Consider the following 55426-nt stretch of genomic DNA (forward strand, 5'->3'; position numbering starts at 1 on the left):
GGTGCCGCGGGTCGCCGCGGGGATCGGATCCCGCGCGTACTTGGCCGACACCTGGGTCCCCGCGGCGTCCCGCGTCCCTCGTGCTGGGTCTTCTTGGGCCATGCCCCCGGCGCCTTGAGGCGGGTGGGGACGATGACGCGTGTCCGGGTGCGGCATCCTGTCCGGCGGATTCAGGCCCCAAAATGCACCGCCCCTGAACCCTTCGCAGGAATCGGCCGTTTAGGTCCCGGTCTGCGCGCCCGCAGGCTTGAGCCGATTGCCGGAGGTGACCAACGCCGGGCATGGAAGAGCAGGTTCGATGGAACAGCCCGACGCCTGGCACCTGACGGACCGGCTCGACACCGAACACGGCAAGGGCGACCCGTTCGCCGCCGCTGTCCGCGCCACGCGGATGGCGATGATCGTCACCAACCCGCGCCTGCCCGACAACCCGATCGTCTTCGCCAACGATTCGTTCCTGCGGATGACCGGCTACGAGCGCGCGGATGTGCTCGGCCACAATTGCCGCTTCCTCCAAGGCGAGCAAACCGATCGCGGCGCCGTGGCGCTGATCCGAGAGGCCGTGGCGGCGCGGCGGGACATCGCCATCGATCTGCTGAACTACCGCAAGGATGGGGTGGCCTTCTGGAATGCGCTCTATCTCAGCCCGGTCGCCAACGAGGCCGGCGAGGTGCTGTTCTTCTTCGCCTCGCAGCTCGACGTCACCGACCGGGTGGACGCGCATCTGCGGGTCCAGCACGAGAAGGACCATTTCGAGGCCGAGGTCGCCCGGCGGACCCGGGACCTGACCGAGGCCCTGGCGACGCAGACCATGCTGGTCCACGAGGTCGATCACCGGGTCAAGAACAACCTCCAGATGATCGCGGCCCTGCTCGCCATGCAGACCAAGGCGATCACCGACCCGGCGGCGCGCAGCGCCATGGAGGCGATGCTGACCCGCGTGGAGGCCCTCGGCACGGTCCACCGCCGGCTCTACCAGTCCAACAACGTCGAGCGCTTCGATGTCGCCGAGTTCGCCCGCGACCTCGCCACCGACTTGGTCCGCGGCTCTGGCCTCGACCGGATCCGCCTGCATCTCGACCTCGAGACCGTGGAGATCCCGGTCGCCAAGGCCCCGCCGGTGGCCCTGATGATGAACGAGCTGATCACCAACGCGCTCAAGCACGCCTTCCCGGACAACCGAGCCGGCCGCCTCTCCGTGACGGTGGCCCCGGACGACCGCTCCTTCACCATTCGCATCGCCGATGACGGCGTCGGCATGCCCGTGCAGGTCATGGAGCAGCGCTCGTTCGGCAAGCGGCTGATCGGCACCCTCTGCCGCCAGCTCAATGCCAGCATCGCCTGGCAGGCGAATGACCCGGGCACGATCGTCAACGTCCGCCTGCCCCGCGAGATGGCTACCGGCCCGGAGGCCTCCTCATGAGCGAGCCGATGCGCATCCTCGTCGTCGAGGACGAGGCCCTGATCCTGATGCAGATCGAAATGATGCTGGAGGAGGCCGGCTATCGTGTCGTGGGCACCGCCATGACGGCGGCCGAGGCGATCGCCCTGGTCCACGAAACCCGGCCGGAGCTGGTGCTGATCGACCTGCGCCTGGGCGACGATTCCTCGGGCGTGGACGTGGCCCATGCGGTGCGCGATATCGGCGGCATCACGGCGGCGTTCATGACCGCCAACGCCCGCGCCCTCTCGGACGACCTGGAGGGCGCTACCGCGGTGATCGCAAAGCCGTTCACCGGGGCGGTGCTGGAGGAATCCCTGGCCTATCTCGAGGATTGCGTCCGCCGGCCGCCCCCGGACGAGCTGGTGCCGCCGGGGATGCGCCTCGCCCCGGCGCTGCTCAAGAGCTTCGCCCAGATGCGGCTCTAGAACAGGCCGGGCGCCATGCGTAGAGTGCCGGCCAGGCCGAGCTTGCCCGTTTCGCGCCCGTTCCTTGCCGCCCTCCTGGGCCTGCTCCTCCTCCCGGCTGCCGTCCGGGCGGAACCCTGCGACGACCTCGCCCGCCAGATCGCCGGGGCGATCGGCGGCAAGGTCGGCAAGCGCGCCGGGCCGAGCATCGACATCCGCCTGGCCGGCCCGATCCGGTTCGACGTGACCTGCCGGGCCGAGCCGATCGTGCAGGCCACCTCCGCGGAGCCCGCCCCCTCGGCGGCGTTCTTCCGCGATCTCGCCGCCGCCTCCGAGCTCTTGCTCGGCGAGCCGGCCGCCCGGGTCGAGCCGATCATCGCCGACGCCTACCGGACCGCCCTCTCGGAGCGCCGCAAGTCGTTCATCCAGCAGAACGGCTGGTCGGCCTCCTGCTACACCGATCCCGGCAGCAGCACGATGCGCACCCTCTGCTCGGTGGGGCGCATCCCGCCGCATTGAGCGTCGCTTGACCGGGGCGGCGGCCGGTCCGATCTTGGTCTCATTACCCGGACGGAGTCCGTCATGACGGCCTCGGCAGCGGAACTCGCCCCGCTCGATCTCCATCAGAGCTTCCAGGATTTCATCGCCGCGCGACCCGACGAGGAGCGGTGGGAACTCGTCGCGGGGCGCTTCCTCATGCAGGCCCAGCCGAACATCGATCACCAGATCATCGCCGGCAACCTGGATCGCCTGCTGACCGACGGGATCGAGCGCTTGCGACTCGGCCGCATCTCCGTGCAGAACCCGGCCATTGATCTGAGGCCGGCGCTCGAAGGACATGTCTACGTCCCAGATGTCGCGATCATCGACGCCGACGAGGTCGAGCCGGGCCGCAACGTGGTGTCGGCCTGCTTTCTCGCGGTCGAGATCCTATCTCCGAGCGACCGACGCCGGCCCGCCGGCATGAAGAGCCAGAAGATCGCGATCAAGCTCGCGGGCTACGAAGCCCTGCCGATGTGCGAAGCCGTGCTGCTCGTCGAGCAGCGGGCCTTCGACATCACCCTGTCGGAACGGACCGGATCCGGCTGGGTCCGCCGCCGGATGACCAATCCTGACGACCGGCTCTTCATCGCCTCGGCCGGACTCGATTGTCCACTGGGCGATGTCTACGCCCGCACCACACTGGCGCGGGCTCGGGGCTGATCAATACTCGATCACGTCCTCGAGCGCGTAGTGCTTCACGGTCTTCCGGTTGGCGATCAGCTCGTCCACGGTCGGCTCGCCCTTGAGGGCGCGGGCGATGGCGAGCTTCGTGGCCTCGTAATTGGTGCGGTACAGGTCCTTGCGATCGAGGTTGTCGTCCTCGGCGCAGCGCGGGTCGAGCCAGATCATGATGATCATGCACAGCTCGTCGAGACCGTCCTTCGGCAGAACGCCCTCGATGATGCAATCCACGATCGCGTCGCCGGTGGCGGCCTGGACGACGCCGCCGAGCAACTCGACATACTCGGCCGTGTGGATCGTCGCCTTGGTGGTCATCATCGTGGCCGGGCGCACCAACTGGTTGAGGTCGCGCACCACGAACATCCGGGTATGGCCCTGGACCTGCCCCATCATCGAGGCGAAGGCCTGACCCACCGGGCCGCGCACCGAGCCGATCAGCACCTCGGGCATCGCATCGGTGTACTGCCCCTCGGCCGCCAGCACGGTGGCCTCGCCCGTGCGGAACCAGATCTCTTGCATGTGTCGCGACTCCCCGTGTCAGATCGCCCGGGGGAGACATCATCGGGGGCCCGGCGTCAATCGCTTCGGGATGGGCCGGCCCCGCCCATCCCGAAGCGATCCGGGCCCGGGTCTTGAGGAATATCTGTCCGCCGGGCAGGGAGGCGGCTTTCGGACCGGCGCGGGAACAGTCGCGGGCGCGGGCCGTTCCGGCGGGAGCCTGCGGCGTTTTCTCAGGTCCGGCACGCGGGAAGGGGTTGTGATGGCCAAGAGCACGGATCGCGGAGGCGGCTGGAGCCTCCAGGCGAGCGCCATCCCGGACGGGGTGCGGCTGGAACTTGCCCTCGCCGACCTCGGCGGCAGCCCGGTCACGGCGGCGATCGTGCTGGACCGCTCGGAGGCGCGCGCCTTCGCCCGCGCCCTGCTGGCGGCGGCCGGGGATGCCGCCGAGCGCACCTTCCCGAAGCCCGGGACCTGACCGGCCCTCGGACCCTGAAAAGGTTACTGCTGGTTCAGGCCCGGTTGGCGGCCGGGCAGGCGCGGCACCACCGTGCCCCGCTTCTCGATCGGCGCGTCGCAGGCATAGGCGAACTCGCTCTTCAGCGGATCGAACACGGTCTCGCCGGTGATCCGGCAATCCTCCCGCACGGTCTCGTCGAGATAGGCCCGGGCGGCGGTACGGAACCGCTTCACCCGGCTCGCCGCCGGATCGGGATCGATCCGCACCTCGCTGAGATTGCAGCCGGCATACTCGCGCAGAGCATCGGAGACGACCAGCATCCGGCGCAGCTGCCGGTTGTCGTAGACCTCGTAGGGCTCCTTGCAGCCGATGGTGACCACCTGCGGGGTGAGCGCGACGTAGTTGCGCGAGATGTACGAGAACCCGGTGGTGCAGCCGGCCAGAGCCAGGCCGACACTCACCAAGCCGATGGGCAGCAGAGCCGCGCGCCGTCGCATCCTCGTCATCCCAAGCCCAGTTCCAGCCCCGTGGCGCATTGAAACGGCCCCGCTTGACCAGTCAATGCGTTTGTCGCCCCGAACGGCGCTCAGCCCCCGAACGCGTCCCCGACGAGCCGGTGCACGTACCGGAACGCCTCCGTCGCCCCGGCGGCGGCGCGCGCCTCCCCGTCGTCCGCGAGCGCGATCCGGTCGAGCGCGGTGGTGAATTGCCGCCAGTGCAGCCCGCGTCCGTCCGGATGCCCGGCGAGGTGGCGGGCGCCGTGGCCTTCCGAGAGGCCGAGCTTCCGGGCCTCCTTGAGCAGGATGGCCGCGCCGAGATTCGAGCCCTCCGCGACGTAGAGCCAGCCGAGCCCGGCCACGGGATCGATCGCTTCCCCACGCTCCGCGGGCGCGTCGGGGATCCGGCCGGTCACGTCGCGCAAATCCTGCGCGATCAGGGCAAGACGGCGCCTCCCGTCGAGATCGGGCAGGACGGGTCCGAGCGCGCCGTCGCGATAGAGCGGATCGACGCGTGTATGGAACCGGTACTGGACCTGGAGGAACAGCGCGTACCGCTCGAGGCTCGCGAAGGGCTCTCCCGCCATGACGCGCCGGTCGAGCTGATCATGGGCCGCCGCGGTCGCCATCCTCAGGCGCTTCACGCGGCTGCCCGGTTCGACCGTATCGGATGTTGAAACGTCCATGTGACCCATGTCTTGATGGGGCCCTCGACCATCCGAGGCGGTCGAGGCCTATTCTGTCCGGGTCGAGGTCGGGACCTCGCCATCCGGCACGAACCGTCATAGCGTCCGGATCATCCGATGCGATTCAGGTCACCGTGAGGCCGACCGGCAGACTGCGCAGGCTTGCGTGATCAGGGCGCTTCGCCCATCAAGCTTGGCCGGATCAGGCTTGCAGAACACTTGCGGAACGTTTAACGTGTTCGTGATTTGTTTCCGAGGCCGCGTCGATGCGGCCCACCAAGCCGCGAGTCCCCGTCGATGCTCACGCGCAAGCAGCTGGATCTCCTGCGTTTCATCCAGAGCCGCATGCAGGAATGCGGTGTCCCTCCCTCGTTCGACGAGATGAAGGACGCCCTCGATCTCAAGTCCAAGTCGGGCATCCACCGGCTGATCACGGCCCTGGAGGAGCGCGGCTTCCTCCGGCGCCTGCCGAACCGGGCGCGGGCCATCGAGGTGATCCGCATCCCCGAGAGCCTGTCTCAGCCGGCTCAGCCGGCTCCGCCGCCCGCCGAGCCCCGTCGCTTCACGCCGAGCGTGGTTGAGGGCGGCAAGTCCAAGCTGCCGCCGGCCCAGCCCGCGACCACCCGGATGATCGACGATGGCGGGCGCGCCATCTCGATCCCCGTGATGGGTCGGATCGCGGCCGGTACGCCGGTTTCGGCGATCCAGAACCAGAGCCACGCCATCACCATGTCGCCGGACTTCCTGGCCGGCGGCGAGCATTACGCCCTCGAAGTGCGTGGCGATTCGATGGTCGATGCCGGCATCCTCGACGGCGACCTCGTGGTGATCCGCAAGCAGGATACGGCCAATACCGGCGACATCATCGTGGCGCTGATCGACGACGAGGAGGCCACGCTGAAGCGCCTGCGCCGTCGCGGCTCCTCGATCGCCCTGGAGGCGGCCAACCCGGCCTACGAGACCCGCGTGCTGGGTCCCGACCGAGTTCAGATCCAGGGCCGCCTCGTCAGCCTCGTCCGCCGCTACTGAAGCGGCGCGGCCGGGGCATCGCCGGGCGCCGCATCGGCGCCAGTCGCGTCGGGCTCAGCAGGGATCGCGTCGCCGGGATCTGCCGGCGCCTCCGGGCGCTGCGCCGTCGATGGCTTGGCCGTGAGTGACGGCCGCCATGGCACCGAGCGTCCGTCGCCGCGGGTGTCGCGTAGCGTGAAGCCGTCGCGCTCGGCCCGGACGGCGACGGCGCCGCGGGCTGCGAGGACGCGCCGGTCGATGACCAGCGGCCCCGTGCAACTTGGCGGCGCGGCGAGCCGCGTGATCAGCAAAGCCGCCCGGGCGCAATCCTCCGCGAAGGCGCGCCGGTCGCGGACCAGAGCGACGGCGCGGCCATCCGGCAGGCGCGCGGTGCAGCCGAGCCTGTCGCAGCGGCCACCCTTCGAGCCGTCGCCGATCACCGCCCTGGCCGATCGCCCGTCGCCATCCGCCTTCAGCCATTGCTCCAGCACGAAGGCCGAGGGGCTGCCCAGCGTCGACAGGAGGCCGTCCGGCCCGCGGATCGCCGCGCCGCCGCCTTGCCGGTCGACGTAGAGATCGAAGCGCTCCGGCATCGCGGCGAGGCCGAGCCCGAGCAGGGCCGGCGATAGGGCGAGCCAGCGCAGCCGCGAGACCGGGAGCGTCGCCAGGAGCAGCCCGGCCGCCAGCAGCCCCAGCGCGCCGGTGCCGAAGGCCGGCAGAACCAGGGTGGCGCGATCGAAGCCGGCGATCCATTCGGAGATCGCCAGCATGCCGCCCACCGCCTGCCCCATCAGCCACCAGACCGGCCGGTCGAGGGCGAAGGGATAGGCCAGGATCCCGATCACCGCCGCGGGCATCACCACCAGCGAGACGAGCGGCAGGGTGAGGGCGTTGCCGATCAGCCCGAACGGCTGGACCGTCTGGAAGTGGTAGGTGGCGAACGGCGCGGTGGCGATCTGCGCCACGAGCGTCGTCGCCAGGGTGCCGATCACGGCCGAGAGCCCGGTGCCGATGAGCCGCTCGATCCGCCCTGCCCCCGGCCGCCGGAACAGGCGCCCGTCGATCAGGCGCGCGCAGGCGATCAGCCCGGCCACCGCCCCGAACGACATCTGGAAGCTCGGCCCGAGCAGCCCCTCCGGCTCCCGGGCCAGGGCGATCAGGGCGGCGAGCGCGAGGTTGCGCATCGACAGGGCCGGCCGGTCGACCAGGATCGCGCCCAGCATGATCAGGGTCATGATCAGCGAGCGCTCGGCGGCGATGTCCCAGCCCGAGAAGGCGCAATAGGCGGTCACGCCCAACATCGCGAACCCGGCCGCGATCTTCTTGATCGGCCACCACAGGGCGCAGAACGGGACCAGGGCGAGCAATGCCCGGACCAGCCAGAACACCACGCCGGCGGCGAGCACCATGTGGAGGCCGGAGATGGACACGACGTGATAGATGCCTGCGGCCCGGAGCGCGTCGTTGGCGGCCGGCCCGATCAGCCCGCGCTTGCCGGTGACCAGGGCCGCCGCCACCGCCCCGGCCTGGCTGCCTTCGGCCTGCGCGATCCGGCGGGTCAGCGCGTTGCGGGCCTCGTCCAGCAAGGCCGCGAGCCGGAGGCGCAGGGGCGGCGGAGTGGGGGGCTCCCGGACCGTGATCGCGCCGAGCAGCGAGCCCACCGCGCCGATGCCCTGGAAGTAGGCGTCCCGGGCGAAGTCGTAGCCGCCCGGCCGCGCCGCCTCGGGGGGCGGAAGCAGTCGCGCCGTGGCGGCGATGAAGTCCCCGGGCCTGAGGGGCGGCGCCTTCCGGAACGAGACCCGCACCCGCAGCGGCCTCACCGTGGGGTCGAGCCCGGCAAAGTTCTCCACCCGGATCACCAGACGTGCGCCGACCTCGCGCTCGTCCAGCGCCTCGATCATCCCGGTGAGCGGCCCGATCGTGGTGCGGGCCAGGATCGGGGCCGCCACCTGCGTGACCCGCCAGGTCGCCGCCGCGAAGCCCAGGAACCCGGCCGCCAGCGCCAGGACGACGGCCAGGGCCGCTGGCCGCGCCCCCAGGAACGGCACCGGCGCGAGCGCTAACGCCGCCCCGGCGAGCGGCGCGGCGAGCCACGGCGTCCCATCGGCGCCCGCGAAGAACACCAAGATCCCAGCGCCGAACGCCACTGCCAGCCAGGGGAACAGGCGGCGCTGCTCCACCTCCCGGGCGAGGCCTTCGGCAAACCAATCGCCCAACACCGGGAGCAAGGCGGCGCGTGGGCCGGCCAGCGCCACCGCGCCGCCCGCCAGCCTCGCGCCGATCCGCCGCATCCGCCCTCGCCCCATACCGGACGACTCAGACCCGGCGCGGGATTCTTAACGCACCCGCCGGCCCGTGCTACAGCGAGCGCTTCGTGCTACGGGCGCCACTCCGTGCGACGGGCGCCGCCCGCATGCCCTGCACCGCGCCCCTTCGCCCTCCGCCCCCGAACATATCGGCCCGATGTCCTCAGCCGTCGTCACGCGCTTCGCCCCCTCGCCCACCGGCTACCTCCATATCGGCGGTGCCCGGACGGCGCTGTTCAATTGGCTCTACGCCCGCCATACCGGCGGCAAGATGCTGCTGCGCATCGAGGATACCGACCGGGAGCGCTCGACCAAGGGCGCGATCGACGCGATCCTCGACGGCTTGTCCTGGCTCGGCCTCGACTGGGACGGCGACGTGGTCTTCCAGTTCGCCCGGGCCGAGCGCCACCGCGCCGTCGCCGAGGAACTGCTGGCCGCCGGCCGCGCCTATTACTGCTACGCCTCCGCGGAGGAGCTCACGCAGATGCGCGAGACCGCCCGGGCCGAGGGCCGCGCCCCGCGCTACGATGGGCGCTGGCGCGACCGCGACCCGTCCGAGGCGCCCGCCGGGGTCAAGCCGGTGATCCGGCTGCGCGCGCCCCTTGAGGGCGAGACCGTGGTCGAGGATGCCGTGCAGGGCCGCGTGACCTGGGCCAACCGCGATCTCGACGACCTCGTGCTGCTGCGCTCGGACGGCACGCCGACCTACATGCTCGCCGTCGTGGTGGACGACCATGACATGGGCGTCACCCAGATCATCCGGGGCGACGACCACCTCACCAACGCCGCCCGCCAGAGCCAGATCTTTTCCGCGCTCGGCTGGGACATCCCCAGGATGGCCCATATCCCGCTGATCCACGGCGCCGATGGGGCGAAGCTCTCGAAGCGCCACGGCGCCCTCGGGGTCGAGGCCTATCGCGATCTCGGCTACCTGCCGGCGGCCCTGCGCAACTACCTGGTGCGACTGGGCTGGAGCCACGGCGACCAGGAGGTGTTCTCCACCGAGGAGATGATCGCGGCCTTCGACCTCGGCTCGGTGGGGCGCTCGGCGGCGCGGTTCGACTTCGCCAAGCTCGCCAACCTCAACGGCCTCTACATCCGCGGCAGCGCCGATGCGGACCTGGTCGCCGCGATCGAGACGATCCTGCCGAGCGTCGGCCCCGAGCGTGGCCTCTCGGCGCCGCTCCAGCCCGAGCTGAAGGACAAGCTGACCCAGGCGATGCCGGGTCTAAAGGAGCGGGCCAAGACGCTGATCGAGCTCCTCGACAGCGCCTATTACCTCACCGCGCAGCGCCCTTTGACGCTCGACGACAAGGCCCGGGCACTCCTGTCCGACGAGGGCCGCGCGCGCCTCGCAGGCGTGCTGCCGGCCCTCGAAGCCCTGCCCGACTGGAGCGCTGCGGCGACCGAGGGTGCGGTGCGTCACTATGCGGAGACCGCGGGCTGCAAGCTCGGGCAGGTGGCCCAGCCGCTGCGGGCCGCGCTCACCGGACGGACCACCTCCCCGCCCCTGTTCGACGTGATGGCGGTGCTCGGCCGGGCCGAAACCCTGGCGCGGCTGGGCGATCAGATCGCCTGAAGCATCGTCCCGAAAGGTGGTTGCCGGCTTTCGGAAGAAGACGATGCGCCATGCGAAAACCGGCAGGATCGTCCTGGATGCGAAATCCAGGACGATCCTGTCGCGCTGACGGTACGGACGGGAACTGCCGGCTCGGCCCGGATTTCGCTTGGCGGGATTTTGCTTGGTGAAGGGGGCGGGATGTCACCGACCCCGTTGCTGCTGCACTGCCGTTTGGGTAACCCATGGCGCGTGAGCACCCGCAACATAACGCGGCGTGCTCCGGCCCCGGGGTCGCCTCGGGCAGCCCGAGGCCGGCATCCGCCACGTCGCCAGAGAAGGGTCCACGTTCCATGAGCGCATCCAGCACCATCACCGTGGACGGCAAGGAGATCGAACTGCCGGTCAAATCCGGCACGATCGGCCCGGACGTCATCGATATCGGCAAGCTCTACGCCAAGACCGGCGCCTTCACCTTCGACCCGGGCTTCACCTCGACGGCCTCCTGCGAATCGAAGATCACCTACATCGACGGCGACGAGGGCGTGCTGCTCTATCGGGGCTACCCGATCGAGCAGCTCGCCGAGAAGGGCGACTTCCTCGAGACCTGTTACCTGATGCTGTTCGGCGCCCTGCCGACCGAGGCCCAGAAGGCTGATTTCGATTACCGGGTCACGCGCCACACCATGGTGCACGACCAGATGAACCGGTTCTTCACCGGCTTCCGCCGCGACGCCCACCCGATGGCCGTGATGGTCGCCTCGGTCGGTGCGCTCTCGGCCTTCTACCACGACTCGACCGACATCACGGACGAGAGCCAGCGGATGATCGCGTCGATCCGCATGATCGCCAAGATGCCGACGCTGGCCGCGATGGCCTACAAGTATTCCATCGGCCAACCGTTCGTGTATCCGAAGAATGACCTCGACTACACCTCGAACTTCCTGCGGATGTGTTACGCGGTGCCGTGCGAGGAGTACGAGGTCAACCCGGTCTTCGCCAAGGCGCTCGACAAGATCTTCATCCTGCACGCCGACCACGAGCAGAACGCCTCGACCTCGACCGTGCGGCTCGCCGGCTCCTCGGGCGCCAACCCGTTCGCCTGCATCGCGGCCGGCATCGCCTGCCTGTGGGGGCCCGCCCATGGCGGCGCCAACGAGGCGGCGCTGAAGATGCTGATGGAGATCGGCACGCCTGAGAACGTCGGCAAGTACGTCGCCAAGGCCAAGGACAAGAACGACCCGTTCCGCCTGATGGGCTTCGGCCACCGGGTCTACAAGAACTACGACCCGCGCGCTCGGATCATGCAGAGCACCACCCACCAGGTGCTCAAGGAGCTCGGCAAGACCGAGGATCCGCTGCTCCACGTCGCCATGGAGCTGGAGCAGATCGCCCTCAAGGACGAGTACTTCATCGAGAAGAAGCTCTACCCGAACATCGATTTCTACTCGGGCATCACCCTGAAGGCGATGGGCTTCCCCACCGACATGTTCACCGTGCTGTTCGCGGTGGCGCGCACGGTCGGCTGGATCGCGCAATGGGCCGAGATGATCGAGGACCCGATGCAGAAGATCGGCCGTCCGCGTCAGCTCTATGTCGGTCCGGCCCAGCGCGACTACGTGCCGGTGGACCAGCGCGGCTGAGCCGGGCCATCGAACCCGACGCGACACCGGGGGCGGCCGCAGGGCCGCCCCTCTTGTTTGCACAGGGGCCGCCCATTGGATCGGTGGTCACGCTCCGCCTCCCCTGCCCGCCGCCCTACGATTGGGTGTCGCTGCGCGCCTTCCTGGCGAAGCGGGCGATTTCCGGGGTCGAATCGGCTGAGGCCGGCGACCGGACTTATGCGCGCACGGTCTGCATCGGCGGCCGGTCCGGCATCGTCGCGGTCGTGTTCGGCGACGACGCGTTGCACGCGACGCTCCACGGCGTCGATTCGAGCGCCGGGCCTGAAATCGCCGCGCGCCTGCACCGCCTGTTCGATTGCGATGCCGATCCGGTGGCGATCGCGGCCTGCCTGTCGCGGGACCCTGCCCTGGCCGGGCTGGTGGCGGCTCGGCCCGGACTGCGCCTGCCGGGCGCCTGGGATCCGTTCGAGACCGGTTGCCGGGCGATTTTGGGCCAGCAGGTCTCGGTCTCGGCGGCGATCCGGCTCGCCGCAAAACTGGTCGCGGCGTTCGGAACAAGGCTGCCGGAGCCGACCGGCACCCTGACCCACGTCTTCCCGACGCCGGCGCAGCTGGTCGAGGCCGACGTGGCGCTCGCGCTGAACATGCCCCGTTCCCGCGGCGCGGCGATCCGGGCGCTGGCCGCGGCGGCGCTGGCCGATCCGGACCTGTTCGCCCCGGCCGAGACCGTGGAGGACGCGGTGCTGCGCTTCACGGCGATCCGCGGGATCGGGCCCTGGACCGCGCAATACATCGCCATGCGGGCGCTCAAGCTGCCGGACGCCCTGCCGGTGGGCGATGTCGGCCTGCTGCGCGCCCTCGAGACCGGCACCGGCCGCCCGAGCCCGGCCGCGCTCCTCGTACGGGCCGAGGCCTGGCGGCCGTTCCGGGCCTACGCGGCCCAGCACCTCTGGGCCGCGGACGAGGTTCTTCCGCGCGAGGGGTGATGCGAGTGATTCTTGCTGATCTCTTGTCTGTTCAAACCGATGATTCATCCGCTTTCGGATTGATCGTCGTTCATACGTAAGAGATCATGGAAGCGTTGGGGATCAAGTCCATTCCCGAGAGCGGCAATGGCGCCGGGTTCCAGGGGCTGAAACCGTGAGCGGCGTAAACGATGACGCTCGACAGCGGCTCGTAGCGAACGAGCGGATCAAGTTTACTGCGACCTATGCGAACGGGATCGGCGTCGCGATCTTTGCGGTGGGCGGCTTCGCGCCGTTGATCTCGACGGTCCTATCAGACCAGCCGCACTTCGCCCCGGTAATCTTCATCATGGCGGTTTGCTGGATCATCAGCGGCGCCATACATTTGACCGTACGAAACGCGCTCAGGGACCTTCGCTCATGACGACAGCCCAGATGCTTCTATTCCTCGCGGTCCCGGCTGGGGGCGCCGTATTGGCCTTTGGCGCACTCTGGCTCAGCCGGCGCGCGCACTGACATTGTGAGCGCCCGGACCAGGACCGCACTCCTGTCCGGCCCGGGCAACACCCCATCAGCGCCCGAACCGCTCGAATTTCGGGAAGCTGCGCGCCATCATCAGGCCGACCTCACCGCGATGGCCGAGCCATTTCTCCAGCACCGACGCGTTGGCGAGCCGCCCCTCGGGTGAGCCGTCCTGCCAGGGCAGGCCGTCGGCCAGGCGGAAGACATGTGCGTCGGTCAGCCCGCCGCTGCGGCAGCGCTGGAGCCGGACGCCCTTGCCGCGGGCGAGCTCAGCCACCTCCGAGATCGGGAAGATCAGCAGCAGCTTCTCGGTGTTCACCACCGCCACGTGATCGCCGTCGGCGGGGACGAGCACCACGGCGGTCGCATCGCCGTCCAGGCCGAGCACGCCCTTGCCCTTGCGGGTGTTGGCCACCAGCGCGTCGGAGGGCGCCACGAAGCCGCGCCCGTCCGAGCCGGCGATCAGCAGCTTGGTCTCGGGCCTGTAGGGCAGCGCCGCCACCACCTCGGTGCCGTCGTCGAGATCGACCATCAGCCGCACCGGATCGCCGAAGCCGCGCCCGCCCGGCAGCTTCGACGCCTCGATGGTGAACACCTTGCCGTTCGAGGCGAGCAGCAGGATCTTTTGGGTGGTCTCGCTCGGGAAGGCGATCTTCAGGCCGTCGTCGCCCTTGAAGGCAACCCCCGACAGGTCGGCGACGTGGCCCTTGAGCGCCCGGATCCAGCCCTTGGTCGAGACGATCACGGTGATCGGCTCGCGCTCGACCAGGGCGGCGGTGAAATCGATGCCGCCGACATCCGGCGGGCTCGCCAGCGTCGTCCGGCGCTTGCCGAGCTTGGTCTCCGGCCCGAAGGTCTTCTTCACGGCGCGGATCTGCGCCTGGATCGCCTTCCACTGCGCCGGCTCGGAGGCGAGCAGGGCGTCGATCTCGGCCTTTTCGGCGGTGAGCGCGTCGAGTTCGCGCTTCAGCTCCATCTCCTCCAGCTTGCGCAGGGAGCGCAGGCGGGTGTCGAGGATCGCGTTGGCCTGGACCTCCGTGAGCTCGAACCGGGCCATCAGGGCCGGCTTCGGCTCGTCCTCCTCGCGGATGATGCGGATCACCTCGTCGAGGTCCAGATAGACGATCAGCAGGCCGCCCAGGATTTCCAGGCGCCGGTCGATCTGCCCGAGGCGGTAGCGCGAGCGGCGCTGCAGCACCACCCGGCGGTGGTCGACCCATTCCCGCAGGCATTCGGTGAGACCGATCACTTTCGGCACGAGGCCGCCGACCAGGACGTTGAGGTTGAGCGGGATGCGGGCTTCGAGTTCCGTGAGCCGGAACAGCGATTCCATCAGGATCACCGGATCGACCGTGCGCGCGCGCGGCTCCAGCACCACGCGCACGTCCTCGGCCGACTCGTCGCGCACGTCGGCGAGCAGCGGCAGCTTCTTCTCCTGGAGAAGCTCGGCCATCTTCTCGATCAGCCGGCCCTTCGGGATGCCGTAGGGGATCTCGGTGACGATGATGTTCCAGGTGCCGCGGCCGAGATCCTCCTTGTGCCAGCGGGCACGGACCCGGAAGGCGCCGCGGCCGGTCCGGTAGGCTTCCGTGATGGACTCGGCCGAATCGACCAGGATGCCGCCGGTCGGGAAATCCGGCCCCTGCACGAAGCTGTTGAGCTGGGCCGAGGTCGCCCCCGGATGGTTGATCAGGTAGAGCGCCGCGTCGCAGAGCTCGGCCGCGTTGTGCGGCGGGATTGAGGTCGCCATGCCGACCGCGATGCCCTGGCTGCCGTTGGCGAGCAGGTTCGGGAAGGCGGCCGGCAACACCACCGGCTCGTCCTTCTCGCCGTTGTAGGACGGGCGGAAATCGACCGTGTCCTCGTCGATCCCGTCGAGCAGCAGTCGGGCGACCTCGGTGAGGCGGGCCTCGGTGTAGCGGTAGGCGGCCGGGCCATCGCCGTCGATGTTGCCGAAATTGCCCTGCCCGTCGACCAGCGGATAGCGCTGCGCGAAATCCTGGGAGAGCCGCACCAGCGCGTCGTAGATCGCCTGGTCGCCGTGCGGGTGGAAATCGCCCATCACGTCGCCGACGATCTTGGCGCATTTCTTATGCGCGGTGTTCGGGTCGAGGCGCAGCAGTCGCATCCCGTACAGGATGCGCCGGTGCACCGGCTTCAGCCCGTCGCGGGCATCCGGCAGCGCCCGGTGCATGATCGTGGAGAGCGCATAGGCGAGGTAGCGCTCCTCCAGCGCGGATTTCAGCTCGACGCTCTCGATCCCGTCGCCGGACGGCGGCTCGAAGGGCTGGCCCATGACGGCTCCTTAACGTTTCGACTTCGGTGCCGAATCACGATCCGTCATTCCGGGGCCGCGAAGCGGAGCCCGGAATCCAGACGCGCCGCCGGAGCCGGATCTGACGGACAGCGCCGCGTTCCTCCGGTTTGGCATGGCGGCTCTGGATTCCGGGCTCGCCTGCGGCGCCCCGGAATGACAGTCCATGTGGCAAGAACAGAACGCGAACATTACTCGGCCTCGCGACCGAGCGCAACGAATCGCGCGCGCTCCTCCGGCGCGGCGAGGCCGCGCGGACCCCAGACGTGCCGGTCGAGGAAGTACCCCGTCAAGGTAAACCCTTGCGCAACGCCGTCCGGCCCGGGCGATCCGCCCGCGTGCAGGAAGGTGGGCAGGGCGAGCAGCCGATCGCGAAAAGGCTCTCCGGCGGAGGCGCTGACCGCCCGGCCGCTCTTGGGCGACACGTAGGCGAGCGCGTCGTTGCCCCCGGTGGCCGCGCAGGCGGTGAGATCGAGGCCGAAGCCGAGTTCCGACAGGATCTCCAGCTCGAACCGCACCATCAGCGGCGGCGCCACGGCCGAGTCGTCGAGATGCGCGACCAGGATGCCCGCCGCCTCGTAGAGGGCCGGATGCGGATCCCGCTCGGGCAGCAGCCGCAGCAAAGCCGCCATGTGGCCGAGCCCGTAGAGGGCGATGCCCGAGCCGATCATCCGCGACAGCTGCGATTCGAGCGGCTCCACCGTGTAGGCGCCGAGCCCCTCGTCGAGCCGCGCCCGCCAGGTCAGCCGGACCCGGTTGCCCGGCTGGAGCACCGGCTGCATCCGGCGCGAGCGCCCGCCATGCACGAGGCCGAGATGGCGCCCGTGGGCCTCGGTCATTGCCTCCAGGATGACGCCGCTCTCCCCGTGCCGGCGCAGGCCCAGCACCAGCGCGTCGTCGGTCCATTGCATCAAGGTTCATCACCGGCGGAAGGGCGCGGATCGCGGAACCGGCGATCCAGCTCGAATCCCCCATATAAGGGCTCCGGGGCCGCGGTGCCGCCTTTGCGCGCCCGGTGGGTGGCGGTAGCTTGGCCGGGAAGGAATCACCCGCATGCGCCGCGTTGCTCCGGTCCTCGTTCTGGCCCTGACGATCACCGGCGCGCCGGCCGCTCCCAAAAAGACGAAGCCCGCCGCCGAGGACGCGCCCTCCCCGGCCCTCAAGCAGCGGATCGCGGCGCTGGCCCTGAAGCAGGTCGATTTCGGCTCGGTCTCGCTGCTGCCGGTGCGGTTCGCGGGCAGCCGGCTCGCCGGGCCGATCGAGGATGGCGGCCGGACACTCTACTGCGTGTCGAGCCGGATGAGCGGCCGGACCTTCGGCAAGCCCGAGCGACCCAAGGCGGTGATGCGCTACGCGGCCGATAGGCTGGAGGTGATCGACGACGACGAGGTCTGCACCGGCCATCGCAGCCAGCCGTTCCCGGAACTGGACGCCCTGGGCAACGCCCGCTGAGGCTGCCGCGTTGAGCATCGTGCCCTTGCTGCAAGCGCGCCGTCTCGACCTCAGCCTCGACCTGATCGCCCGCGCCCATGCCACCCCCGTCCCGGACGACCCGGGCGCCCTCGACCTGCTGAGCGACGCGGAGCTGAGCCCCGGCCTCGAGGCGATCACCGCGGGCCGAGACGGGCACGACATCTGGGTCTTCGCCTACGGCTCGCTGATGTGGCGGCCGGAATTCCCGGTGGCGGAGAGCCGGATCGGGACCGTGCGCGGCTTCCACCGCCGGTTCTGCCTGCTCCAGCGCCGGTTCCGCGGCACGCCGGAGCGGCCGGGCTTCGTCCTGGCTCTGGACCGCGGCGGGCTGTGCAAGGGCGTCGCGTTCCGGCTGCCCGGGACGGAGATCCGCGAGGCGCTGATGCCGGTCTGGCGACGCGAGATGCGCGGCCGGGGCTATGTCGCCCGCTGGCTGCCGGTGGCGACCGAAGCCGGGACCGTCTCGGCGCTGACCTTCCTGGCCAACCGCGCCAACGAGCGCTACGCCGGCCGCCTCTCGGATGCCGAGATCGCGGAAAAAATCGCCGCCGCCTGCGGGCATGCCGGCCCGAGCGCCGAGTACCTGTTCCGGACCGTCGAGGCTTGCGAGCGGCTCGGCATCCGCGACCGGCACCTCTGGAGCCTCCAGGCGCTGGTGGCCGCCCGGCTCAGGGCCTGCGCACCGGACGCGTGAGGCTCACGCCCAGGCGCGCTTCATGGCGATCACCACGCGGCCGCCCGCCTGCTCCGTATCCGGGTTGCGCGGCTCGCGGATACCGGGCGCACGCCCGGTGGTGACGTAGACCACGAGGGTGAGGGCGAGGAGAATCTTGATGCGCATCGCAACGCTCAGGGTTGAGCGAGCGTGCATAGGATCGATCGGTTTTTACGGAGTTTCCGCCGGGCTCACAGGTTGTGGTTGTGGGCACTTCCGTCGAGCGTGGTGAACGAAAGGTTGCGGCCACGCCGGGATCGCCAGGAGCATCAACCCAACAGGTGGTTTCCGGCTTTCGGAAAAAGATGATGCAAAACCAAAGATCTAGCGCGTCGCGCCGGTTCCGGGATCCGGTACGATGCGCTATGCCGCCGGCCCGGGTTTCCCACAGGCGGAGGACAGGATGCGGCAGCGGATCGGCGTGGCCCTGGCGATTCTGGTGGTCGCGGTGGCCGTGCTCGTCGCCGGGCCGTGGCCCCACGGTTTCCGGCTGTCGGATGTCCTGACCGGGGGCACGCCGGTCCTGCCGGACGGATCGCGACCGGTGGCCGGATCCGCGGACCTCGCCGGCAACGCCACACTCGGCGCCGGCCAGCACCCGGCGACCCTGCGGCTCGCCTGCGATCCGGCCGGATCCGGCCTGTCGGCGGTGCTGACGGTGCCGCGCTTCGCGGACTTCGCAGAGGGTTTCGATGTCGCCGGCCTGCAGGGCGGCGGAAACACAGCGCCGCTCACCGGCATCCTGGTCTCGAACGCCGCCGGCGTCCGATCCGTGCGGATGGCGGCGCAGGGCGCGGAAACCCGCGATCCCGAAAAAACCTTCAGCCTGACAGTGGCCGGTGCGCGGCGAGGCGAGGATCCGTTGCGCGGTGTCGTCCTCGCACTCGCCCAGGCCGGCACGCGGCTGACCTGGACACAGGCGAGCCCGCGCGCCGGGGATCAGACCCTGACGGCGAGCTTTTCGGTCTCGGACAGTGATGCGGCAGCGTTGAAGACGGCCCTTGGAAGCTGCCTCGTCGCGCCACCGCTGTAGAGTCGTATCGCGGTTCGGCGCCGCCCGAGGCGACGCCGGATCCGATGGGCTCAGCGCCCCTTCTTGTAGAGCTTGCTGGCGATCTCGAAAATCTCTTCCGGCGCGTAATCCGGCGCGAAGGCGCCGTAATTGCCGTCGAGTTCTGGGATCTTGCCGCCCTCGGGCGCGCCGTCGATCACCTCAAGGTTGCCCGGCGGATCGCCCGGCAGCGCCACTTCGTCGTTCGACCAGACGCCGGCCGCTTCCTTATAGTCGACCTCGCTGAAGGTGTAGAGGCGGCGATGCTTGCCCTCGTCGAGGTACTTCTGACACTCGGGCACCCGCGACAGGTCGATATTCGGGGTCGGCAGCATCTTCTCGATCTCGACGCCGGTCAGCTTCTTCAGGGCCAGCGCGTAGGCGTGGGCGTGCAGCGAGCCGCGCACCAGCAGGTAGGCGCAGACCTCGCGGCCGGTCGGCTCGATCATGGTCTCGTAGACCCGCAGCTTGTGAATGCGCGCACCGCACTCCAAGTGGAAGTTGTGCAGCAGGTCGATGATCAGATTGCCGGTCGTCGTGACCATGTCCATGTTCCAGGACGCGGCGTTGGAGTTCATCGGCATCGCGCCGCCGCCATTCGCCAGGAAGCTGCCGGCGAGACGCACGTCCTGCATCTCGGCGAAGGGCGCCTTGGAGATGTCGACATCCTTGGCCGGGTTGCCCGGGCCGTTGTTCAGCATGGCGATGCCGGTCGAGACCAGCTCGACGTGGCCGATCTCTTCTGCGAAGATGCTCGATACGAGGCTGTAGAACGGCCGAAGCTTGGTCTTGTTACGAAAATTGAAGCTCTGGAACATGTAGTTCCCGAGGGTCGACATCTCGCCGTACTTGCCACCGAGCAGTTCCTGCAGGGCGGCGGCTGCGTTGGGCTCGGGCTTCTTCGGCTCCGGCAGCTCCGCGAGCAGGCGGTCGATCTTCATGAACATGCGGGTAGCTCCGTTTTGCGCGAGGTGCGCATGGGTCCTACGGGTGAGGCGCACACATGTTCCTGCCTGCGACCGTGCTTCTTCCGAGGCTTGGCGGGGAATCTTTTGGTTCCGAAACGGCTTAGAACGGAAAAAAATCTCGCGGGCGCCCAGGTATCGGGAGGCGAAGATCTCTGCCTTGGTCGGCCCGACAGGCGCTCGCGTCACACGTTCGCCTGCATCCCCTCCACGGTGCGGATCCGCGGCACGGCGAAATCGGTGAAGGCGCGGACCGCCGGGCGCATGTGGCGCACCGACGGGTAGACCAGATAGGCCTCCGTCGAGCGCACCTCGTAATCCGGCAGGACGCGCACGAGCCGGCCTGCTGCCAGATCGTCGGCGACCAGCAGGTGCTGCACCGGACCCATCACGCGGCCCGCCAGCAGGGTCGCGACCAGAACCTCGGCGCTGTTGGTCCGGAGCACCGGCTGGACCGGGACGGTCACGGTCTCGCGACCCCGATGCAAAATCAGGGCGCTGCGGGCATCGACCGCCGCCCGGGTCGCCACGAGATCGCAGGCGGCGAGCTGCTCGGGGGTCTCGATCCCGCCGGCCCGCGCCAGGTAGGCGGGGGCGGCGACCAGGATGCGCCGCACCCATCCGAGCCGGCGGACCACGAGGTCCTGGCCCTCCGGCCGGCCGTAGCGGAGCGCGAGGTCGTAATCCTCGTGCACGAGGTCGATCACCCGGTCCTCCAGCACCAGATCGACCGTCACCCGCGGGTGCTCGGCCTGGAACGCCGTCACGATCGGGTGCAGGTGCTTCACGCCGATGCAGGAGGGCGCGTGCAGGCGCAGGCGGCCCTCCACCGAGCCGGCCTCGGTCCGGGCATCTTCGAGCGCCGCGTCGATCGCGGCCAGCGCCGGCTGGCTCGCTTCATAGAGCCGCTGGCCCTGCGGCGTCGGCCGCACCAGTCGGGCGGAGCGCTCCAGCAGGCGGGCGCCGACATGGGCCTCCAGGTTGCGCAGGTGCTTGCTCACCGCCGGCTGCGAGACGCCGAGATCCCGCGCCGCCGCGCTCAACGAGCTGCGCTCGACGGTGCGGAGGAAGGCGCGCAGGGCGAGGGCGAGGTCCATGGATGCCATCCGGTTATGGGCGCGATCACCCCATAGCCGCTGGACGGGGCGACAGCGTGGCGGTCTTCTCGATCCGCACCCTTTCGCGAGATCGCCGACCCATGACCCTCACCCGCCGGACCCTGCTCGCAGGTACGCCCCTTCTGCTCGCCGGTTGCGTCACCCGCGCGACGGCGCCGGTGGCGGATCTGCGCCCGCCCATCGATCCCGCCTTTGTCGCGATGTACGCCGCCCTCCCCGGCGAGCCGTTCCCGGTGCCGGCGGTGGACCTGACGGGGATCGACCCGCGCTTCCTGCGCCAGGAGGTCGATTACGCCACGGCCGAACCGCCCGGCACGATCGTGGTCGATCCGGGCGCGCGGTTCGCCTACCTCGTGCGCGAGAACGGGCGGGCGATCCGCTACGGCGTGGGCGTCGGCCGGGAGGAGGCGTTCAACTTCCAGGGCGCGGCCAGCATCGCCCGCAAGGCCGAATGGCCGCGCTGGACGCCGACGCCCGCGATGATCAAGCGCGAGCCCGCGCGCTATGGGCTCGTCGCCGGCGGCCTGCCGGGGGGCGCCGGCAACCCCCTCGGGCCGCGGGCGCTCTACCTCTATCGGGACGGCCGGGACACGCTCTACCGGCTGCACGGCACCACGGAACCGCAGACCATCGGCACGATGGTGTCCTCGGGCTGCGTGCGCTTCCTGAACCAGGACATTATCGACCTGTTCGGCCGCGTGCCGGTGGGGACTCGGGCCGTGGTGCTGGCGGCAACTGGTTCGGCAGCGAGTTAGATGTTTGATCCCGGGTTTTCGCGGACGCTCCAGCCTTCACCCTGTCATCCCGGGGCGCCGCAGGCGAGCCCGGGATCCAGAGCCGCCGCCGGTGCAGGTCCTTGACCCGACAATGATTCTGGATCCCGGGCTCCGCTTCGCGGCCCCGGGATGACGCGGTTGTTTTCAGACCGGCCTCTGCAAAGACCACGGGTGCCGGCTAAGCGGAACGGTCCGATGCCGACCGCTGCTGTAAACATCGTGAAACGGCCGGATCAGGAGGCCGAACAGGCTCCTGGCCCGCCCTCAGCTCACCTCCACCTGCACCACCCCCGGCACGGTCCTGAGCTGGCCGGCGAGCTGGGGTGAGGCCTGGAATTTGCCCGGCAGCCGGATCTCGACCTCGCGGCCGCCGCCGTCGAGCTTGAGGATCAGCGAGACCTCGCTCTCCCCCCGCATCGACAGCCGCTGCTGCACCGGCGCGACCCCGCGCGGGTCGCTCAGATGGATGCGGATGCCCTTCTGGTGGCGGGCGACCGCGTGGTCGAGGGGTTCCGCGGTCAGGATCCGGGCGCGCACGTCCTCGCCCTCCAGGTTCGCCTGGAGCTGGAGCACCAGGGGCCGGCCCGGTTCGAGGATGTCGCGGTACTGGCCGAGCCCTTCGGAGAAGATGATCGCCTCGAAATGGGCGGTCCGGTCCGAGAGGGTGACGATGCCCATCTTGTTGCCGGTCTTGGTGCGCCGCTCCGCCCGGTCGAGCACCGAGGCGGCGACCCGGCCGACGCTGCTGGTCCCGGCCCGGACCGAGCGGCAGAAATCGGTCCAGCTCTGCACCCGCAGCTTGTCCAGGAGGTCGCCGTACTCGTCGAGCGGGTGCCCCGAGACGAAGAAGCCGATCGCCGTGTATTCGCGCTTGAGGGTGTCGGCCATCGGCCAGACCTCGTGCGGCGGGATCCGCAGGGACACGTCATCCGCGACCACGCCGCCGAACATGTCGGTGACGCCCGTGGAGGCGGCCTCGGCGGCGCTGGCGGCGAGCTTCATCATCGGCTCGACCGCCGCGAAGGCCCGGGCCCGGTCGGGCTCGATGCAGTCCAGGGCGCCGGCCTGGACCAGGCTCTCTAGGGTCCGCTTGTTGATCATCCGCGGGTTGAGCCGGCGGGCGAGGCAATCGAGGTCCTTGAACGGGCGGTCGCCCCGGGCCTCGACCAGCGCGCGCACCGCCTCCCGGCCGACGCCCTTGATGGCGGCGAGCGCGTAGAAGATCTTGCCGTCGCGGACCTCGAACACCTCGCCGGAGGTGTTGATCGAGGGCGGCTCGACCGTGATCTTGAGGCGCTGCGCGTCCTGGCGGAATTCGGCGAGCTTGTCGGTGTTGTCGATGTCGAGCGTCATGGCGGCGGCCAGGAACTCGACCGGGTGGTTCGCCTTCAGATAGCCGGTTTGGTAGGTCAGCAGGGCGTAGGCCGCCGCGTGGCTCTTGTTGAAGCCGTAATCGGCGAACTTGGCCAGCAGGTCGAAGATCTCGTTGGCCTTGGCCTTGGCCAGCCCGCGCTCGACGCAGCCCTTGAGGAACCGGTCGCGCTGCGCGTCCATCTCGGCGCGGATCTTCTTGCCCATGGCGCGCCGGAGCATGTCGGCCTCGCCGAGCGAGTAGCCGGCCAGGACCTTGGCGATCTCCATCACCTGTTCCTGGTAGACGATGATGCCGAAGGTCTCCTTCAGCATCGGCTCCAGCTTCGGATCCGGGTACCAGGACGCCTCGTTGCCGGCGTCGCGGCCGAGCTTGCGCTCGCAATAGACCGGGATGTTGGCCATCGGGCCCGGCCGGTAGAGGGCCACCAGCGCGATGATGTCCTCGAACCGGTCGGCCTGCATCTCGCAGAGCGCCTTGCGCATGCCGGCGGATTCGACCTGGAACACTCCGACCGTCTCGCCCCGGCCCATCGGCTTGTAAGTATCTTCGTTATCGAGCGGCAGGCTCGCCAGGTCGATCGTGATGCCGCGCTGCTTCAGCAGGTCGGTGCAGCACCGCAGCATCGTCAGGGTTTTCAGTCCCAAGAAGTCGAACTTCACGAGACCGGCCTGCTCGACCCACTTCATGTTGAACTGGGTCACCCGCATCCCGGTCTTCGGGTCTCGGTAGAGCGGGACCAGCTCCTCGAGGGGCCGGTCGCCGATCACCACGCCGGCGGCGTGGGTCGAGGCGTGGCGGTGCAGGCCTTCGAGCTTCTTGGCGATGTCGATGAGCCGGGCGACGATCGGCTCCTCTTCCATGGCCTGCTGGAGCTTGGGCTCGCCCTCGATCGCCTGGGCCAGCGTCACCGGGTTGGCCGGGTTCTGCGGCACGAGCTTGGTCAGCTTGTCGACCTGCCCGTAGGGCATCTCCAGCACGCGGCCGACATCGCGCAGCACGCCGCGGGCGAGCAGCGTACCGAAGGTGATGATCTGCCCGACCTGCCGCTCGCCGTAGCGCTGCTGCACGTAGCGGATCACGCGCTCGCGGCCCTCGACGCAGAAATCGATGTCGAAATCCGGCATCGAGACGCGCTCGGGGTTGAGGAAGCGCTCGAACAGCAAGCCGAAGCGCAGCGGGTCGAGATCGGTGATCAGCAGCGACCACGCCACCAGCGATCCGGCACCGGAGCCGCGGCCCGGGCCCACCGGGATGTCGTGGTCCTTGGCCCACTTGATGAAGTCCGAGACGATCAGGAAGTAGCCCGGGAACTTCATCGTGACGATGACGTCGAGCTCGAAGGCGAGGCGCTTGCGGTAATCGTCCTCGGAGAAGCCCGGCGCGGTGCCGTGCTGCTTCAGCCGCAGCTCCAGCCCGGCCTCGGCCTGCCGGCGCAGCTCGGTCGGCTCGTCGGCCGCCACCGCCTGCACGGGTGCGTCGGCCGCCTCCGCCAGCGCCTCGGCCATGGGCGGGGTCTCGCCCGCCGCCACCGATCCGAAATTCGGCAGGATCGGCTTGCGGGTCCGCGCCCGGACGGCGCAGCGCATGGCGATCTCGACCGTGGCCTGGAGCGCGTCCGGCAGGTCGTGGAACAACTCGGCCATCTCGGCCCGGGTCTTGAAGGCGTGGCGCGGGGTGACCCGGCGGCGGCGCTCGTCCGAGACCAGGCGCCCGTCCGCGATGGCGAGCAGCGCGTCGTGCGCGTCGTAATCGTCGGGCTTGGCGAAGAACGGCTCGTTGGTCGCCGCGATGCCGAGCCCATGCCGGCCGGCGAGGTCGAGGAGCGCCGTCTCGATCCGCCCCTCCTCGGCCGAGCCGTGGCGCTGGATCTCGACATAGAGCCTGTCCTCGCCGAAGGCCGACTTGAGCTGCTTCAGGCGGCTCAGCGCCAGCTCGGGACGCCCGGCCCGGAACGCGGAGTCGAGGGGGCCGGACAGGCCGCCGGTGAGCGCGATCAGCCCGGCCCCGGCCTCCGCCAGGGCGGCGGCCTCGACCCGGGGGGCCTCGCCGAGCGCGGTGTCGAAATAGGCGCGGCTCGCCAGCCGCAGCAGGTTGGCGTAGCCGGTCTCGTCCTGGGCGAGCAGCACGATGCCGTGGCTCGTCGGCGCATTGCGCTGGTGCGGGTCGGCGGCCTCGAACGCCACCGAGAGCTGCACGCCGGCGATCGGCTGGACGCCCTCCCCGGCCGCCTTCTCGGAAAACTCCAGCGCGCCGAACAGGTTGTTGGTGTCGGTGAGCGCCAGCGCCGGCTGCCGGTCCGCGACCGCGGCCTTGACCAGGGAGCCGACCTTCAACGCGCCTTCCAGGAGGGAATAGGACGAATGAACGTGGAGGTGGACGAAGCCGACCTCCTTGAGCTGGCGTGGCATGGCCGACCTTGATCCGGGGTCGCCCAACATCCCTGCTCGGCCTTGCCAAGTCGACGTATGGCGGCACCGAACCTGACGATATCCACCGATCGTGCTCCGGGCGCACCAGTTCGGCCGCCCTCTGTGGACAATCGGCGCCGCGGGTCCGATCGCCTGTGCATAAGCCGTTTCGGGCGGGAACCCGGGGCCGAAACGCAAAGCCCGGCTAACGGACCGGTGCCAACGCTATCGCCCAGGCGCCGACCGCCGCGAACAGCATCCCGAACGCCATGAACTCGACCATCCCGGTCAGGACCAACCGCTTCAGCATCACCGTGCCTCCCGTGTTCGTCCGCCATTATGTTCATGTTTTGTTCTGATGGAAGAGGCCCGGGGCGGATAAGGCCTGCGGCTTCAAATGATGGTAAACAAATAGTGGCTTGATACAGATCAGGGGGGCTGGCATGTCCCGCGCGTTAAGGGGGACGTTCATTATTTGACCGCTGGGGTCAAAGGAGCAGGCTATTCCCGCGCAGGACATTGGTGGGCGGATCGAGGTGGCCCTCGTGGCCATTGGGACACACGGCGACGTGCTGCCGTTCATCGCGCTGGGCCACGCACTTCTGGCCCGCGGTCACGGTGTTACGCTGGCTGCTCCGGCTCCGTTCGAGCCGATGGCACGCCGTGCCGGCCTCGCCTTCCAGCCCCTCGGCACGGCCGCCGATTACGAGGCCGTGATCGGCCAGCCCGAACTCTGGCATCCGCGCTGGGGCTTCCGCCCGATGTTCGACTTCGCCCTGCGGGTGGCGGAGACGACCTGCCTGTGGCTCGGGGCGACCCGGGCGCGCGGTGTCGCGCAGATCGTGGTCGCCTCGCCGCTCGCCTGGGGCGCGCGGCTCGCGCAGGAACTCTACGACATCCCGGCCGCCACGCTGCACGTGATGCCGTTGCTGATCGAGAGCCGGTCCGATCCGCCCCGCCTGCCGGGGCTGCCGCTGCCGCGGATCCTGCCGGCTGCGCTACGGGCCTACGTCAACCGCGGGGCCGACAAGCTGGCGGTCGGCCCGTTCACCCTGCCGCCCCTGAACGCGCTACGGGCACGCCTGGGCCTCGATCCGATCACCCGGCTGCGGCACTGGTGGAACAGCCCGACCCGCATGCTGCTGATGTTCCCGGACTGGTACGCCGCGCCCCAGGCGGACTGGCCGGCCCAGGCGGTGCAGCTCGGTTTCCCGCTGGTCGACCGGTTCGGCGACGTACCGGTGATGCCGCCGGAGCTGGAGACTTTTCTGGCCGCCGGCGAGGCGCCACTGGTGTTCACCTACGGCTCGGCGATGCGCCAGGGCGCGCCCTTCTTCGAGACCGCCTTGGCGGTCTGCCGCCGCATGGGCCGGCGCGGCGTGCTGCTCGCCCCTCAGGACGGCCAGATCCCGAAGCCGCTGCCGCCGGGGATCATCCATCTGCCCTACGCGCCCTTGAGCGCGTTGCTGCCGCGCAGCGCCGCGTTGATCCATCATGGCGGCGTCGGCACGGTGGCGCAGGCCCTGGCGGCGGGCATCCCGCAGCTCGTCGTTCCGGTGGCGTTCGACCATTTCGACGAGGGGCGGCGCCTCAAGGACCGGACGCTCGGCGCCACCTTGAGCCGCCGCGCCTTCCGCCCGGCCCGGGCCGCCCGGGTCCTGGGCCGGCTGCTCACCGATCCGGCGGTGGGGCGCGCCTGCGCCCTGGCCAAGGCGCGCATGGCCGAACGTGGCGACGCGCTCCTGGAGGCGTGTGACTGGATCGAGGCGCTGGGTCTTCCGGAAGCTGCGAGCGGATCCGGACCGGGGGCCGCGGAAGCCGGCCGCCGTTGAGGGGCCGGGTATCGCTCGGGAGACGGCGCCCTGGCGCGTCCCCTTGGACGATGGATTGAGGCCCGCGGCTATCCCCCTCAGTGGACTTGCCCCCGGCCCCATGCTCCGGTCCGACACGCTTGCCGCGACTTCGTGTGCCATCTGCGATCCGACGGGCGAGCGTCGGGAGACTGTCATGCACGGCTCTCCAGAGTCCGGCGTCGAAATCGGCACGGCCCCCGACATTAACGCGGCCTTCCTGAGGGCGGCGGTCGAGGCCACCGGCGAAGCCATCCTCGTCACCTCGGCCAACCTCTCCGAACCCGGACCGATCATCGAGTACGCCAACCCAGCCTTCGCGCGCATGACCGGGTATTCGCAGGCCGAAGTGATCGGGCGCTCGCCGCGCTTCCTGCAGGGGCCGCTGACCGATCCGGTCAGCCTCGCCGCCATGAAACGGGCGCTCATGGCGGGGGAACCGTTCCAGGGCGAGGCCGTGAACTACCGCAAGGACGGGACGACCTACGCGGTCGAATGGCTGATCACACCCGTTCTCGATGGCAACGGGGCGATCGCACATTGGGTCTCGGCCCAGCGCGAGGTGACCGAGCGCAGGGAGGCGCTCGAACACCAGAAGCTCCTCGTGCGCGAGCTGCATCACCGCGTGAAGAATACCCTCGCCACGGTCCAGGCCATCATGAGCTCGACCGCGCGGGGGAGCCTGACCATGCAGGAATTTCAGCGCGCGTTCGGCGGACGGATCGCATCCCTGGCCAAGACGCACACGCTGCTGACCGAAGACCGGTTCCAGTCGGTGCCGTTTCGGGACCTGCTCTGGGCCGAACTCGAACCCTACGACGACGGCAGCCAGATCCGCATTCGCCTGGCGGGACCGGACGTGGTCCTGGCTTCGGAATTCGCCGTCCCGGTCGGCATGGCGGTCCATGAACTCACCACCAATGCGGCCAAGCACGGCGCGCTGGCGGAGTTCGGCGGTCGCGTCGAGGTCACGTGGTCCTTGGACGAGACCGAGGCAGGTCCGCGGCTGATCTGGATCTGGAACGAGCACGACGGGCCGCCGGTCGCGCTTCCGACCCGCGAGGGGTTCGGATCCCGGCTGCTGAAGCGGGTCCTGTCCACCCAGGTCCATGCGGAGGTTCACATCGACTATGATCCCGATGGCCTGCGCGTCACCGTGAACCTGCCGCTCTTCTCGCCCTATTGAGCGCGACCTGAGGCCGTTCCGCTCAATCGAGCGGCGTGATCAGCCCGTCGCGGATCGTCACCCGGCGGTCCATGCGGGCGGCGAGATCCAGGTTGTGGGTGGCGACCAGGGCCGCGAGACCCGAGGCCCGCACCAGCGACATCAGCACCGAGAAGACGTGGCCGGCGGTGCCGGGGTCGAGATTGCCGGTGGGCTCGTCGGCCAGCAGCAGTCGCGGGCCGTTGGCCACGGCCCGGGCGATGGCGACGCGCTGCTGCTCGCCGCCCGACAGCTCGGCCGGGCGATGCGGCAGGCGCTCCTTGAGGCCGAGGAAGCTCAGCAGCTCGGTGGCGCGGGCCTTCGCCTCGGCGCTGCCGAGGCCGCGGATCAGCTGCGGCATCACCACGTTCTCGAGCGCCGAGAACTCAGGCAGCAGATGGTGGAACTGGTAGACGAAGCCCATCTCCTCGCGGCGCAGGCGGGTGCGCTCGACATCCGGCATCGCGGCGGTCGGCCGTCCGCCGATATAGACCTCGCCGCCATCGGGCCGCTCCAGCAGGCCGGCGAGGTGCAGGAGCGTCGACTTGCCGGCGCCGGACGGCGCGACCAAAGCTACCAGTTCCCCGGGCCAGATCGCGAGGTCGGCCCCACGCAAGATATCGAGGGCCCCTTCGGCCTGGGGATAGCGCCGCTCGACGCGGGCGAAGAACAGGGCCGGCACCGGCGGGGTGCCGGCGGGCTGGCTTGCATCGCTCATGGGGTGCGGACCGTCAGCCGTAGCGCAGGGCCTGCACCGGATCGAGCCGGGCGGCACGCCAGGAGGGATAAAGCGTCGCCGCAAGCGACAGCAACAGCGACGTGATCACCACGGCGGTGATCTCCTTCGGGTTCATCTGGGCCGGGATCTCGGCCAGGAACCGCACGGTCGGATCCCACGCGCCGGGAAACAGCACGTGCTGGATCGGCTTGATGTTCAGGGTGATCAGCACGCCGAGCCCGAGACCGCTCAGGGTCCCGACCAGGCCGATCAGCGCGCCGTTGATCAGGAACACGCGCATGATCGTGCCGGGGGTCGCCCCCATGGTGCGCAGGATCGCGATGTCGCTCGACTTGTCGCGCACCAGCAGGATCAGGCCCGAGACGATGTTGAGCGTCGCCACCACGACGATCAGGCTGAGGATCAGGAACATCACGTTGCGCTCGACTTCGAGCGCCCCGAAAAAGGTGCGGTTGCGCTGGCGCCAGTCGGTGAGCAGCACCGGACGCTCGGCCGCCATCTCCAGGGGCTCACGCATGTCGCCGACTTGATCGGGCTTGTCGACGTAGATCTCGATCATGCTGACGTCGCTCTCCCGGTTGAAGAACGCCTGCGCCTCGGTGAGCGGCATGAACACGAAGGTCTGGTCGAACTCGGTCATGCCGACCTCGAACACCGCCTTGACCGCGTAGCTCTTGGTCCGGGGCGCCGTGCCGAACGGCGTGGACGCGCCCTTGGGCGTCACCAGGGTGATGTTGTCCCCGGCCTGAAGCCCCAAGGAATCCGCGAGCCGCCGGCCGATCAGGACGCCGGTACCGTCATCGAACCCTTCCAGGGTGCCGCCGCGGATCGCGCTGGAGACGGCGGCGAGCGCGTCGAGATCGGCGGCGCGCACGCCGCGCACGATCACGCCCGAGCCGCCGAACTGCGACGAGGCGAAGGCCTGGCCTTCCACGAGCGGCACCGCGGCGCGCACGCCCGCCACCTTCGACAGGCGTTCCGACAGGTCGACCCAATCGTTGAACGGCCGGTCGATCGGCGTTGCGAAGAGATGCCCGTTGATGCCGACGATCTTGGAGAGCAGCTCCGCGCGAAACCCGTTCATCACCGAGAGCACGATGATCAAGGTGGCTACACCCAGCGCGATGCCGAGCACGGAGAAGAACGCGACCACCGACACGCCGCCGCCCCGGCGGCGCGCCCGCAAGTAGCGGCCGGCGATGATCCACTCGAACGGCGCGAACGGGGCCGTTCCCTCGCGGAAGGAGGCCGCGAAGCCCCTCACCCGATCGATCGCCGCTGCGCCCGCCATGGGGAAAGTCCTACGCATCCTGTGCCGAATGGCCGCCGTGCCGATGCATGAACACAAATCCTGGCAGAATTGCCTCCCGCAAATCCACTATCCGGCCGACAGGGACGTCATGGGATCCCAAAGGGCAAGCCCTTTGGCGGGGTATCGGGGCGTAGCCCCGATGTCGCGGACTTTGCCCTGCATTCCCACAAGGCCTTGGACCCTTTGAATCCGGGACCTTTTGCGTACGCCGTCCGCCCCCGCGGTCGAGAACGGGTTCTACACCCGGCGGATGCGGGCCAGCAGGTCGATTGTGGCGAGGCTCTCGCGCTCGCCCCCGGCGCGGCGCTTCAGCTCGACCTTGCCCTCGGCCAGGCCCTTCGGCCCGACGATCACCTGCCAGGGCAGGCCGATCAGGTCGGCGGTGGCGAATTTCGCGCCCGGGCGCTCGTCGCGGTCGTCGTAGAGCACGGACAGGCCGGCGGCCTCGAACTCCGACTGGATCTGCGCGCAGGCGGCGTCGGTGCCGGCGTCACCGACCTTGAGGTTGATCAGCGCCACGTCGAAGGGCGCGACTGAATCCGGCCAGATGATCCCAGCCTCGTCGTGGCTGGCCTCGACGATCGCGGCCACCAGCCGGCTCGGGCCGATGCCGTAGGAGCCCATATGGACCGGCTGCTCGATCCCGTCCGGCCCGGTGACCTTGGCGCCCATCGGCTCGGAATACTTGGTGCCGAAATAGAAGATGTGCCCGACCTCGATGCCGCGCGCACTCAGGCGGCTCTCCTCCGGCACCTCCGCGAAGGCCTCCGGCTCGTGGATCTCGTCGGTGGCGGCGTAGTGCGAAGTCCAGGCGTCGACGATGCCCTGGAGCGCGGCCACGTCGTCGAAATCCACGGTCTCGGGCGGCGTCTCGAAATCGAGATAGGCGCGGTCGCAGAACACCTCGCTCTCGCCGGTCTTGGCCAGGATGATGAACTCGTGGGACAGGTCGCCGCCGATCGGGCCGGTATCGGCGCGCATCGGGATCGCCCGCAGGCCGAGCCCCGCGAAGGTGCGCAGGTAGGCCACGAACATGCGGTTATAGGCGTGGCGCGCCCCGGCCTGGTCGAAGTCGAACGAATAGGCGTCCTTCATCAGGAACTCGCGCGAGCGCATCGTGCCGAAGCGCGGCCGCACCTCGTCCCGGAACTTCCACGAGATCTGGTAGAGATTCTTGGGCAGGTCCTTGTAGGAGCGCACGCTCGCGCGGAAAATCTCCGTGACCATCTCCTCGGCGGTGGGACCGTAGAGCATCTCGCGGTCGTGCCGGTCCTTCAGACGCAGCATCTCCTTGCCGTAGGCGTCGTAGCGCCCGGATTCCCGCCAGAGTTCGGCCGATTGCACGGTCGGCATCAGGATCTCGATGGCGCCGGAGCGATCCTGCTCCCGGCGGATCACCGCGCAGACCCGCTCCAGCACCCGCAGGCCCAGCGGCAGCCAGGCGTAGATGCCCGCCGCCTCCTGGCGCACCAAGCCGGCGCGCAGCATCAGGCGGTGGGAGACGATCTCGGCTTCCTTGGGCGTCTCGCGCAAGGTCGGCATGAAGTAGCGGGACAGACGCATGTTTTGGGAGGCTTGTCTTCGGGGGTTTCGGCCTGGATCCGGCCGGGAGGAACCGAGGCGCGCGGGCACACAACACGCCGGGGAAGCAAATTACAAGCACTGTCGGATCACGGCGGGGCGTAATCGGGCCGCGCCGCCCGGACCGCCTCACCGAGGGCTGCGCGGACCGGTCTTGCTGCCTCAATCGGAATCGATCTGCCCATTTGCCGGCAAGAAAGCGCAGATTTTTCTCGCAGACCCGGTGACAACACGAATTGTTGTTCCTATAAGCGGCTCGTGATGTTTGCGACGCCCGCAAGAGGTGGCGCAGGGTCCGAGTCTCGGGAGGAAAACCGACCGCCACGCAGGCAATGCGTAGGATAATCAAAGGTCGAGCCACTGCAGCTTGAAAAGCAAGGCCTCAGGCCTTGCTTTTTTTGTTGTTGGACATCCTCCGCGACGGCGTTCCCGATCCTGTCCTGTGCTGTCCGGCGCCGACGGCCGGTCGTCGGTCCGCGGCAATCGGCATGCTGTGAACAGCGGTGAAAGCGCGGACAAGTCGATGGTTTGTCGACTACTGGACTTTGCCGGCGCAAGTCATTAACCCGCAACATCTTTTCGCGGCACATGGTGGGGCATGGACCTTACCGGGTGAGCCCGCCATGCACTTCCAGATCCGCCAGGCCGAGCATCTCTGGTCCTGGGTCCTGCTCAACGAGGCTGACGAGACGGTCGCCGAGTCGCACCGGACGTTTCCATCGGCCGCGCAGGCTTCAGCGGCCGCCCTCGCCTTCGCCCATCTGGTATCCCGGGCGGGTAAATCGCTGACGGTGCGCTCGTCCTCTTCCGGGACGCTGCTGTAGGGCCCAGTCGTTTGCCTTTACAGCCCGGTCAGAGGGAACACCGCCAGCGCGACCAAGAAGGCGGCGCCGGCGACCAGCGTCGTCCAGATCGCCTTCTCGCGCAGCCGCGGAGACGCCGGGGCGCCCGGATCCTGCCCGGGCACGACGTGGCTCGGCCGGGTCTCGGGCTGGTTGCGCAGGGGCAGGACGGCGAAGAGCAGCGTCCACCACACCACGAAGTAGAGCGCGATCGCCCCGCCGATCGTCAGCTTGAACTGGCTGACGCCGACGGTCACGAAGGCGGCCACCAGCACGGCCACGACCAGCAGGGTCGCCGGGGTCGAGCGGGCCAGCGCGGTCATGATCCGGCTCACACCTGCTCCAGCTCGACCAGGGTGCCGAGAAAGTCCTTGGGGTGCAGGAACAGCACCGGCTTGCCGTGGGCGCCGATGCGCGGCTCGCCGGTGCCGATCACCCGGGCGCCCTGCGCCTTGAGCCGGTCGCGGGCGGCCAGGATGTCGTCGACCTCGTAGCAGACGTGGTGGACGCCCCCGCCCGGGTTGCGGGCTACGAACGCCTCGATCGGCGAGCCCTCGCCCAGCGGCGCCATCAGCTCGATCTTGCTGTTGGGCAATTCGACGAACACCACCGTGACGCCATGCTCCGGCTGCGGCAGCGGTGGGGTGATCGTGGCGCCCAGCGTGTCGCGATACACCGCGCAGGCGGCGTCGAGATCCTGCACGGCGATGGCCACGTGATTGAGCCGCCCGATCATTGTTTGGTTCCTCCCGTTGACGCTCCGATCGGCAGGCTCCGCGTCCCCCTCATGCCGACCTCATCCCGAGGTGCTGCGCAGCAGCCTCGAAGGAGCCCTCCAGGGATCGCGCGGCCGGCTGGAGGGCTCCTTCGAGGCCCAGCGATCTTCGATCGCCAGGCACCTCAGGATGAGGGGATCGGGTGGGACCTGCCGTGGTCCGTCGTCTCGTCTGTCTATCCTAGCGCGTCGTCCTGGATATCAGAACCCGGACGATGCGCTCGGTCTTTGGTTGCGCGTCATCGTTTTCCGAAAGCCGGAAACGGCCTTTCGGGATGACCGCTCAGACTTCCACCACCTGCACGTGGCAGGCGGGCTTCTTGCCCCAGACCTCGTTCACGGCGGTGCGTACGGCCCGGTCGACCGTCTTCTCGACGCCCTCCGAATCCTTGAGCTTGCCCCGCGACATCCCCGACAGGGTGCGCGAGACGGCATCGACCACCGTCTCGATCAGCGGCTCGCCGGAGCGGCCGCGATTGGGCAGGCCGATGATGTCGACGGCCGGATCACCCAGCACGACGCCGTCCTCATCGATGGCGATTGCCACCGAGACGAGACCGGCCTGCATGAGCTTGCGCCGCTCCGGGATCGCCCGGTCCTTCTCGTCGATCAGGACGTTGCCGTCCTTGAACAGGCGGCCGGCCTTCACGTGGTCGATCACCTCGGGCTTGCCGGGGCTGAGGCGGACGAGGCTGCCGTTGCGGGCCTTGACCACGTTCTGGACGCCCTGGGCCCGGGCGAAGCGGGCGTGCTCGTCGAGGTGCAGCGCCTCGCCGTGGACCGGGATCGCGGTGCCTGGCCGGGTCCACTTGTACATCTCGACCATCTCGTCCCGCCTCGGGTGGCCGGAGACGTGGACCAGCTCGGTCCGGTCGGTGATCACCTCGACGCCCTGCTCGACCAGATCGTTGATGATCGACCCGACATCGCGCTCGTTACCGGGGATTGCCCGCGAGGAAAAAATCACACGGTCGCCAGCGGCCAGGCTGATATCCGGATGGTCCTTGCGCGAGACCCGGGCGAGCGCCGCCCGCGGCTCGCCCTGCGAACCGGTGAGCAGGGCCACGACCCGCTCGCGGGGCAGGTTCTTCCAGGAATCCGAGCGGCGGAACTCGGGCAGGCCGTCGAGGTAGCCGCACTCGCGGGCGACATCGATCACCCGGTCCATGGCCCGGCCGACCGCAACGACCTCACGCCCGCAGGCCACGGCCGCCTCGGCCACCGCGCGGATGCGGGCGACGTTCGACGCGAAGGTGGTGACCGCGACCCGGTGGGGCGAATCCGCGATCAGCGTCTTGAGGGTGGCGGCGACTTCTTTCTCGCTCGGCGAGAAGCCCTCGCGCACCACGTTGGTCGAGTCGCAGACCAGCGCCAGGATGCCCTCGTCGCCGAGCGCCGTGAACGCCTCGGGCGAGGTGACCTCGCCAGCCACCGGGGTCGGGTCGATCTTCCAGTCGCCGGTATGGACCACGAGGCCCGCGGCGGTGCGGATCGCGATGGCGTTCGACTCAGGGATCGAGTGCGAGACCGGCACGTATTCGAGCTCGAACGGGCCGACGGTCACGCGCCGGCCGGGTTTGACCTCGCGCAGGTCGACCTTCGGGGCGCCGGGCTCGGACAACCGCCGGGTCTCCAGCAGGTTCTTGGCGAAGCGGGTCGCGTAGACCGGCACCTTGAGGCGCGGCCACAGCTCCGAGATCGCCCCGATATGGTCCTCGTGCGCGTGGGTGATGAAGATCCCGAGCAGGTCCTTCCGCCGCTCCTCGATGAAGGAGAGGTCGGGGAACATCAGGTCGATCCCCGGCATCTGCTCCTCACCGGCGAAGCCCATGCCGCAATCGACCATGATCCACTTGCGGCCCTTCTCCGGACCGAACCCGTAGAGGGCCGCATTCATCCCGATCTCGCCCACGCCGCCGAGCGGCAGGAAGACCAGCTCCTCCTGTCCCATCACCATCTGTCGTCGTCCAACATCATGCCGCCGTCGCGGCCGTTCCGAAATGCACCTCGCCCGCCGTCACGGTATGCCGTTTTCCGTCGGGGGCGAGGATCACGAGCCGCCCCCCCTCGTCGATGGTCTCGAACACGCCCCGCAGGATGTGTTCGCCGCTGCGCACCGCGATCTCCGACCCAAGACCCGCGGCCCGCGCGAGCCAATCCTCGCGCAGGTCAGCGAAATTCCGTCCCCGGTCCCAGGCGCGTGCCCGCACGGCCATCCGGTCCGAGAGATGTTCCAGTAGCGCTTCGGCGCCGCCGGCGTAACCCGTCGCGGCCAAGCTCGTCGCGCCGAGGTCGTCCGGGGCCGCCGCGACGTTGACGCCGAAGCCGATCACCGCGGCCCTGCGGCCGCCCGGCAGGGTCTCCGCCTCCAGCAGAAGTCCGGCTAGCTTGCCGTCGCCCAGCAGCACGTCGTTCGGCCATTTCAGCTTTAGAGATCGTGCGCAACCCCCGGTTCGGGTATCCGGCAGGGTGCCGCAGGCCGCCTCCAGCGCCTCGATCAGGGCGAGCCCGGCGACGAAGCCGAGCTCGGCGAGGTGGTCCGGCGCCACGCCGGCCGCCGGCCAGAGGACGCTGGCGGCCAGATTGCCCGGCAGCGACGCCCAGGTGTTCCCCCGGCGACCGCGACCCGCCTCCTGCCGGTGCGTGACCACCCAGAGCGGGCCGGTCTCGCCCGCCCGCGCCTGAGCCATGGCCTCGGTGTTGGTCGAGCCCAATGTGTCGTGAACGTGCAGGCGATGGCCCTGGGCGCGCGCCTCAGACCCGAGACGGTAGCTCAAGGCGTTCTTTTCTGATCGGGCCGCATTCTCATCGGGAGCGCCGGAAGGCCGCCGGATCTAGAACAGCGACCGGGCCGCCCGGCCGGCGACGCCGACCAGCGGACCGGGGAGCAGGAAGAACAGCACCACGACGACGCTCGACAGGGCGAGCACCACCCGCAGGCCCGGGGCCATCGCCTCGTAGGGCTCCTTCGGCTCGTCGAAATACATGATCTTGACCAAGCGCAGGTAGTAGTAGGCGCCGACCACGCTGGTCACCACGCCGATCACCGCCAGGGTCACGAGGCCCGCTTTGATGGCGGCGGCGAAGACGTAGAACTTGGCGAAGAACCCGGCGAGCGGCGGGATGCCGGCTAGCGAGAACATCATCGCGGCGAGGCAGAAGGCCACCCAGGGATGGGTGCGGGACAGGCCCGACAGGTCCTCGATCGACTCGAACATCACGTCCCGGCGCCGGAGCGACAGGATGATCGCGAAGGTGCCGAGCGTCATCGCCAAGTAGATGATCATGTAGGTGACCAGCCCGCTGATCCCCTCCTCGGAGCCGCAGGCGAGGCCGATCAGCGCGTAGCCGATATTGGCGATCGACGAGTAGGCCATCAGGCGCTTGATCGAGCGCTGGCCGATGGCCGCGAACGAGCCCAGTGCCATCGAGACCACGGCGACGAAGATGAAGATCTGCTGCCAGATCGCGGTCACGTCCGGCATGGCGCCGATGAACACCCGCACGGTCATGGCGACGGCAGCCATCTTGGGCGCGGTGGCGAAGAAGGCCGTCACCGGGGTCGGCGAGCCCTCGTAGACGTCGGGCGTCCACATGTGGAACGGCACCGCCGCCATCTTGAAGCAGACGCCCGCGGCCAGGAACACGATGCCCAGCACGATGCCCAGCCCGGCATTCTCGTTGAGCGCCGAGACGATGCCGGGGAACGAGACCGTGCCGGTGAAGCCGTAGACCAGGGAGGCGCCGTAGAGCAGCATCCCGGAGGAAAGCGCGCCGAGCACGAAGTACTTGAGGCCGGCCTCGGTCGACTTGGCATTGTCCCGGTGGAAGGCCGCGATCACGTAGGCTGCGAGCGATTGCAGCTCCAGGCCGAGATAGAGGGCGATCAGGTCATTGGCCGAGACCATCACCATCATGCCAATGGTGCAGAGGACGATCAGCACCGGGAACTCGAACCGGTCGATCTGCTCGCGCTTGAAGAAGTCGTGCGCCAGCAGGATCGTCGCCGCCGAGCCGAGCAGCACCAGCGACTTCATCACCTTGGCGAAGGCGTCCGAGACGAAGGCGCCCGACAGGGTGGTCACCCGGCCGGCGGTCGGCTGTGACAGGACCACGAACAGCGCGAACAGGAGCAGGACCAGGGCGCCGATGCTGACGCTCTCGGCGGAGCGGTCGCCGCGCCAGGCGCCGTAGAGGATCATCAGCAGCACGCCGACGCCGAGGATCAGCTCGGGCAGGAGCGGCGCCAGCGAGGGCAGGACGGAATGGACGGTGGGCATCTGTTCCGTCTCAGCGTGGGAGCGGCAGCGCGGCGGCTGCGGTCTGGGTGTTGGCCAGCGCGGCCTTCATGCCGGTCATCAGCGCCTCGGTGGAGGGCGCGAAGACGTCCAGCACCGGGGCCGGATGCACGCCGTAATAGATCGTCAGCACGACCAGCGGCCCCAGGATCAGCTTCTCCCGGATGTCGAGGTCCAGGATGCCCTGGAGGTTGGGCTTCTCGAGCTTCCCGTAGATTACCCGTGCGTAGAGCCACAGGGCATAGCCGGCCGACAGGATGATGCCGAAGGTCGAGAAGAACGCGACGTTCGGGTTCGCCTTGAAGGCGCCGAGCATCGACAGGAACTCGCCGACGAAGCCGGAGGTGCCGGGCAGGCCGACATTGGCCATGGTGAACACCATCATGGCCACCGCGTAGAGCGGCATCCGCTTCACGAGGCCGCCATAGGCGGCGATCTCGCGGGTGTGCATCCGATCGTAGACCACGCCGACGCACAGGAAGAGCGCCGACGCCACGATGCCGTGCGAGATCATCAGGAACAGGGCGCCCTGGATGCCCTGCTCGTTCAGGGTGAACAGGCCGAGCGTCACGAAGCCCATATGAGCGACCGACGAGTAGGCGATCAGCTTCTTGATGTCGGTCTGCATCAGCGCGGTGAGCGAGGTGAAGATGATCGCGATCACCGAGAGGGCGAAGACCAGGGGGGCGAAATCCTGGCTCGCCACCGGCAGCATCGGCAGGGAGATCCGGATGAAGCCGTAGCCGCCCATCTTCAGCAGGATGCCCGCCAGGATCACCGAGCCGGCAGTGGGCGCCTCGACGTGGGCGTCGGGCAGCCAGGTATGGACCGGCCACATCGGCATCTTCACCGCGAAGGAGGCGAAGAAGGCCAGCCACAGCCAGGTCTGCATCTGCACCGGGAAGCGGTATTGCAGGAGGGTCGGGATGTCGGTGGTGCCGGCCTGCCAGTACATCGCCATCACGGCGAGCAGCATCAGCACCGAGCCGAGCAGGGTGTAGAGGAAGAACTTGAAGCTCGCATAGACCCGGCGCGCTCCGCCCCAGATGCCGATGATCAGGAACATCGGGATCAGGCCGGCCTCGAAGAACAGGTAGAACAGCAGCAGGTCGAGGGAGGCGAACACGCCGATCATCGTCGTCTCAAGGACGAGGAAGGCGACGAAATACTCCTTCACCCGGACGTGGATCGAGGTCCACGACGCGCCGATGCAGAACGGCATCAGGAAGGTCGTGAGCAGGATCAGCGGCATCGAGAAGCCGTCGACGCCGAGCTTGAACCGGATCGTCTCGGCCAGCCACGGATGGCTCTCGACCAGCTGGAAGCTCGACGACGCGGGGTCGTAGCGGCCCCAGGCCACCAGGGACAGGACGAAGGTGACGATGGTGGTGGCGAGCGCGGCCCAGCGGCTGTTGCGCGCCACCGACTCGTCGTCGCCCTTCAGGGTGAGGATGAAGGCCGCGCCGCAGAGCGGGACGATCAGCAGGCCGGAGAGGATGCCGAGGCCGAGCATGTCAGTGAACACCCTTGGGCAGGCCGGCCATCAGGTACCAGCTGATCAGGCCAGCGACGCCGATGAGCATGACGAAGGCGTAGTGGTAGACGTAGCCCGTCTGCAGGCGGACTACCCCGCGGGTCACGTCGACGACGCGCGCCGCGATGCCGTTGGGGCCGAGCCCGTCGATGATCTTGCCGTCGCCCTGCTTCCAGAGGAACAGGCCGAAATCCTTGGCCGGACGCACGAAGATCCTGTCGTAGAGCTCGTCGAAGTACCACTTGTTGAGCAGGAACCGGTACAGCGACGGCTGCTGCGCGGCGAGCGCACCGGGCAGTTCCGGGCGGCGGATATACATCCAGAACGCCAGGACGAAGCCGAGGATCAGCATGATCAGCGGCGCATAGGACACCAGGGCCGGGACCTCGTGGATCTCGTGCATGATGTGATTCTCGGGGCCGTGCGCCAGGGCATGGCCCCAGAACGCGTCCATGCCGGACCCGATGAAGCGGTCGTGGAAGATGATCCCGGCAAACAGCGCGCCGAAGGCCAGCACCGCCAGCGGGATGGTCATGACCAGCGGGCTCTCGTGAGGCGTGTGGTCGCCGTGATGGCCGTGCCCGTGATGGTCGTCCGCGACGAGGTCGCTCTTGTGGGCCGGCTCGACGTCGTGGCCGCGATCGTCGTGGGCCACGCCCTCGGTGTGGCCCGGGGCGCCGTCGGCCTCGTGGGCCAGGGCGGCATGGGCGGTGCCCGCATGGGCGACTGCCGGAGCGGCGTGGTCATCATGCGCCGCATGGACGCCCCAGCGGGCCGGACCCTCGAAGGTCATGAAGAACAGGCGCCAGGAGTAGAACGAGGTGAAGAACGCCGCCACCACGGTGCACAGGAAGGCCAGCGTGTGCCCGGGCCGGGTCGAGGCGTAGGCGGCCTCGATGATCGCGTCCTTCGAGTAGTAGCCGGCCGTGTACGGGAAGCCGATCAGCGCGAGGGAGCCGATCGCCATCATGGCGCAGGTGAACGGGATGTGGGAGCGCAGGCCGCCCATGTTCCGCATGTCCTGCTCGTGGTGCATCGCGTGGATGACCGAGCCGGCGCCGAGGAACAGCAGCGCCTTGAAGAAGGCGTGGGTGAACAGGTGGAACACGCCGGCCGAGTAGGCGCCGACGCCGAGCGCTACGAACATGTAGCCGAGCTGCGAGCAGGTCGAGTAGGCGATCACCCGCTTGATGTCGTTCTGCACCAGCCCGATCGTGGCCGCGAAGAAGGCCGTGATGCCCCCGATCACCGTGACGACGATCAGCGCGTTCGGCGCCTCCTCGAACAGCGGCGACAGCCGGGCGACCATGAACACGCCGGCGGTCACCATGGTGGCGGCGTGGATCAGCGCCGAGACCGGGGTCGGTCCCTCCATGGCGTCCGGCAGCCAGGTGTGCAGCAGGAACTGCGCCGACTTGCCCATGGCGCCCATGAACAGCAGCAGGCAGGCCAGCGTCAGGGCGTTCCAATCGTAGCCGAGGAAGTGGAAGCTCAGGGTCTTGAGCGTGTCGACCTTGGAGAAGATCGCGTCGAACGCCACCGAGCCGGTCAGCACGAAGACCAGGAAGATGCCGAGCGAGAAGCCGAAATCGCCGACTCGATTGACGATGAACGCCTTCATGGCGGCGGCGTTGGCCGAGGGCTTCTCGTACCAGAAGCCGATCAGCAGGTAGGAGGCGAGGCCGACGCCCTCCCAGCCGAAGAACATCTGCACGAGGTTGTCGGCGGTCACCAGCATCAGCATGGCGAAGGTGAACAGCGACAGGTAGGCGAAGAACCGCGGCCGGTGCGGATCCTCGTGCATGTAGCCGACGGAGTAGAGGTGGACGAGGGTCGAGACCGTGGTGACGACCACGAGCATCACCCGGGTCAGCGCGTCGACCTTGAAGGCCCAGTCGACCTGGAGGTCACCGGCCGAGAACCAGGATGCGACCTGCACCCGTTCGGCGTGGCCGCCCTCGAGGAACACGCCCCAGGCGATCAGGGCCGTGAAGGCCAGGAACGCGGTGGTGATGTACTCGCAGGCCCGGGCCCCGATGTACCGGCCGAACAGGCCGGCGATCAGGAAGCCGATCAGCGGGAAGAAGACGATCGCGTGATACATCGCTCTCTTGCAGTCCGTCCTCCGGGCCGACCGCTAGGCGGCGTCCGGATTGTCACTCGGGGCCCATGAACGCGGGGCCGCGAACTCGGGTCGCGTGAAGAAGGGCGCCTTAGCCCTTCATCATGCTCACGTCCTCGACCGCGATGGTGCCGCGGTTGCGGAAGAAGACCACGAGGATGGCGAGGCCGATCGCCGATTCGGCGGCCGCGACGGTCAGCACGAACAGGGCGAAAACCTGTCCGGTGATGTCGTTCAGCTGCGTCGAGAAGGCGACCAGATTGATGTTGACCGCGAGCAGGATCAGCTCGATCGACATCAGGATGACGATGACGTTCTTGCGGTTGATGAAGATCCCGAGCACGCCGAGCGTGAACAGGATCGCCGCGACGGTGAGGTAGTGGCTCAGGCCGATCATCGTTCGAGTCCTTCGGCGGGCATCAGACCTCGACGCCCTGGCGGGAGGGCACCTTGCGGGTCTCCACCGCCATGCTCTGGGTGCGGGCGTTCTGGACCGAGATGTTCTGGCGCTTGACGCCCGGGCGGTCGCGCAGGGTCAGCACGATGGCGCCGATCATCGCGACCAGCAGGATCAGGCCGGCAAGCTGGAAGAAGTAGACGTAATCCGTGTAGAGCACCCGGCCGAGCGCCTGGGCGTTGGTGAGGTTCTCCGCCGCCGCGACGTTGCTGAGCGGCGCCTGAACAAGGTTCGGATCGATGGTCCAGGAGCCGACCACGAGCAGCAGCTCCACCAGGAAGATCGCCCCGATCAACCCGCCAACCGGCAGGTATTGCTGGAAGCCCTGGCGCAACTCGGCGAAGTCCACGTCGAGCATCATCACGACGAACAGGAACAACACCGCGACCGCGCCGACATAGACGACGACCAGGATCATCGCCAGGAACTCGGCGCCCATCAGGACGAACAGCCCGGCGGCGTTCACGAAGGCGAGAATCAGGAACAGCACTGAGGCGACGGGATTGCGCGAGGCGATCACCATGAAGCCCGACGCGACCGTGACGCTCGCGAACAGGTAGAAGAAGGCGGCTGCTGCGGTCATGCGCTCGTCGGGATCGGCCGCCGAAGCGGCCCCTTCTGCCTTGCGTGGAAACGGGCCGCAGCGGGCGGCCCGTCTATAGAACCCGGTCGGCGGGGGCACAACAGCGCCCCCGTCATCCCTCTAGCGCATCACCCCGGGCAACGGAACCGGGATGATGCGCTATCCCTTTGCTTTGCATCGTCTTTTCCGAAAGCCGGCAACCACCTCTCGGAACGATGCCCTAGCGATACGGCGCATCCATCGCGATGTTGCGCGCGATCTCGCGCTCCCAGCGGTCGCCGTTCAAGAGAAGCTTCTGCTTGTCGTAGAGCAGCTCCTCGCGGGTCTCGACCGAGAATTCGAAGTTCGGCCCCTCGACGATGGCGTCCACCGGGCAGGCCTCCTGGCACATGCCGCAATAGATGCACTTCACCATGTCGATGTCGTAACGGGTGGTGCGGCGCGTGCCGTCGTTGCGGCGCGGGCCCGCCTCGATGGTGATCGCCTGGGCCGGGCAGATCGCCTCGCAGAGCTTGCAGGCGATGCACCGCTCCTCGCCGTTGGGATAGCGGCGCAGGGCATGCTCTCCCCGGAAGCGCGGGCCGCGATGGCCCATCTCGAAGGGATAGTTGATCGTTGCCTTCGGCTTGAAGAAGTAGCGCATGCCGAGGATCATCCCCGATACGAACTCCTTCAAGAGAAGACTCTTGGCAACCTGATCCAGCTTCATGCCGTGATCTCCGGATTTCGTTGGATCACGCGCCCGGGGCCAGGCCGGTGAGCTTCAACACGAAGGCCACGACCACCACCGAGACGAGCGAAATGGGCAAAAACACTTTCCAGCCGAGGCGCATGAGCTGATCGTAGCGGTAGCGCGGCACGATGGATTTCACCATCGCGAACAGGAAGAACAGGAAGCTGGCCTTCAGGATGAACCAGATCACGCCCGGCACCCAGGTGAACGGCGCGAACGGGATCGGCGACAGCCAGCCGCCCAGGAACAGCACGGTGCCGAGCGCGCACATGCTCATGATGGCGACGTACTCGCCGAGCATGAACAGCAGATAGGGTGTCGAGGAGTATTCCACCATGTAGCCGGCCACCAGCTCCGACTCGGCCTCCGGCAGGTCGAAGGGCGGGCGGTTGGTCTCGGCCAGCGCCGAGATGAAGAACACCACGAACATCGGGAACAGCCACAGCCAGTACCAGCCGAACAAGCCGAGGCTGGTGTCCTGCGCCATCACGATGCGCGAGAGGTTCAGCGAGCCGGCGCAGAGCAGCACGCAGATGATCACGAAGCCGAGCGAAACCTCGTAGGAGATCATCTGCGCCGCCGAGCGGAGCGCGCCCAGGAAGGCGTATTTCGAGTTCGACGCCCAGCCGCCCATGATGACGCCGTAGACGCCGAGCGACGAGATCGCGAAGATGTAGGTGATGCCGACATTGATGTCGGCGATCGCCCAGCCATCGGCCAGCGGGATCACCGCCCAGCTCGACAGGGCCAGCATCGCGAAGACCAGCGGCGCCAGCAGGTAGATCGCCTTGTTGGCGCCCGCCGGGATCACCGGCTCCTTCAGGACGAACTTGAGCAGGTCGGCGAAGGATTGCAGCAGCCCGAACGGCCCGACCACGTTGGGCCCGCGCCGGAGCTGCACCGCCGCCCAGATCTTCCGGTCGGCGAGCAGCGCGTAGGCGATGAAGACGAGCAGCGCCGAGAGCAGCACGAAGCTCTTCAGCACGATCAGGAGAACGGTCCCGAGGATTTCGAGCGAGGTCATCGTGAGATCCCTACTCTGCCGCCGCGAGCGGCCGCGACTCGGCGGCGCGCTCGCGGGCGAGGCGCGAGCACTCGGCCAGCACCCGCGAGGCGCGGGCGATGGGGTTGGTGAGGTAGAAGTCGGTCACCGGGGAGGCGAAGGCGGGGCCATTGGTAGCGCCGCCGAGGCCCGCCAGCCGATCCACGGCCGCCGCGACATCGCCGGTCTCCACGGTGCCGACCGCCGCGAAATGCGGGTGGGCGGCGTAGAGGGCCCGGCGCAGCGCAGTGAGCGAATCGAACGGCAGGCGTTGGCCCAGAACGTCCGACAGGGCGCGCAGGATCGCCCAATCCTCACGGGCATCCCCCGGCGGGAAGCCGGCGCGGTTGCCCATCTGCACCCGGCCTTCCGTGTTCACCCAGGTCGCGGACTTCTCGGTATAGGCCGCGCCCGGCAGGATCACGTCCGCCCGGGAGGCGCCGCGGTCGCCATGGGTGCCCTGGTAGATCACGAAGGCGCCCGGCGCCACGTCGTGCTCGTCGGCGCCGAGATTGAACAGCACGTCGACGCCGCCGGCCGCCAGCATGGCCGGGAAGCCGAGGCCGCCCTCCCCCGGCACGAAGCCGAGATCGAGGGCGCCGACCCGGGCCGCGGCCGTGTGCAGAACGCCGAAGCCGTTCCACTCGGGGCCGATCGCACCGATCTCCTTGGCGAGCGCTGCCGCCGCCGCCAGGATGCCGGGCTCGACGTTGGCGCCGACGATGACCAGCGGCGCCTTCGCGGCCTTGAGGGTCTCGAGGAAGCTGTGCTCGCCGCGGGCGAGGCCCGCCAGTGATTCGGGGCCGGCGCCGATGTAGTGGCTCGGATAGGTCAGGTCGACCGGCTCGCCGATCACCCCGACCGCGAGCGGGCCCATGCGCCAGCGCTTGCGGATCCGGACGTTGAGGAGCGAGGCCTCGGTGCGCGGGTTGGCGCCGACGATCAGGATCGCGTCCGCGGCCTCGATGCCCGGGATGGTCGGGTTGAACAGGTAGGAGGCGCGGCCGAGCGTCGGATCGAGCCCGGTCTCGGTCTGCCGGCAATCGAGGTTGGGCGTGCCCAGCGCGCGCATCAGCTCGCGCAGGGCAAAGATCTCCTCGACGCCCGCGAGGTCGCCGACCACGGCGCCGATGCGCTTGGGATCGGTCGCCTTCACCTTGGCGGCGATGGCCTGGAACGCCTCGCCCCAGGAGGCGGGCCGCAGCCGGCCGTTCTCGCGCAGGTACGGGCGGTCGAGGCGCTGCATCCGCAAGCCATCGACATGGTAGCGGGTCTTGTCGGAGATCCACTCCTCGTTGATCTCTTCGCTGACCCGCGGCTCGATCTGCATCACCTCGCGGCCGCGGGTGTCGATGCGGATCGACGAGCCGACCGCGTCCATCACGTCGACCGATTCGGTCTTGTTCAGCTCCCAGGGCCGGACGTTGTAGCTCTGCGGCCTGTGCACCAGGGCGCCCACCGGGCAGAGGTCGGCGACGTTGCCCTGGAGCTCCGAGGCCATGGACTGCTCGAGGTAGCTGGTGATTTCCATGTCCTCGCCGCGGCCGATGGCGCCGAGGTCGGGCACGCCCGCCACCTCCGCCAGGAAGCGCACGCAGCGAGTGCAGTGGATGCAGCGGTTCATCGCGGTCCGCACCAGCGGGCCGATATGCTTCTCCTCGACTGCGCGCTTGTTCTCCTGGTAGCGGGTCGAATCGACCCCGTAGGCCATCGCCTGGTCCTGTAGGTCGCAATGGCCGCCCTGGTCGCAGATCGGGCAATCGAGCGGGTGGTTGATGAGGAGGAACTCCATCACCCCTTCCCGGGCCTTCTTGGTCAGGCCGGAGCGGGTCAGCACCTCCGGCGGCTCGCCGTTCGGGCCGGGGCGGCAATCCTTCACCGCGTAAGCGCAGCTCGCCACCGGCTTGGGCGCACCCTTCAGCTCCACCAGGCACATCCGGCAATTGCCGGCGATCGACAGGCGCTCGTGGAAGCAGAAGCGCGGGATCTCGGCCCCCGCGGCCTCGCAGGCCTGGAGCAGCGTGTATTCGGCCGGAACCTCGACCTCGGTGCCGTCGACGAGGATTTTTGTCATCGGTGCAATCTCAGTGCGGGGCGTCGGCCAGATCGAGGCGCCGCTCGATGCGCTCGATGCGAAGCTCGACCCTGTCGATCCGCCGGTGAACGCCGGCCAGGTTTTCCTCGACCGCGGCCATGCGGCCCTTCAATTCGCGGACATCGTCGCTCAGGCGATCGACCTTCTCGTCGATGCGCCGCAGATAGACGAGCATCAGGTTGTCCGGCTGGCTCGTCATCGGCCTACTCTGCGGCCATCGGGATCGGGTCGGGATGCGGGTTGGCCGTGTAGCGGTCGATCCGCTTCTCGATCTCGGGGCGGAAGTGCTTGATCAGGCCCTGGATCGGCCACGCCGCCGCGTCGCCGAGCGCGCAGATCGTATGACCCTCAATCTGCTTGGTGACCTCGAACAGCATATCGATCTCGCGCTTCTGCGCCCGGCCCTCGGCCATGCGCAGCATCACGCGCCACATCCAGCCGGTGCCCTCCCGGCAGGGCGTGCACTGGCCGCACGACTCGTGCTTGTAGAAGTATGAGATGCGGGCGATCGCCGCGACGATGTCGGTGGACTTGTCCAGCACGATCACCGCCGCCGTGCCGAGGCCGGAGCCGAGGCCGCGCAGGGTGTCGAAATCCATCTTGGCGTCGATGATCTGGTCGGCCGGCACCAGCGGCACCGAGGAGCCGCCCGGGATCGAGCAGAGCAGGTTGTCCCAGCCGCCGCGCATGCCGCCGCAATGTCGGTCGACCAGCTCGCGGAAGGTGATGCCCAGCTCCGCCTCGACGTTGCACGGCTTGTTGACGTGCCCCGAGACGCAGAACAGCTTGGTGCCGGTGTTGTTCTTGCCGCCGAGCCCGGCGAACCAAGCGCCGCCCCGGCGCAGGATCGTGCCGGCCACCGCGATCGACTCGACGTTGTTGACCGTCGTGGGGCAGCCGTAGAGGCCCATATTGGCCGGGAAGGGCGGCTTGAGCCGCGGCATGCCCTTCTTGCCTTCGAGGCTCTCGATCAGCGCCGTCTCTTCGCCGCAGATATAGGCGCCGGCGCCGTGGTGGACGTAGATGTCGAAGGGAAAGTCGTGCACGTTCGACTGGCCGACGAGACGGGCCTCGTAGGCCTCGTCCACCGCCCGCTGCAGGGCGTGCTTCTCGGCCACGTACTCGCCGCGGATGTAAATGTAGCAGGCATGCGCGCCCATGGCGAAGCAGGCCAGCATGCAGCCCTCGATCAGGAGATGCGGGTCGTGCCGCATGATCTCCCGATCCTTGCAGGTGCCCGGCTCCGATTCGTCGGCGTTGACGACGAGGTAGTGCGGGCGCCCGTCGGACTTCTTGGGCATGAACGACCACTTGAGGCCGGTGGGGAAGCCCGCGCCGCCGCGGCCGCGCAGGCCCGACGCCTTCATCTCCTCGATGATCCAGTCGCGGCCCTGCTCCAGGAGGAACTTGGTCCCGTCCCACGCGCCGCGCTGCTTGGCAGCCTCCAGGCCCGGCGAATGCAGGCCGTAGAGGTTGGTGAAGATGCGATCCTGATCTGCGAGCATGAGCTGTCTCTTAGCGGACCGGAGTGTCGATGATGTCGAGGCGGCGCTCGATCCGGGCGAGTCGCGAGTCGAGGGCACCGAACGCTTCGTAGAGGTTGCCGATATCGGTCTGCACGGCGTTCATCTGCACCTGCTGGGCCTGCTGGTTACCGCGCACGCCCTTCAGCTCGCCACGCACCTCGCGCAGACCGTCGTCCAGAGTCCCGAGGCGCGTCTGCACTGCTTTCAGTACCTCGTAGATCAGTTCGTTCGTCACCTCGGCCATCGCGGTCAGGTCCCGGTGGCCGACAGCGTCTGAGCCTGCCCGACCCAGTTCTCCCGGTCGATGCGACCCGGGAACGCGAGGTACGTCCCGACCCAGGTGATCTCGTCGCGGGTCCAGGCGGCGATCTGGTCGAAATGGTAGATGCCAAGCCCGTTCAGGCGCTGGCTGTTGCCTGGGCCGATGCCCTTGATCCGGGTGAGATCGTCCGGCTTGCCGGCGCGGGCAGCGTCGAGGCCGGCCGGCCGGGTGCCGACCGCGTTCGCCTTCTGCTCCGGGGTCGCGTCCTTCGGCAGGGCGGCGAGCGCTCCGGCGACGCGGGCCTCCTCGGCTTCCGCCGCGACCTCGCCCTCGCTGGCGCCGGAGGCCTCCGGCTGCGGCGGCGGCGTATCCCGAGTCAGGCTCGATTGCGTTCCGGCCTCGGCCCCCGCCGCCTCGCCGGCGGCTGCGGCAGGGCTCGTGCCGGGCACATTCGCAGCGGTCCGATCCTCCGGCTTGACCGGCTCCTCACCCCGCGCGGCGCGCTGGGCGGGGGCGTCGGACGACGGCCGTTCCGTCTGCCGGCCGGCATCGGGCCTGGCGGGCTTCGGGTCGGCGGCGGCGCGCTGCTCGCTCGACCGAGCCTCGTCCGTCTTCGCATCCTGATCCTCAGGCTTTGCGGTGTCCTCGAAGCGCTTGCGCCAAGCCCCGACCCGGGACCCGTCGAACAGGGTCGGATCGGTGAGCGTGTCCGGGCCGCCCTGCGGCTCGGAGGCCTGGCGCCCGGTCTGCGAGCCGACCTTGACCGGCCGGCCGGCCGCGAGGTCGTCCATCAGCGTGCCGAGCGATTCGGGCGTCAGATCCTCGTAGTAATCCTGGTTGATCTGCACCATCGGGGCGTTGCAGCAGGCGCCCAGGCACTCGACTTCGAGCCAGGAGAAATTGCCGTCGGCCGAGACGTGGCCGGAGGGGCCGAGGCGCGCCTCGAGCATCTCCTTCAGGCCCCGAGCGCCGCAGGAATCGCACGGCACCGTGCCGCAGACCTGGATCCAGAAGCGGCCCACCGGCTCCAGGGCGAACATCGTGTAGAAGGTCGCCACCTCCAGCACGCGAATGTTGGGCATGCCGAGCTCGGCCGCCACAGCCTCGATGGCTGCCCGCGGCAGCCAGCCGCCGTTCTGCTCCTGCGCCTTCCAGAGCAGCGAGATCACCGCGGAGGCCTGGCGGCCCTCCGGGTACTTGGCGATCTGGGTCTTGGCCCAGGCGGCGTTCTCGGGGGAGAACGCGAAGCTCTCGGGCTGCTCAGAGGCCGGCGCGAGTCTGCGGTTTGCCATCCTGCTAACGCCTTACCGATCCACTTCGCCGAACACGATGTCGAGGGTGCCCAGCACGCACGACACGTCGGCCAGAAGGTGCCCCCGGCACATCCAATCCATCGCCTGAAGATGCGCGAAGCCTGGCGCGCGGATCTTGCAGCGGTACGGCTTGTTGGTGCCGTCGGACACGAGATAGACGCCGAACTCGCCCTTGGGCGCTTCCACGGAGGCGTAGACTTCGCCCTCCGGTACGTGGAAGCCCTCGGTGTAGAGCTTGAAGTGGTGGATGAGCGCTTCCATAGAGCGCTTCATCTCGCGGCGCGGCGGCGGCGCGAACTTGCCGTCGATGGCGGCGATCGGGCCCTGCCCGGCCGGCTCGCGCAGCTTGGCGCAGCACTGCTTCATGATCTTGGCCGATTCCCGCATCTCCTCCATGCGGATCACCTGCCGATCATAGGTGTCGCCGTTCCGGCCCACCGGCACGTCGAACTCCATCTCCTCGTAGCACTCGTAGGGCTGCGCCTTGCGCAGGTCCCACGGGATGCCCGAGCCGCGCAGCATGACGCCGGAAAAACCCCACTCCATGCACTCGTCCACCGACACGATGCCGATATCGACGTTGCGTTGCTTGAAGATGCGGTTGGCCATGACGAGGTCGTCGAGATCCTGGACGACCTGCAGGAACGGGTCGCAGAACGCCTCGATATCGTCGATCAGCTTGGGCGGCAGGTCCTGGTGGACGCCGCCCGGCCGGAAGTAGTTGGCGTGAAGCCGAGCGCCCGAAGCGCGCTCGTAGAAGATCATCAGCTTCTCGCGCTCCTCGAAGCCCCAGAGCGGGGGCGTAAGGGCGCCGACATCCATCGCCTGCGTGGTGACGTTGAGCAGGTGCGACAGCAGCCGGCCGATCTCGCAGAACAGCACGCGGATCAGCTGCGCGCGCCGGGGCACCTCGATCCCCGCGAGCTTCTCGATCGCCAGGCAGAAGGCGTGCTCCTGGTTCATCGGCGACACGTAGTCGAGCCGGTCGAAATAGGGCGTCGCCTGCAGATAGGTCTTGTGCTCGATCAGCTTCTCGGTGCCGCGGTGCAGCAGCCCGATATGCGGATCGACCCGCTCGACCACCTCGCCGTCCAGCTCCAGCACAAGGCGCAGCACGCCGTGCGCTGCCGGGTGCTGCGGGCCGAAATTGATCGCGAAGTTGCGGATGTTGTGTTCTGTCACTGACAGTCTCCGCGGTTCAGGCCGACGTCTTCTTCTCGTCTCCGGGCAGCACGTAGTCGGTGCCTTCCCACGGAGACAGGAAGTCGAAGTTGCGGAACTCTTGGGTGAGCTGGACGGGCTCGTAGACGACCCGCGCCTCGTCCTGGTCGTACCGGACCTCAACGAAGCCGGTCAGCGGAAAATCCTTGCGCAGGGGGTGCCCCTCGAACCCGTAATCGGTGAGCAGGCGGCGCAGGTCCGGATGCCCCGAGAACAGGATGCCGTAGAGGTCGTAGGTCTCGCGCTCGTACCAGTTGGCGGCCGGAAAAACCTCGATCGCCGAGGGGACCGGGGTCACCTCGTCGGTCTGCACCTTCACCCGGATGCGCGCGTTGTGGCGCAGCGAGAGCAGGTGGTAGACCACGTCGAAGCGCTTCTCGCGCTGCGGATAATCCGCGCCGCAGATGTCGATGAAGCTGCGGAACGCGCAGGCCGGGTCGTCGCGCAGGTAGGTCAGCGCGTAGACGATGTCGGAGGCCTGGACCACCAGGGTCAGCTCGCCGAATGCGATAGCGTGCGACACCACCGCCGGGCCGAGCGCGCCGGTAACCCGCTCGGCCAGCGCCGTCAGGGCAGCCGCGCCGCTCTCCGGCTGCGTATGCGACAGGATCGAGATGCCGTTGGTCATGGCCGCTCCTCAGCGCTCGATCGTGCCGGTGCGGCGGATCTTCTTCTGGAGAAGCAGCACGCCGTAGAGCAGCGCCTCGGCGGTGGGCGGGCAGCCGGGCACATAGATGTCCACCGGTACCACCCGGTCGCAGCCGCGCACCACCGAGTAGGAATAGTGATAGTAGCCGCCGCCGTTGGCGCAGGAGCCCATCGAGATCACGTAGCGCGGCTCCGGCATCTGGTCGTAGACCTTGCGCAGGGCCGGAGCCATCTTGTTGGTCAGGGTGCCGGCGACGATCATCACGTCGGACTGGCGCGGCGAGCCGCGGGGCGCGAAGCCGAAGCGCTCGCAATCGTAGCGCGGCATCGACATCTGCATCATCTCGACGGCGCAGCAGGCGAGCCCGAAGGTCATCCACATCAGCGAGCCGGTGCGGGCCCAGTTGATCAGCTCGTCCGTGGTGGTGAGCAGGAAGCCACGGTCGGCCAGCTCGTCGCTGATCGACAGGAAGGTCGGATCGTCGGCGCCGATCGGCCGGCCGGTGTTGGGATCGATGATCCCCTTGGGCTGGGGCGCGACCGCGGGGGCGCGGGACAGGCTGTGGGTCGTGTCGGTGATCAGGGCCATCGGCGACTCGGAATGCGGTGCGGGCAGGCTGCTGTTGCGAATCAATCCCACTCGAGGGCGCCCTTGCGCCACTCGTAGACGAAACCGACCGTCAGCACGCCCAGGAAGACGATCATCGACCAGAAGCCGAACCAGCCAAGGTCTCCGAAGGTGATCGCCCACGGGAACAGGAACGCGACCTCGAGATCGAAGATGATGAACAGGATCGCCACGAGGTAGAACCGCACGTCGAACTTCATGCGGGCATCGTCGAAAGCATTGAAGCCGCACTCGTAGGCCGAGAGCTTCTCCGGATCCGGGCTCTTGAAGGCGACCAGGAAGGGCACGACCAGCAGCGCGGTGGCGATGAACAGAGCAACGCCGATGAACACGATGAGCGGAAGATAGTCCGCCAACAATCCGGTCATGCCAGGGCCTCGCGAGAGCGTCTCGTATCGACGTGGGAAACCGCGGTGCGCCGCCGAACCGGATTCGCCCGTGGAATTGTTCTTATGCCAGGATGCGCGCGGCCGGAGGCTTAGTCGAGCCGCCGATCCGTGACAATGGCTTGCCGCGTCGCACAACGTGCACGCCCTGTCTTGTGTAGGGATGTGGGAGCACGCGGCAGCCCTGCAACACGACGCAAGCGCGCAGCCCCTCCAGCGGGCCTTGGCGCAAAACCGTCACGGACACGCTTGACAGCTCCGGGCCTGGCCCATACACCCCGCCCCGTCGCCGGGCGAAACGCCCCTTCGAGGCGACCACGCCGTGCGGGCGTAGCTCAGTTGGTTAGAGTGCCGGCCTGTCACGCCGGAGGTCGCGGGTTCGAGTCCCGTCGCCCGCGCCACTTCCATAAGTCTCTTAAAATCAGAATTTCGGTTTGCCCTTCGCTCGCGTCGGAGGCGTCCTATCGAGTTCGCGTTGTTAGGGCGTTTTGGGGCCTGACACGGAGAACTTCGATGATGCGTTGCGCCGTGCGGGCAGCGGGATGACGGTAAGGAGGCGACCGTAAAGGTCCTCTTCGATGAGCCAGACGGAGCGAATCCATAGTTCCCGGCCATCGACACCCTTAATTGGGCCTTCGCAGACGATGCGCCTGGACCCAACCGCGTCGAAAATCATTTGCGCGTCCGGCGCGGACACGTAATGGCTCACCAAGGCATCTGCCAGAATGTTCGGCTGATCCGCTGAAAATCCGAAGCGAAGCAAAAACTTTGCCTTCGAGCCCCCCTTCGGGTGCGTAGGATTCAGCAAGTAACCGACGATCTTCTCGCCCTGGATGCGCAACCCCAGGAGTGCCGGCAGGCCCGCGCGACTCACGGCGTGTGGCGACCAGTGCGTCTCAGATTGACTGGTAGCACTGTCGCGAGGGCACCCGCCGGCTCCGGAAATTCGACGAAAAAGGCTTCGCCGCCCTTCCAGACGCCGACGATGGTCCCTTCGGTGCCGGCCGGGATCGTATCGCCGTCATCGGTCACGACTGGTGCCAGCGCGACCACGTCATCGAGATCCCGAAGCGTGGCCCCGGGATCCTCCTTCCGCAGCAGGTATGAGAAGTCGACCGACATGTCTTGAGATTGGCGCCTGCGATGAGCGTGCGCAAGTCGATGACCCCCGCACAGCGGACCGAAGCCTCAGGCCGAGGGCCAGCCGCCCACGCACCGCCCCCGGCGGCGCGCGTCCCGCCGCCCCACCAGCAACGCGATGGCATCGTGCCGTCCCGGTACGCCCGCGTCGGCGACGTCCTGCGGAGTCAGCCCGATATCCTTCAGCTCCCGCGCCGACAGGGTCGAGAGCCGGTGCAGGACGCGCCGGTTCATCGCCGCGCGCGACAGTCCCGTCCGCACCTCCACGGCGGCCTCGGCGATCGCCTGGATGGACCGGGCGAGCCAGGACGGCCGGCCTGCGGCATGGGCGGTCTCAGTGAGGCACTGGTCCATGATTCGATCCTCCGTCTGTCCGGAACCCGGCGATCTTGACCACACGGGACTGGCGGCGACAGGAACAGTTCGGTACGATTTGGAAGAATTGTCCGGTCGGAAAGGCAGTACGGATGCAGGTCGCCATTAAGGCCGCCGGGACGCGCGTCGAGACCGTGGCCGGCGAGATCCGCGAGCGGATCGCGGCGCGCCATCTCGTGCCTGGGGTCCGGATCCCGTCGGTGCGGGCGTTCGCGGAATCCATGGGCGTGTCGAAATCGACCGTGGTGGAGGCCTATGACCGGCTGGCCGCCGAGGGCACCCTGGTGGCGCGGCCGGGCTCGGGCTTCTACGTCGCCGGCAAGACCCGGCCGCTCTCACTCCAGGCGATGGGCCCCCGGCTCGACCGGATCGTCGATCCCCTGTGGATCACCCGCCAGGCCCAGCAGGCCGGTGCGGACCAGCTCAAGCCCGGGGCCGGCTGGCTGCCGGATTCCTGGATGCCGCACGAGGCGCTCCGGCGGGGCCTGCGCCGGGTGGCGCGGGCGGACCTCGCCGAGATGACCAATTACGACCGGCCGCTCGGCTACGAGCCCCTGCGGATCCAGATCGCCCGCAAGATCGCCGAGAAGGGCGTCGGCGCCGAGCCGGGCCAGATCGTGCTGGTCGAATCGGCCACCCAGGCTCTCGACCTGGTCTGCCGGTTCCTGCTCCAGCCGGGCGACACCGTGCTGGTGGACGATCCCTGCTACTTCAACTTCCTGGCGCTGCTGCGGGCGCACCGGGTCTCGGTGGTCGGCGTGCCGCTGACCCCGGAGGGGCCGGACCTGCGGGCCCTCGGGAGCCTGCTCGAACGGCACCGACCGCGCTTCTACCTGACCAACGCGGCGCTCCAGAACCCCACCGGCGCGAGCCTCGCCCCGGCCATCGCCCACCGGCTGCTGAAGCTGTGCGAGGCGCACGACACCCTGATCGTCGAGGACGAGATCTTTGGCGATCTCGAACCGGAGCCCGCCCCGCGCCTCGCCGGGTTCGACGGGCTGGAGCGGGTGATCCAGATCGGCAGCTTTTCGAAGACCCTGTCGGCGGCGGCGCGCTGCGGCTGGATCGCGCTCCGGGCCGACTGGGTCGAGCCCCTGGTCGACCTGAAGCTCGCGCTCAGCCTCGGCAACGGCCACGTCACAGCGGCACTGGTGCACAGCCTGATCACCGAGGGCTGCTATCGCCGGCACCTCGCCGAGACCAAGCGGCGGCTCGCCGGCGCCATGGTCCAGGCCTCGGCCGAGCTCGGCGCCTGCGGCCTGGAGCCGTGGGCCCAGCCCCGGGGCGGCTTCTTCCTGTGGATGCGGCTGCCGGACGGGCGCGACGGCGCCGAGGTGGCGCGCCGGGCGCTGGCGCAGGGCATGGTCC

General features: G+C 68.7%; 54 protein-coding genes and 1 tRNA gene (1 of these 55 cut by a window edge). 18 read left to right on the forward strand and 37 right to left on the reverse strand.

Features of this window, described 5'->3' with window-relative positions; all coding sequences use genetic code 11:
* Positions 1-298 precede the first annotated feature (298 nt).
* The 4 genes from MKL20_RS12260 (at position 299) to MKL20_RS12275 (ending at position 3051) form a co-directional block, all read left to right on the forward strand.
* Entirely contained in the window at positions 299-1423 is a 1125-nt protein-coding gene (locus MKL20_RS12260) for a histidine kinase dimerization/phosphoacceptor domain -containing protein (protein WP_244036891.1), read from the forward strand.
* On the forward strand, positions 1420-1869 hold the full coding sequence (locus MKL20_RS12265; RefSeq protein ID WP_244036892.1) for a response regulator: 450 nt from the start codon (positions 1420-1422) through the stop codon (positions 1867-1869). Before MKL20_RS12260 ends, MKL20_RS12265 begins: the two co-directional genes overlap by 4 nt.
* Before the next feature lie 15 nt (positions 1870-1884).
* Positions 1885-2367 (forward strand): hypothetical protein, encoded by a 483-nt coding sequence (locus MKL20_RS12270; protein ID WP_244036893.1) that lies wholly within the window; start codon positions 1885-1887, stop codon positions 2365-2367.
* A gap of 63 nt (positions 2368-2430) precedes the next feature.
* Positions 2431-3051: a Uma2 family endonuclease gene (locus tag MKL20_RS12275; RefSeq protein ID WP_244036894.1), complete on the forward strand. Its 621-nt coding sequence runs from the start codon at positions 2431-2433 to the stop codon at positions 3049-3051.
* On the opposite strand, the gene fae is transcribed toward MKL20_RS12275, so the two are convergent.
* The gene (fae, locus tag MKL20_RS12280; protein ID WP_007560667.1) at positions 3052-3591 is read right to left on the reverse strand and encodes a formaldehyde-activating enzyme; all 540 of its coding nucleotides are present in this window, start codon (positions 3589-3591) and stop codon (positions 3052-3054) included. It lies immediately after the preceding gene.
* A 241-nt stretch (positions 3592-3832) separates the two neighbouring features.
* Here fae and MKL20_RS12285 point away from each other — a divergent pair, with 241 nt between their 5' ends.
* The gene (locus MKL20_RS12285; protein WP_243960689.1) at positions 3833-4048 is read left to right on the forward strand and encodes a hypothetical protein; all 216 of its coding nucleotides are present in this window, start codon (positions 3833-3835) and stop codon (positions 4046-4048) included.
* Between the two features lie 23 nt (positions 4049-4071).
* Here the strand turns inward: MKL20_RS12285 and MKL20_RS12290 are convergent, their stop codons facing one another.
* A complete protein-coding gene (locus tag MKL20_RS12290) occupies positions 4072-4527 on the reverse strand; it encodes a hypothetical protein (protein WP_244036895.1) in 456 nt (151 codons plus the stop codon).
* Between the two features lie 89 nt (positions 4528-4616).
* Complete coding sequence (locus MKL20_RS12295; protein WP_244036896.1) at positions 4617-5213, reverse strand: biliverdin-producing heme oxygenase; 597 nt, start codon at positions 5211-5213, stop codon at positions 4617-4619.
* 297 nt (positions 5214-5510) lie between these two features.
* Here MKL20_RS12295 and lexA point away from each other — a divergent pair, with 297 nt between their 5' ends.
* Positions 5511-6242: a transcriptional repressor LexA gene (gene lexA / locus MKL20_RS12300; RefSeq protein WP_244036897.1), complete on the forward strand. Its 732-nt coding sequence runs from the start codon at positions 5511-5513 to the stop codon at positions 6240-6242.
* Here lexA and MKL20_RS12305 read toward each other — a convergent pair.
* Positions 6236-8512, reverse strand: coding sequence for a ComEC/Rec2 family competence protein (locus tag MKL20_RS12305; protein ID WP_244036898.1), 2277 nt, complete (start codon positions 8510-8512; stop codon positions 6236-6238). The two genes, lexA and MKL20_RS12305, sit on opposite strands and share 7 nt — an antisense overlap.
* Before the next feature lie 172 nt (positions 8513-8684).
* Here MKL20_RS12305 and gltX point away from each other — a divergent pair, with 172 nt between their 5' ends.
* The 3 genes from gltX to MKL20_RS12320 all read left to right on the forward strand — a co-directional run bounded on the left by gltX (position 8685) and on the right by MKL20_RS12320 (position 12696).
* Positions 8685-10106: a glutamate--tRNA ligase gene (gene gltX, locus MKL20_RS12310; RefSeq protein ID WP_244036899.1), complete on the forward strand. Its 1422-nt coding sequence runs from the start codon at positions 8685-8687 to the stop codon at positions 10104-10106.
* 332 nt (positions 10107-10438) lie between these two features.
* A complete protein-coding gene (gltA, locus tag MKL20_RS12315; protein ID WP_092038418.1) occupies positions 10439-11728 on the forward strand; it encodes a citrate synthase in 1290 nt (429 codons plus the stop codon).
* 83 nt (positions 11729-11811) lie between these two features.
* Positions 11812-12696 (forward strand): DNA-3-methyladenine glycosylase family protein, encoded by an 885-nt coding sequence (locus MKL20_RS12320; RefSeq protein WP_244036900.1) that lies wholly within the window; start codon positions 11812-11814, stop codon positions 12694-12696.
* A gap of 222 nt (positions 12697-12918) precedes the next feature.
* Here MKL20_RS12320 and MKL20_RS12325 read toward each other — a convergent pair whose 3' ends face one another.
* From MKL20_RS12325 to recO, 3 genes are all read right to left on the reverse strand, one after another.
* The gene (locus tag MKL20_RS12325; RefSeq protein WP_244036901.1) at positions 12919-13056 is read right to left on the reverse strand and encodes a hypothetical protein; all 138 of its coding nucleotides are present in this window, start codon (positions 13054-13056) and stop codon (positions 12919-12921) included.
* Positions 13057-13246: 190 nt separating this feature from the next.
* The gene (gene parC, locus MKL20_RS12330; RefSeq protein ID WP_244036902.1) at positions 13247-15493 is read right to left on the reverse strand and encodes a DNA topoisomerase IV subunit A; all 2247 of its coding nucleotides are present in this window, start codon (positions 15491-15493) and stop codon (positions 13247-13249) included.
* Between the two features lie 209 nt (positions 15494-15702).
* Positions 15703-16422, reverse strand: a complete 720-nt coding sequence (gene recO, locus MKL20_RS12335; RefSeq protein WP_244036958.1) for a DNA repair protein RecO — start codon at positions 16420-16422, stop codon at positions 15703-15705.
* 142 nt (positions 16423-16564) lie between these two features.
* Here recO and MKL20_RS12340 point away from each other — a divergent pair, with 142 nt between their 5' ends.
* Positions 16565-16963 carry a hypothetical protein gene (locus MKL20_RS12340; RefSeq protein WP_244036903.1) on the forward strand — a complete coding sequence of 133 codons (399 nt, stop codon included), beginning with the start codon at positions 16565-16567 and terminating at the stop codon, positions 16961-16963.
* 28 nt (positions 16964-16991) lie between these two features.
* Positions 16992-17678: a gamma-glutamylcyclotransferase gene (locus MKL20_RS12345; protein WP_244036959.1), complete on the forward strand. Its 687-nt coding sequence runs from the start codon at positions 16992-16994 to the stop codon at positions 17676-17678.
* Positions 17679-17681: 3 nt separating this feature from the next.
* Here the strand turns inward: MKL20_RS12345 and MKL20_RS12350 are convergent, their stop codons facing one another.
* A complete protein-coding gene (locus MKL20_RS12350; RefSeq protein WP_007560701.1) occupies positions 17682-17825 on the reverse strand; it encodes a hypothetical protein in 144 nt (47 codons plus the stop codon).
* Between the two features lie 277 nt (positions 17826-18102).
* On the opposite strand from MKL20_RS12350, the gene MKL20_RS12355 reads away from it, so the two are divergent.
* Positions 18103-18732 carry a hypothetical protein gene (locus MKL20_RS12355; RefSeq protein ID WP_244036904.1) on the forward strand — a complete coding sequence of 210 codons (630 nt, stop codon included), beginning with the start codon at positions 18103-18105 and terminating at the stop codon, positions 18730-18732.
* A 50-nt stretch (positions 18733-18782) separates the two neighbouring features.
* Here MKL20_RS12355 and MKL20_RS12360 read toward each other — a convergent pair whose 3' ends face one another.
* Both MKL20_RS12360 and MKL20_RS12365 read right to left on the reverse strand, forming a co-directional pair.
* Entirely contained in the window at positions 18783-19697 is a 915-nt protein-coding gene (locus tag MKL20_RS12360; RefSeq protein ID WP_244036905.1) for a manganese catalase family protein, read from the reverse strand.
* A 203-nt stretch (positions 19698-19900) separates the two neighbouring features.
* The gene (locus tag MKL20_RS12365; RefSeq protein WP_244036906.1) at positions 19901-20812 is read right to left on the reverse strand and encodes a LysR family transcriptional regulator; all 912 of its coding nucleotides are present in this window, start codon (positions 20810-20812) and stop codon (positions 19901-19903) included.
* 101 nt (positions 20813-20913) lie between these two features.
* Between MKL20_RS12365 and MKL20_RS12370 the strand changes: the two genes are divergently transcribed.
* On the forward strand, positions 20914-21588 hold the full coding sequence (locus MKL20_RS12370) for a L,D-transpeptidase (protein WP_244036907.1): 675 nt from the start codon (positions 20914-20916) through the stop codon (positions 21586-21588).
* 285 nt (positions 21589-21873) lie between these two features.
* Here MKL20_RS12370 and dnaE read toward each other — a convergent pair whose 3' ends face one another.
* On the reverse strand, positions 21874-25392 hold the full coding sequence (dnaE, locus tag MKL20_RS12375; RefSeq protein ID WP_244036908.1) for a DNA polymerase III subunit alpha: 3519 nt from the start codon (positions 25390-25392) through the stop codon (positions 21874-21876).
* Between the two features lie 545 nt (positions 25393-25937).
* On the opposite strand from dnaE, the gene MKL20_RS12380 reads away from it, so the two are divergent.
* Positions 25938-27224 carry a glycosyltransferase gene (locus tag MKL20_RS12380; RefSeq protein WP_244036909.1) on the forward strand — a complete coding sequence of 429 codons (1287 nt, stop codon included), beginning with the start codon at positions 25938-25940 and terminating at the stop codon, positions 27222-27224.
* 175 nt (positions 27225-27399) lie between these two features.
* Positions 27400-28428: an HWE histidine kinase domain-containing protein gene (locus tag MKL20_RS12385; protein WP_244036910.1), complete on the forward strand. Its 1029-nt coding sequence runs from the start codon at positions 27400-27402 to the stop codon at positions 28426-28428.
* Positions 28429-28450: 22 nt separating this feature from the next.
* On the opposite strand, the gene MKL20_RS12390 is transcribed toward MKL20_RS12385, so the two are convergent.
* The 3 genes from MKL20_RS12390 to proS form a co-directional block, all read right to left on the reverse strand.
* Entirely contained in the window at positions 28451-29164 is a 714-nt protein-coding gene (locus MKL20_RS12390; protein WP_243962903.1) for an ABC transporter ATP-binding protein, read from the reverse strand.
* Between the two features lie 13 nt (positions 29165-29177).
* A complete protein-coding gene (locus MKL20_RS12395; protein WP_244036911.1) occupies positions 29178-30476 on the reverse strand; it encodes a lipoprotein-releasing ABC transporter permease subunit in 1299 nt (432 codons plus the stop codon).
* Between the two features lie 258 nt (positions 30477-30734).
* Entirely contained in the window at positions 30735-32060 is a 1326-nt protein-coding gene (gene proS / locus MKL20_RS12400; protein ID WP_244036912.1) for a proline--tRNA ligase, read from the reverse strand.
* Positions 32061-32701: 641 nt separating this feature from the next.
* On the opposite strand from proS, the gene MKL20_RS12405 reads away from it, so the two are divergent.
* Positions 32702-32902, forward strand: a complete 201-nt coding sequence (locus MKL20_RS12405) for a hypothetical protein (RefSeq protein ID WP_243962898.1) — start codon at positions 32702-32704, stop codon at positions 32900-32902.
* A gap of 17 nt (positions 32903-32919) precedes the next feature.
* On the opposite strand, the gene MKL20_RS12410 is transcribed toward MKL20_RS12405, so the two are convergent.
* From MKL20_RS12410 to MKL20_RS12505, 20 genes are all read right to left on the reverse strand, one after another.
* Positions 32920-33243, reverse strand: coding sequence for a DUF1467 family protein (locus MKL20_RS12410; protein WP_244036913.1), 324 nt, complete (start codon positions 33241-33243; stop codon positions 32920-32922).
* An 8-nt stretch (positions 33244-33251) separates the two neighbouring features.
* Positions 33252-33656: a methylmalonyl-CoA epimerase gene (gene mce / locus MKL20_RS12415; RefSeq protein WP_244036914.1), complete on the reverse strand. Its 405-nt coding sequence runs from the start codon at positions 33654-33656 to the stop codon at positions 33252-33254.
* Between the two features lie 322 nt (positions 33657-33978).
* On the reverse strand, positions 33979-35652 hold the full coding sequence (locus MKL20_RS12420; RefSeq protein ID WP_244036915.1) for a ribonuclease J: 1674 nt from the start codon (positions 35650-35652) through the stop codon (positions 33979-33981).
* 16 nt (positions 35653-35668) lie between these two features.
* Complete coding sequence (locus tag MKL20_RS12425; RefSeq protein WP_244036916.1) at positions 35669-36472, reverse strand: biotin--[acetyl-CoA-carboxylase] ligase; 804 nt, start codon at positions 36470-36472, stop codon at positions 35669-35671.
* 57 nt (positions 36473-36529) lie between these two features.
* The gene (nuoN, locus tag MKL20_RS12430; protein ID WP_243962891.1) at positions 36530-37975 is read right to left on the reverse strand and encodes an NADH-quinone oxidoreductase subunit NuoN; all 1446 of its coding nucleotides are present in this window, start codon (positions 37973-37975) and stop codon (positions 36530-36532) included.
* A 10-nt stretch (positions 37976-37985) separates the two neighbouring features.
* Positions 37986-39506 carry an NADH-quinone oxidoreductase subunit M gene (locus tag MKL20_RS12435; RefSeq protein WP_244036917.1) on the reverse strand — a complete coding sequence of 507 codons (1521 nt, stop codon included), beginning with the start codon at positions 39504-39506 and terminating at the stop codon, positions 37986-37988.
* 1 nt (position 39507) lies between these two features.
* The gene (gene nuoL / locus MKL20_RS12440) at positions 39508-41631 is read right to left on the reverse strand and encodes an NADH-quinone oxidoreductase subunit L (protein WP_244036918.1); all 2124 of its coding nucleotides are present in this window, start codon (positions 41629-41631) and stop codon (positions 39508-39510) included.
* Between the two features lie 109 nt (positions 41632-41740).
* Positions 41741-42046, reverse strand: a complete 306-nt coding sequence (gene nuoK / locus MKL20_RS12445; protein WP_058192287.1) for an NADH-quinone oxidoreductase subunit NuoK — start codon at positions 42044-42046, stop codon at positions 41741-41743.
* Between the two features lie 22 nt (positions 42047-42068).
* A complete protein-coding gene (locus MKL20_RS12450; protein ID WP_243962888.1) occupies positions 42069-42689 on the reverse strand; it encodes an NADH-quinone oxidoreductase subunit J in 621 nt (206 codons plus the stop codon).
* 220 nt (positions 42690-42909) lie between these two features.
* Positions 42910-43398, reverse strand: coding sequence for an NADH-quinone oxidoreductase subunit NuoI (nuoI, locus tag MKL20_RS12455; protein WP_007560744.1), 489 nt, complete (start codon positions 43396-43398; stop codon positions 42910-42912).
* Between the two features lie 25 nt (positions 43399-43423).
* Positions 43424-44446 carry an NADH-quinone oxidoreductase subunit NuoH gene (gene nuoH / locus MKL20_RS12460; RefSeq protein ID WP_147853845.1) on the reverse strand — a complete coding sequence of 341 codons (1023 nt, stop codon included), beginning with the start codon at positions 44444-44446 and terminating at the stop codon, positions 43424-43426.
* A 10-nt stretch (positions 44447-44456) separates the two neighbouring features.
* On the reverse strand, positions 44457-46538 hold the full coding sequence (gene nuoG / locus MKL20_RS12465; RefSeq protein ID WP_244036919.1) for an NADH-quinone oxidoreductase subunit NuoG: 2082 nt from the start codon (positions 46536-46538) through the stop codon (positions 44457-44459).
* A 10-nt stretch (positions 46539-46548) separates the two neighbouring features.
* The gene (locus MKL20_RS12470; protein ID WP_012319031.1) at positions 46549-46758 is read right to left on the reverse strand and encodes a hypothetical protein; all 210 of its coding nucleotides are present in this window, start codon (positions 46756-46758) and stop codon (positions 46549-46551) included.
* A gap of 4 nt (positions 46759-46762) precedes the next feature.
* The gene (nuoF, locus tag MKL20_RS12475) at positions 46763-48064 is read right to left on the reverse strand and encodes an NADH-quinone oxidoreductase subunit NuoF (protein ID WP_244036920.1); all 1302 of its coding nucleotides are present in this window, start codon (positions 48062-48064) and stop codon (positions 46763-46765) included.
* Between the two features lie 10 nt (positions 48065-48074).
* Complete coding sequence (locus MKL20_RS12480; protein WP_243962883.1) at positions 48075-48329, reverse strand: hypothetical protein; 255 nt, start codon at positions 48327-48329, stop codon at positions 48075-48077.
* 5 nt (positions 48330-48334) lie between these two features.
* Positions 48335-49639: an NADH-quinone oxidoreductase subunit NuoE gene (gene nuoE, locus MKL20_RS12485; RefSeq protein ID WP_244036921.1), complete on the reverse strand. Its 1305-nt coding sequence runs from the start codon at positions 49637-49639 to the stop codon at positions 48335-48337.
* A gap of 12 nt (positions 49640-49651) precedes the next feature.
* Positions 49652-50842 carry an NADH-quinone oxidoreductase subunit D gene (locus tag MKL20_RS12490; protein ID WP_243962881.1) on the reverse strand — a complete coding sequence of 397 codons (1191 nt, stop codon included), beginning with the start codon at positions 50840-50842 and terminating at the stop codon, positions 49652-49654.
* Between the two features lie 16 nt (positions 50843-50858).
* Positions 50859-51509, reverse strand: a complete 651-nt coding sequence (locus MKL20_RS12495) for an NADH-quinone oxidoreductase subunit C (protein ID WP_238261884.1) — start codon at positions 51507-51509, stop codon at positions 50859-50861.
* A 9-nt stretch (positions 51510-51518) separates the two neighbouring features.
* Entirely contained in the window at positions 51519-52118 is a 600-nt protein-coding gene (locus MKL20_RS12500; protein WP_007560753.1) for a NuoB/complex I 20 kDa subunit family protein, read from the reverse strand.
* Positions 52119-52159: 41 nt separating this feature from the next.
* Positions 52160-52525 (reverse strand): NADH-quinone oxidoreductase subunit A, encoded by a 366-nt coding sequence (locus MKL20_RS12505; RefSeq protein WP_007560754.1) that lies wholly within the window; start codon positions 52523-52525, stop codon positions 52160-52162.
* Between the two features lie 342 nt (positions 52526-52867).
* Between MKL20_RS12505 and MKL20_RS12510 the strand changes: the two genes are divergently transcribed.
* Positions 52868-52944, forward strand: a tRNA-Asp gene (locus MKL20_RS12510).
* A gap of 77 nt (positions 52945-53021) precedes the next feature.
* On the opposite strand, the gene MKL20_RS12515 is transcribed toward MKL20_RS12510, so the two are convergent.
* The 3 genes from MKL20_RS12515 to MKL20_RS12525 form a co-directional block, all read right to left on the reverse strand.
* Positions 53022-53417 carry a DUF6883 domain-containing protein gene (locus MKL20_RS12515; RefSeq protein ID WP_244036922.1) on the reverse strand — a complete coding sequence of 132 codons (396 nt, stop codon included), beginning with the start codon at positions 53415-53417 and terminating at the stop codon, positions 53022-53024.
* Complete coding sequence (locus tag MKL20_RS12520) at positions 53414-53665, reverse strand: DUF4926 domain-containing protein (protein WP_243963084.1); 252 nt, start codon at positions 53663-53665, stop codon at positions 53414-53416. The genes MKL20_RS12515 and MKL20_RS12520 overlap by 4 nt, the downstream gene beginning before the upstream one ends.
* Positions 53666-53731: 66 nt before the next feature.
* Positions 53732-54037, reverse strand: a complete 306-nt coding sequence (locus MKL20_RS12525; RefSeq protein ID WP_244036923.1) for a DUF1127 domain-containing protein — start codon at positions 54035-54037, stop codon at positions 53732-53734.
* Between the two features lie 113 nt (positions 54038-54150).
* Here MKL20_RS12525 and MKL20_RS12530 point away from each other — a divergent pair, with 113 nt between their 5' ends.
* Positions 54151-55426: the 5' portion of a PLP-dependent aminotransferase family protein gene (locus MKL20_RS12530; RefSeq protein WP_244036924.1), read on the forward strand. It continues 116 nt past the right edge of the window; the window shows 1276 of its 1392 coding nt (coding positions 1-1276); the start codon lies at positions 54151-54153; the stop codon falls past the right edge of the window.

Source organism: Methylobacterium sp. E-066, from assembly GCF_022829635.1.
Taxonomy (GTDB): Bacteria; Pseudomonadota; Alphaproteobacteria; order Rhizobiales; family Beijerinckiaceae; genus Methylobacterium.

What these genes read in the sequence shown, in the direction of transcription:
- nuoF (WP_244036920.1), bottom strand. Translation starts at nt 48,064, where the DNA reads ATGCTCGCAGATCAGGATCGCATCTTCACCAACCTCTACGGCCTGCAT.
- MKL20_RS12470 (WP_012319031.1), bottom strand. Translation starts at nt 46,758, where the DNA reads ATGACGAGCCAGCCGGACAACCTGATGCTCGTCTATCTGCGGCGCATC.
- MKL20_RS12410 (WP_244036913.1), bottom strand. Translation starts at nt 33,243, where the DNA reads ATGACCGCGCTGGCCCGCTCGACCCCGGCGACCCTGCTGGTCGTGGCC.
- recO (WP_244036958.1), bottom strand. Translation starts at nt 16,422, where the DNA reads ATGCAATGGACCGACGACGCGCTGGTGCTGGGCCTGCGCCGGCACGGG.
- MKL20_RS12495 (WP_238261884.1), bottom strand. Translation starts at nt 51,509, where the DNA reads ATGACCAACGGCATCTCGATCCTGTCGCATACGCAGCCGGAGAGCGGC.
- MKL20_RS12270 (WP_244036893.1), top strand. Translation starts at nt 1,885, where the DNA reads ATGCGTAGAGTGCCGGCCAGGCCGAGCTTGCCCGTTTCGCGCCCGTTC.
- mce (WP_244036914.1), bottom strand. Translation starts at nt 33,656, where the DNA reads ATGATCGGGCGGCTCAATCACGTGGCCATCGCCGTGCAGGATCTCGAC.
- MKL20_RS12365 (WP_244036906.1), bottom strand. Translation starts at nt 20,812, where the DNA reads ATGGACCTCGCCCTCGCCCTGCGCGCCTTCCTCCGCACCGTCGAGCGC.
- MKL20_RS12305 (WP_244036898.1), bottom strand. Translation starts at nt 8,512, where the DNA reads ATGCGGCGGATCGGCGCGAGGCTGGCGGGCGGCGCGGTGGCGCTGGCC.
- MKL20_RS12325 (WP_244036901.1), bottom strand. Translation starts at nt 13,056, where the DNA reads ATGGCGCCGCTGATGATCCAGCAAACCGCCATGATGAAGATTACCGGG.
- nuoL (WP_244036918.1), bottom strand. Translation starts at nt 41,631, where the DNA reads ATGTATCACGCGATCGTCTTCTTCCCGCTGATCGGCTTCCTGATCGCC.
- MKL20_RS12450 (WP_243962888.1), bottom strand. Translation starts at nt 42,689, where the DNA reads ATGACCGCAGCAGCCGCCTTCTTCTACCTGTTCGCGAGCGTCACGGTC.
- nuoE (WP_244036921.1), bottom strand. Translation starts at nt 49,639, where the DNA reads ATGGCAAACCGCAGACTCGCGCCGGCCTCTGAGCAGCCCGAGAGCTTC.
- gltX (WP_244036899.1), top strand. Translation starts at nt 8,685, where the DNA reads ATGTCCTCAGCCGTCGTCACGCGCTTCGCCCCCTCGCCCACCGGCTAC.
- MKL20_RS12275 (WP_244036894.1), top strand. Translation starts at nt 2,431, where the DNA reads ATGACGGCCTCGGCAGCGGAACTCGCCCCGCTCGATCTCCATCAGAGC.
- nuoK (WP_058192287.1), bottom strand. Translation starts at nt 42,046, where the DNA reads ATGATCGGCCTGAGCCACTACCTCACCGTCGCGGCGATCCTGTTCACG.
- MKL20_RS12285 (WP_243960689.1), top strand. Translation starts at nt 3,833, where the DNA reads ATGGCCAAGAGCACGGATCGCGGAGGCGGCTGGAGCCTCCAGGCGAGC.
- MKL20_RS12420 (WP_244036915.1), bottom strand. Translation starts at nt 35,652, where the DNA reads ATGGTGATGGGACAGGAGGAGCTGGTCTTCCTGCCGCTCGGCGGCGTG.
- nuoG (WP_244036919.1), bottom strand. Translation starts at nt 46,538, where the DNA reads ATGACAAAAATCCTCGTCGACGGCACCGAGGTCGAGGTTCCGGCCGAA.
- proS (WP_244036912.1), bottom strand. Translation starts at nt 32,060, where the DNA reads ATGCGTCTGTCCCGCTACTTCATGCCGACCTTGCGCGAGACGCCCAAG.
- MKL20_RS12350 (WP_007560701.1), bottom strand. Translation starts at nt 17,825, where the DNA reads ATGCGCATCAAGATTCTCCTCGCCCTCACCCTCGTGGTCTACGTCACC.
- MKL20_RS12405 (WP_243962898.1), top strand. Translation starts at nt 32,702, where the DNA reads ATGCACTTCCAGATCCGCCAGGCCGAGCATCTCTGGTCCTGGGTCCTG.
- MKL20_RS12395 (WP_244036911.1), bottom strand. Translation starts at nt 30,476, where the DNA reads ATGGCGGGCGCAGCGGCGATCGATCGGGTGAGGGGCTTCGCGGCCTCC.
- MKL20_RS12505 (WP_007560754.1), bottom strand. Translation starts at nt 52,525, where the DNA reads ATGACCGGATTGTTGGCGGACTATCTTCCGCTCATCGTGTTCATCGGC.
- nuoI (WP_007560744.1), bottom strand. Translation starts at nt 43,398, where the DNA reads ATGAAGCTGGATCAGGTTGCCAAGAGTCTTCTCTTGAAGGAGTTCGTA.
- nuoN (WP_243962891.1), bottom strand. Translation starts at nt 37,975, where the DNA reads ATGCCCACCGTCCATTCCGTCCTGCCCTCGCTGGCGCCGCTCCTGCCC.
- MKL20_RS12385 (WP_244036910.1), top strand. Translation starts at nt 27,400, where the DNA reads ATGCACGGCTCTCCAGAGTCCGGCGTCGAAATCGGCACGGCCCCCGAC.
- lexA (WP_244036897.1), top strand. Translation starts at nt 5,511, where the DNA reads ATGCTCACGCGCAAGCAGCTGGATCTCCTGCGTTTCATCCAGAGCCGC.
- MKL20_RS12290 (WP_244036895.1), bottom strand. Translation starts at nt 4,527, where the DNA reads ATGCGACGGCGCGCGGCTCTGCTGCCCATCGGCTTGGTGAGTGTCGGC.
- nuoH (WP_147853845.1), bottom strand. Translation starts at nt 44,446, where the DNA reads ATGACCTCGCTCGAAATCCTCGGGACCGTTCTCCTGATCGTGCTGAAG.
- MKL20_RS12265 (WP_244036892.1), top strand. Translation starts at nt 1,420, where the DNA reads ATGAGCGAGCCGATGCGCATCCTCGTCGTCGAGGACGAGGCCCTGATC.
- MKL20_RS12355 (WP_244036904.1), top strand. Translation starts at nt 18,103, where the DNA reads ATGCGGCAGCGGATCGGCGTGGCCCTGGCGATTCTGGTGGTCGCGGTG.
- MKL20_RS12520 (WP_243963084.1), bottom strand. Translation starts at nt 53,665, where the DNA reads ATGTCGGTCGACTTCTCATACCTGCTGCGGAAGGAGGATCCCGGGGCC.
- MKL20_RS12360 (WP_244036905.1), bottom strand. Translation starts at nt 19,697, where the DNA reads ATGTTCATGAAGATCGACCGCCTGCTCGCGGAGCTGCCGGAGCCGAAG.
- MKL20_RS12295 (WP_244036896.1), bottom strand. Translation starts at nt 5,213, where the DNA reads ATGGACGTTTCAACATCCGATACGGTCGAACCGGGCAGCCGCGTGAAG.
- MKL20_RS12260 (WP_244036891.1), top strand. Translation starts at nt 299, where the DNA reads ATGGAACAGCCCGACGCCTGGCACCTGACGGACCGGCTCGACACCGAA.
- MKL20_RS12435 (WP_244036917.1), bottom strand. Translation starts at nt 39,506, where the DNA reads ATGCTCGGCCTCGGCATCCTCTCCGGCCTGCTGATCGTCCCGCTCTGC.
- MKL20_RS12525 (WP_244036923.1), bottom strand. Translation starts at nt 54,037, where the DNA reads ATGGACCAGTGCCTCACTGAGACCGCCCATGCCGCAGGCCGGCCGTCC.
- parC (WP_244036902.1), bottom strand. Translation starts at nt 15,493, where the DNA reads ATGGGCCAGCCCTTCGAGCCGCCGTCCGGCGACGGGATCGAGAGCGTC.
- MKL20_RS12340 (WP_244036903.1), top strand. Translation starts at nt 16,565, where the DNA reads ATGCGCCGCGTTGCTCCGGTCCTCGTTCTGGCCCTGACGATCACCGGC.
- dnaE (WP_244036908.1), bottom strand. Translation starts at nt 25,392, where the DNA reads ATGCCACGCCAGCTCAAGGAGGTCGGCTTCGTCCACCTCCACGTTCAT.
- MKL20_RS12390 (WP_243962903.1), bottom strand. Translation starts at nt 29,164, where the DNA reads ATGAGCGATGCAAGCCAGCCCGCCGGCACCCCGCCGGTGCCGGCCCTG.
- MKL20_RS12500 (WP_007560753.1), bottom strand. Translation starts at nt 52,118, where the DNA reads ATGGCCCTGATCACCGACACGACCCACAGCCTGTCCCGCGCCCCCGCG.
- fae (WP_007560667.1), bottom strand. Translation starts at nt 3,591, where the DNA reads ATGCAAGAGATCTGGTTCCGCACGGGCGAGGCCACCGTGCTGGCGGCC.
- MKL20_RS12480 (WP_243962883.1), bottom strand. Translation starts at nt 48,329, where the DNA reads ATGGCCGAGGTGACGAACGAACTGATCTACGAGGTACTGAAAGCAGTG.
- gltA (WP_092038418.1), top strand. Translation starts at nt 10,439, where the DNA reads ATGAGCGCATCCAGCACCATCACCGTGGACGGCAAGGAGATCGAACTG.
- MKL20_RS12370 (WP_244036907.1), top strand. Translation starts at nt 20,914, where the DNA reads ATGACCCTCACCCGCCGGACCCTGCTCGCAGGTACGCCCCTTCTGCTC.